This is a genomic window from Eikenella sp. NML120348, from assembly GCF_001648435.1.
Classification (GTDB): domain Bacteria; phylum Pseudomonadota; class Gammaproteobacteria; order Burkholderiales; family Neisseriaceae; genus Eikenella; species Eikenella exigua.
Map to the genome: position 1 here is coordinate 508,991 of NZ_LXSP01000001.1, position 56,935 is coordinate 565,925.

The 56,935-nt window shown below is 56.1% G+C and carries 56 protein-coding genes and 1 pseudogene (2 of these 57 cut by a window edge); 28 read left to right on the plus strand and 29 right to left on the minus strand.

Annotation, left to right across the window (positions count from 1 at the left end; genetic code table 11):
* A protein-coding gene (radC, locus tag A7P99_RS02390) for a DNA repair protein RadC (protein ID WP_067447380.1) crosses the window boundary here: on the minus strand, positions 1-544 show its 5' portion. Its footprint begins 158 nt before the window's first position; only the first 544 of its 702 coding nucleotides appear in the window; its start codon is at positions 542-544; the stop codon falls past the left edge of the window.
* Positions 545-833: 289 nt separating this feature from the next.
* Between radC and hfq the strand changes: the two genes are divergently transcribed.
* The 6 genes from hfq (at position 834) to A7P99_RS02420 (ending at position 5,625) form a co-directional block, all read left to right on the plus strand.
* Positions 834-1,094, plus strand: coding sequence for an RNA chaperone Hfq (gene hfq / locus A7P99_RS02395; RefSeq protein WP_067438763.1), 261 nt, complete (start codon positions 834-836; stop codon positions 1,092-1,094).
* A gap of 104 nt (positions 1,095-1,198) precedes the next feature.
* Positions 1,199-1,900 (plus strand): 5'-methylthioadenosine/adenosylhomocysteine nucleosidase, encoded by a 702-nt coding sequence (locus A7P99_RS02400; protein WP_167738602.1) that lies wholly within the window; start codon positions 1,199-1,201, stop codon positions 1,898-1,900.
* Between the two features lie 143 nt (positions 1,901-2,043).
* Positions 2,044-2,400, plus strand: coding sequence for a CrcB family protein (locus tag A7P99_RS02405; protein WP_255361284.1), 357 nt, complete (start codon positions 2,044-2,046; stop codon positions 2,398-2,400).
* A 42-nt stretch (positions 2,401-2,442) separates the two neighbouring features.
* Positions 2,443-4,161 (plus strand): arginine--tRNA ligase, encoded by a 1,719-nt coding sequence (gene argS / locus A7P99_RS02410; RefSeq protein ID WP_067527751.1) that lies wholly within the window; start codon positions 2,443-2,445, stop codon positions 4,159-4,161.
* A 247-nt stretch (positions 4,162-4,408) separates the two neighbouring features.
* A complete protein-coding gene (locus A7P99_RS02415; RefSeq protein ID WP_067447382.1) occupies positions 4,409-4,660 on the plus strand; it encodes a DUF1289 domain-containing protein in 252 nt (83 codons plus the stop codon).
* Positions 4,661-4,707: 47 nt separating this feature from the next.
* Positions 4,708-5,625 carry an EamA family transporter gene (locus tag A7P99_RS02420; RefSeq protein ID WP_067527753.1) on the plus strand — a complete coding sequence of 306 codons (918 nt, stop codon included), beginning with the start codon at positions 4,708-4,710 and terminating at the stop codon, positions 5,623-5,625.
* Positions 5,626-5,761: 136 nt separating this feature from the next.
* Here A7P99_RS02420 and A7P99_RS02425 read toward each other — a convergent pair whose 3' ends face one another.
* Complete coding sequence (locus tag A7P99_RS02425; protein WP_231863702.1) at positions 5,762-7,930, minus strand: TonB-dependent hemoglobin/transferrin/lactoferrin family receptor; 2,169 nt, start codon at positions 7,928-7,930, stop codon at positions 5,762-5,764.
* Between the two features lie 277 nt (positions 7,931-8,207).
* Positions 8,208-9,223: pseudogene (mutY, locus tag A7P99_RS02430) on the minus strand (A/G-specific adenine glycosylase).
* A 160-nt stretch (positions 9,224-9,383) separates the two neighbouring features.
* Here mutY and A7P99_RS02435 point away from each other — a divergent pair.
* The 3 genes from A7P99_RS02435 to A7P99_RS02445 all read left to right on the plus strand — a co-directional run bounded on the left by A7P99_RS02435 (position 9,384) and on the right by A7P99_RS02445 (position 12,714).
* On the plus strand, positions 9,384-10,541 hold the full coding sequence (locus A7P99_RS02435) for a class I SAM-dependent RNA methyltransferase (RefSeq protein ID WP_067686469.1): 1,158 nt from the start codon (positions 9,384-9,386) through the stop codon (positions 10,539-10,541).
* A 237-nt stretch (positions 10,542-10,778) separates the two neighbouring features.
* Positions 10,779-11,477 carry an N-acetylmuramate alpha-1-phosphate uridylyltransferase MurU gene (murU, locus tag A7P99_RS02440; RefSeq protein ID WP_067447072.1) on the plus strand — a complete coding sequence of 233 codons (699 nt, stop codon included), beginning with the start codon at positions 10,779-10,781 and terminating at the stop codon, positions 11,475-11,477.
* A 154-nt stretch (positions 11,478-11,631) separates the two neighbouring features.
* Positions 11,632-12,714, plus strand: a complete 1,083-nt coding sequence (locus tag A7P99_RS02445) for a methyltransferase (RefSeq protein ID WP_067447074.1) — start codon at positions 11,632-11,634, stop codon at positions 12,712-12,714.
* A 111-nt stretch (positions 12,715-12,825) separates the two neighbouring features.
* On the opposite strand, the gene A7P99_RS02450 is transcribed toward A7P99_RS02445, so the two are convergent.
* The 15 genes from A7P99_RS02450 to guaB all read right to left on the minus strand — a co-directional run bounded on the left by A7P99_RS02450 (position 12,826) and on the right by guaB (position 25,006).
* Positions 12,826-13,791 (minus strand): transposase, encoded by a 966-nt coding sequence (locus A7P99_RS02450; protein WP_067686373.1) that lies wholly within the window; start codon positions 13,789-13,791, stop codon positions 12,826-12,828.
* A 281-nt stretch (positions 13,792-14,072) separates the two neighbouring features.
* Complete coding sequence (locus A7P99_RS02455) at positions 14,073-15,224, minus strand: zonular occludens toxin domain-containing protein (protein ID WP_067447077.1); 1,152 nt, start codon at positions 15,222-15,224, stop codon at positions 14,073-14,075.
* A 2-nt stretch (positions 15,225-15,226) separates the two neighbouring features.
* A complete protein-coding gene (locus tag A7P99_RS02460; RefSeq protein WP_067447079.1) occupies positions 15,227-15,514 on the minus strand; it encodes a DUF2523 family protein in 288 nt (95 codons plus the stop codon).
* A 487-nt stretch (positions 15,515-16,001) separates the two neighbouring features.
* Complete coding sequence (locus A7P99_RS09555; protein WP_167738600.1) at positions 16,002-17,426, minus strand: IgG-binding virulence factor TspB family protein; 1,425 nt, start codon at positions 17,424-17,426, stop codon at positions 16,002-16,004.
* A complete protein-coding gene (locus A7P99_RS09940) occupies positions 17,377-17,661 on the minus strand; it encodes a hypothetical protein (protein WP_067447083.1) in 285 nt (94 codons plus the stop codon). Before A7P99_RS09940 ends, A7P99_RS09555 begins: the two co-directional genes overlap by 50 nt.
* Positions 17,662-17,771: 110 nt before the next feature.
* A complete protein-coding gene (locus tag A7P99_RS02475; protein WP_067447085.1) occupies positions 17,772-18,089 on the minus strand; it encodes a hypothetical protein in 318 nt (105 codons plus the stop codon).
* A gap of 15 nt (positions 18,090-18,104) precedes the next feature.
* Complete coding sequence (locus tag A7P99_RS02480) at positions 18,105-18,347, minus strand: hypothetical protein (RefSeq protein WP_067447087.1); 243 nt, start codon at positions 18,345-18,347, stop codon at positions 18,105-18,107.
* Positions 18,348-18,532: 185 nt separating this feature from the next.
* Entirely contained in the window at positions 18,533-18,736 is a 204-nt protein-coding gene (locus A7P99_RS02485; RefSeq protein ID WP_067447089.1) for a hypothetical protein, read from the minus strand.
* Positions 18,737-18,745: 9 nt separating this feature from the next.
* Positions 18,746-19,069, minus strand: a complete 324-nt coding sequence (locus A7P99_RS02490) for a hypothetical protein (protein ID WP_231863703.1) — start codon at positions 19,067-19,069, stop codon at positions 18,746-18,748.
* Positions 19,070-19,132: 63 nt separating this feature from the next.
* Positions 19,133-20,224: a replication initiation factor domain-containing protein gene (locus A7P99_RS02495; protein ID WP_067686377.1), complete on the minus strand. Its 1,092-nt coding sequence runs from the start codon at positions 20,222-20,224 to the stop codon at positions 19,133-19,135.
* A gap of 249 nt (positions 20,225-20,473) precedes the next feature.
* On the minus strand, positions 20,474-20,755 hold the full coding sequence (locus tag A7P99_RS02500) for a hypothetical protein (RefSeq protein WP_067444336.1): 282 nt from the start codon (positions 20,753-20,755) through the stop codon (positions 20,474-20,476).
* Positions 20,756-20,909: 154 nt separating this feature from the next.
* The gene (gene dut, locus A7P99_RS02505) at positions 20,910-21,365 is read right to left on the minus strand and encodes a dUTP diphosphatase (RefSeq protein ID WP_067447093.1); all 456 of its coding nucleotides are present in this window, start codon (positions 21,363-21,365) and stop codon (positions 20,910-20,912) included.
* Positions 21,366-21,464: 99 nt separating this feature from the next.
* Positions 21,465-22,211 (minus strand): 3-oxoacyl-ACP reductase FabG, encoded by a 747-nt coding sequence (fabG, locus tag A7P99_RS02510; RefSeq protein ID WP_067439577.1) that lies wholly within the window; start codon positions 22,209-22,211, stop codon positions 21,465-21,467.
* Between the two features lie 183 nt (positions 22,212-22,394).
* The gene (gene fabD, locus A7P99_RS02515) at positions 22,395-23,321 is read right to left on the minus strand and encodes an ACP S-malonyltransferase (RefSeq protein WP_067447095.1); all 927 of its coding nucleotides are present in this window, start codon (positions 23,319-23,321) and stop codon (positions 22,395-22,397) included.
* 218 nt (positions 23,322-23,539) lie between these two features.
* On the minus strand, positions 23,540-25,006 hold the full coding sequence (guaB, locus tag A7P99_RS02520; RefSeq protein ID WP_067447097.1) for an IMP dehydrogenase: 1,467 nt from the start codon (positions 25,004-25,006) through the stop codon (positions 23,540-23,542).
* A 169-nt stretch (positions 25,007-25,175) separates the two neighbouring features.
* On the opposite strand from guaB, the gene A7P99_RS02525 reads away from it, so the two are divergent.
* The 7 genes from A7P99_RS02525 (at position 25,176) to pepN (ending at position 34,159) form a co-directional block, all read left to right on the plus strand.
* Positions 25,176-25,643 (plus strand): hypothetical protein, encoded by a 468-nt coding sequence (locus A7P99_RS02525; protein WP_067447099.1) that lies wholly within the window; start codon positions 25,176-25,178, stop codon positions 25,641-25,643.
* A gap of 71 nt (positions 25,644-25,714) precedes the next feature.
* Complete coding sequence (gene uvrC, locus A7P99_RS02530) at positions 25,715-27,541, plus strand: excinuclease ABC subunit UvrC (RefSeq protein ID WP_067686379.1); 1,827 nt, start codon at positions 25,715-25,717, stop codon at positions 27,539-27,541.
* An 11-nt stretch (positions 27,542-27,552) separates the two neighbouring features.
* A complete protein-coding gene (pgsA, locus tag A7P99_RS02535) occupies positions 27,553-28,143 on the plus strand; it encodes a CDP-diacylglycerol--glycerol-3-phosphate 3-phosphatidyltransferase (RefSeq protein ID WP_067447388.1) in 591 nt (196 codons plus the stop codon).
* Positions 28,144-28,452: 309 nt separating this feature from the next.
* Complete coding sequence (locus tag A7P99_RS02540) at positions 28,453-28,626, plus strand: hypothetical protein (protein ID WP_153705427.1); 174 nt, start codon at positions 28,453-28,455, stop codon at positions 28,624-28,626.
* An 82-nt stretch (positions 28,627-28,708) separates the two neighbouring features.
* Positions 28,709-29,956: a uroporphyrinogen-III C-methyltransferase gene (locus A7P99_RS02545; RefSeq protein WP_067447105.1), complete on the plus strand. Its 1,248-nt coding sequence runs from the start codon at positions 28,709-28,711 to the stop codon at positions 29,954-29,956.
* On the plus strand, positions 29,953-31,173 hold the full coding sequence (locus A7P99_RS02550; RefSeq protein WP_067439603.1) for a heme biosynthesis HemY N-terminal domain-containing protein: 1,221 nt from the start codon (positions 29,953-29,955) through the stop codon (positions 31,171-31,173). Before A7P99_RS02545 ends, A7P99_RS02550 begins: the two co-directional genes overlap by 4 nt.
* Positions 31,174-31,489: 316 nt before the next feature.
* Entirely contained in the window at positions 31,490-34,159 is a 2,670-nt protein-coding gene (gene pepN, locus A7P99_RS02555) for an aminopeptidase N (RefSeq protein WP_067527762.1), read from the plus strand.
* A 302-nt stretch (positions 34,160-34,461) separates the two neighbouring features.
* On the opposite strand, the gene A7P99_RS02560 is transcribed toward pepN, so the two are convergent.
* Positions 34,462-35,592 (minus strand): anhydro-N-acetylmuramic acid kinase, encoded by a 1,131-nt coding sequence (locus A7P99_RS02560; RefSeq protein ID WP_067686381.1) that lies wholly within the window; start codon positions 35,590-35,592, stop codon positions 34,462-34,464.
* 212 nt (positions 35,593-35,804) lie between these two features.
* Between A7P99_RS02560 and argH the strand changes: the two genes are divergently transcribed.
* The 7 genes from argH to A7P99_RS02595 all read left to right on the plus strand — a co-directional run bounded on the left by argH (position 35,805) and on the right by A7P99_RS02595 (position 41,915).
* A complete protein-coding gene (gene argH / locus A7P99_RS02565; RefSeq protein WP_067527766.1) occupies positions 35,805-37,193 on the plus strand; it encodes an argininosuccinate lyase in 1,389 nt (462 codons plus the stop codon).
* 105 nt (positions 37,194-37,298) lie between these two features.
* Complete coding sequence (locus tag A7P99_RS02570) at positions 37,299-37,508, plus strand: DUF2788 domain-containing protein (protein ID WP_067686386.1); 210 nt, start codon at positions 37,299-37,301, stop codon at positions 37,506-37,508.
* Positions 37,509-37,781: 273 nt separating this feature from the next.
* Complete coding sequence (trxA, locus tag A7P99_RS02575) at positions 37,782-38,108, plus strand: thioredoxin TrxA (RefSeq protein WP_067439738.1); 327 nt, start codon at positions 37,782-37,784, stop codon at positions 38,106-38,108.
* A gap of 253 nt (positions 38,109-38,361) precedes the next feature.
* On the plus strand, positions 38,362-39,621 hold the full coding sequence (gene rho, locus A7P99_RS02580; protein WP_067447115.1) for a transcription termination factor Rho: 1,260 nt from the start codon (positions 38,362-38,364) through the stop codon (positions 39,619-39,621).
* 120 nt (positions 39,622-39,741) lie between these two features.
* A complete protein-coding gene (locus A7P99_RS02585; RefSeq protein WP_156499665.1) occupies positions 39,742-40,014 on the plus strand; it encodes a hypothetical protein in 273 nt (90 codons plus the stop codon).
* 85 nt (positions 40,015-40,099) lie between these two features.
* Positions 40,100-40,894, plus strand: coding sequence for a serine O-acetyltransferase (cysE, locus tag A7P99_RS02590; protein WP_067439621.1), 795 nt, complete (start codon positions 40,100-40,102; stop codon positions 40,892-40,894).
* A 133-nt stretch (positions 40,895-41,027) separates the two neighbouring features.
* The gene (locus tag A7P99_RS02595) at positions 41,028-41,915 is read left to right on the plus strand and encodes a lipid A biosynthesis lauroyl acyltransferase (protein WP_067686402.1); all 888 of its coding nucleotides are present in this window, start codon (positions 41,028-41,030) and stop codon (positions 41,913-41,915) included.
* Between the two features lie 113 nt (positions 41,916-42,028).
* Here the strand turns inward: A7P99_RS02595 and A7P99_RS02600 are convergent, their stop codons facing one another.
* The 5 genes from A7P99_RS02600 to A7P99_RS02630 form a co-directional block, all read right to left on the minus strand.
* Positions 42,029-42,646 (minus strand): DUF4189 domain-containing protein, encoded by a 618-nt coding sequence (locus tag A7P99_RS02600; protein WP_067686410.1) that lies wholly within the window; start codon positions 42,644-42,646, stop codon positions 42,029-42,031.
* A 166-nt stretch (positions 42,647-42,812) separates the two neighbouring features.
* Complete coding sequence (gene purN / locus A7P99_RS02605) at positions 42,813-43,433, minus strand: phosphoribosylglycinamide formyltransferase (RefSeq protein ID WP_067686418.1); 621 nt, start codon at positions 43,431-43,433, stop codon at positions 42,813-42,815.
* A gap of 639 nt (positions 43,434-44,072) precedes the next feature.
* The gene (murI, locus tag A7P99_RS02615; protein WP_003821951.1) at positions 44,073-44,888 is read right to left on the minus strand and encodes a glutamate racemase; all 816 of its coding nucleotides are present in this window, start codon (positions 44,886-44,888) and stop codon (positions 44,073-44,075) included.
* Positions 44,889-45,002: 114 nt separating this feature from the next.
* On the minus strand, positions 45,003-45,479 hold the full coding sequence (locus tag A7P99_RS02620; protein WP_067527776.1) for an FxsA family protein: 477 nt from the start codon (positions 45,477-45,479) through the stop codon (positions 45,003-45,005).
* Between the two features lie 377 nt (positions 45,480-45,856).
* Positions 45,857-46,486: a DJ-1/PfpI family protein gene (locus A7P99_RS02630; RefSeq protein ID WP_067447130.1), complete on the minus strand. Its 630-nt coding sequence runs from the start codon at positions 46,484-46,486 to the stop codon at positions 45,857-45,859.
* Positions 46,487-46,705: 219 nt separating this feature from the next.
* Between A7P99_RS02630 and A7P99_RS02635 the strand changes: the two genes are divergently transcribed.
* Entirely contained in the window at positions 46,706-47,368 is a 663-nt protein-coding gene (locus A7P99_RS02635; RefSeq protein WP_067447132.1) for a peptidoglycan DD-metalloendopeptidase family protein, read from the plus strand.
* 66 nt (positions 47,369-47,434) lie between these two features.
* Here A7P99_RS02635 and A7P99_RS02640 read toward each other — a convergent pair whose 3' ends face one another.
* The gene (locus tag A7P99_RS02640) at positions 47,435-48,028 is read right to left on the minus strand and encodes a glutathione S-transferase family protein (protein ID WP_067527778.1); all 594 of its coding nucleotides are present in this window, start codon (positions 48,026-48,028) and stop codon (positions 47,435-47,437) included.
* A gap of 119 nt (positions 48,029-48,147) precedes the next feature.
* Positions 48,148-48,858 (minus strand): YafY family protein, encoded by a 711-nt coding sequence (locus A7P99_RS02645; RefSeq protein ID WP_067527780.1) that lies wholly within the window; start codon positions 48,856-48,858, stop codon positions 48,148-48,150.
* A gap of 209 nt (positions 48,859-49,067) precedes the next feature.
* Here A7P99_RS02645 and gloA point away from each other — a divergent pair, with 209 nt between their 5' ends.
* A complete protein-coding gene (gene gloA / locus A7P99_RS02650) occupies positions 49,068-49,463 on the plus strand; it encodes a lactoylglutathione lyase (protein WP_067527965.1) in 396 nt (131 codons plus the stop codon).
* Positions 49,464-49,705: 242 nt separating this feature from the next.
* Here the strand turns inward: gloA and radA are convergent, their stop codons facing one another.
* Both radA and A7P99_RS02660 read right to left on the minus strand, forming a co-directional pair.
* Positions 49,706-51,085 (minus strand): DNA repair protein RadA, encoded by a 1,380-nt coding sequence (gene radA, locus A7P99_RS02655; protein ID WP_067686428.1) that lies wholly within the window; start codon positions 51,083-51,085, stop codon positions 49,706-49,708.
* Between the two features lie 69 nt (positions 51,086-51,154).
* Positions 51,155-51,766, minus strand: coding sequence for a class I SAM-dependent methyltransferase (locus tag A7P99_RS02660; RefSeq protein ID WP_067447138.1), 612 nt, complete (start codon positions 51,764-51,766; stop codon positions 51,155-51,157).
* A gap of 339 nt (positions 51,767-52,105) precedes the next feature.
* Here A7P99_RS02660 and A7P99_RS02665 point away from each other — a divergent pair, with 339 nt between their 5' ends.
* Positions 52,106-53,332, plus strand: a complete 1,227-nt coding sequence (locus tag A7P99_RS02665; RefSeq protein WP_067527859.1) for an aspartate kinase — start codon at positions 52,106-52,108, stop codon at positions 53,330-53,332.
* Between the two features lie 538 nt (positions 53,333-53,870).
* On the plus strand, positions 53,871-54,350 hold the full coding sequence (locus A7P99_RS02670) for a peptidylprolyl isomerase (RefSeq protein ID WP_067686429.1): 480 nt from the start codon (positions 53,871-53,873) through the stop codon (positions 54,348-54,350).
* A gap of 285 nt (positions 54,351-54,635) precedes the next feature.
* Here A7P99_RS02670 and gap read toward each other — a convergent pair whose 3' ends face one another.
* Positions 54,636-55,664: a type I glyceraldehyde-3-phosphate dehydrogenase gene (gene gap / locus A7P99_RS02675; protein WP_067447143.1), complete on the minus strand. Its 1,029-nt coding sequence runs from the start codon at positions 55,662-55,664 to the stop codon at positions 54,636-54,638.
* 196 nt (positions 55,665-55,860) lie between these two features.
* Here gap and asd point away from each other — a divergent pair, with 196 nt between their 5' ends.
* A protein-coding gene (gene asd / locus A7P99_RS02680) for an aspartate-semialdehyde dehydrogenase (RefSeq protein ID WP_067686430.1) crosses the window boundary here: on the plus strand, positions 55,861-56,935 show its 5' portion. It continues 44 nt past the right edge of the window; the window shows 1,075 of its 1,119 coding nt (coding positions 1-1,075); its start codon is at positions 55,861-55,863; its stop codon lies beyond the right edge, outside the window.

Consider the following 56,935-nt stretch of genomic DNA (forward strand, 5'->3'; position numbering starts at 1 on the left):
GCTCGGCCGAACCGCCAGGGTGATTGTGTGCGATAATCAGCGAAGCAGCATGGTGTTGCAAGGCCAGCTGGGCCACTTCTCGAATATACACTGTGTTTTCCGCTACTGTGCCACGCGACAATTCTTTAAATGCAATCAGCCGGTTGCTGCTGCTCAACAATAACGCCACACTCACTTCCACCGGCTCATGCGCCAGTTGCAACACCAGATAATCCGCTACCGCCTCCGGAGAAGTGAAGGCTGGCGTGGCGTGCATTTCTTCCGCCAACAGCCTTCGCCCGATTTCTCGCACTACAGCAAACTGGCAATACGCCGCCTCACCCATACCCTTGTGCATCGTCAGCTCGGCGACGGGTGCGGAAAACAGGCGGTTGAGCGAACCGAACTCCTGCAGCAGATAACGAGCCAAATCCACTGCGCTCATCCCCTGTATGCCCGCCCGTAGCAGGATAGCCAGCAGTTCCGCATCGCTCAACGCTCCTGCACCACGATGCAGCAGCTTCTCACGCGGCCGCTCGTTTTCCGGCCAATGCTTGATCCCCATCTTAACTTCCCTTTTCATGTGTTTCGTTAAATGCAGAATTATACAGGAGCAGCGAGGTGCCAACGCTTATAAACAATTCCGCCGAAGCAAGCCGGCAGCGCATATAATTTGACCTGCCTCATAAAAAGAACTTTACTCATCCACCGCTTGCGTAAAAAGGTTGGAAAAAGCCGTGCCAAACAGCTACAATTCGCCACCTTTCTCAGTTTTCGGCCGCCCGTGCGGAAAGCATCCCGCTAAGCAAGGCTACCTGAAAAAGTTTGAACAAAAATAATCGGAGTAAAAAACTATGGCAACCAAAGGACAAATGTTACAAGATCCTTTTTTAAACGCACTGCGTAAAGAACATGTACCGGTATCCATTTATTTGGTGAACGGCATCAAACTGCAAGGCCAGGTAGAGTCGTTTGACCAATATGTGGTACTGCTGCGCAACACCTCGGTAACGCAAATGGTGTACAAACACGCGATTTCCACCATTGTTCCGGCACGCGCCGTGAGCCTGCAGCCACCCGCAGATCAGAAACCTGCCGCCGAAGCCGAGCAATAAGTAGGCATCCCCAGCGCACTGGCTGTTGCTCACAGGCAGTGCGTTTTTGCTTATCCATACACCGCCCGCATCTATTGCCCACGCAGGCGGCTTGAAAGAACCCTATCATGCCCCAAACCATCGCCCTCATCGGCGCCATGCCGCCGGAAATTGCCCTGCTCAAAGAGAGCCTGCAAAACCTGTGCAACGATCACGTGGCCGATTTCGATATCTACTGCGGCGAATACGCCGGTAAAAACGTCGTGTTGGCCTTAAGCGGTATCGGCAAAGTAAATGCCGCGCTCAGCACCGCCCTGGTGCTGCAACGGCATCAGCCCGATTTCGTCATCAACACCGGCAGTGCCGGCGGCCTGGGCGGCGAACTGAAAGTGGGCGATGTAGTCATCGGCACGCAAACTGCGCATCATGATGTGGACGTTACCGCCTTCGGCTACGCTATCGGTCATGTACCACGTATGCCTGCGCGCTTCGAATCCAACTCAGCCCTGTGTGCCGCCGCCGAAAAAGCTGCCGCCGCATTCGGACACGCAGCCGTACACCGCGGTTTAATCGTAAGTGGCGACCAATTCGTACACAGCAGCGAATCCGTGGCTGAAGTACGCCGCCATTTTGCAGACGTGCAGGCAGTGGAAATGGAAGCTGCCGCCATCGCCCAAAGCTGCCACCGCTTCGGCGTGCCGTTTGTGGTTATCCGTGCTATTTCCGACCTCGCCGACGAAGAAGCCGATACCAGCTTTGAAACCTTTTTGAAAACAGCCTCCGTGCATTCAGCCCAAATGGTACTGCAGCTGATTGCCGCTCTTTAAAGGCCATCTGAATAAAGGCTACCTGAAGACAAACGGCCTTACACTGCAATACAATCAAGCCGAACTAACGCACAGCCTGCTATCTGAAAGCCTAAGGCTACCTGAAAAATGAACCCGTCGCTTTACAGCCAGCCCTGATTGCTATCGGCGCCACTCTCGGCGCCTTGTTGCGCTGGCAGCTGGGTTTGCGTTTCAATCCGCTGTTTGCCCAATTTGCTTTCGGCACCTGGCTAGCCAACCTGCTCGGCTGCCTGCTGACCGGTGCGGTATTGGGCTTGCTGTTGGGCGGCAGGCCGCTTGCCCAGCCGCTGCAAAATGCGCTGGCAGTGGGCTTCCTCGGCAGCCTCACCACCTTTTCCGCGCTTTCCGGCGAAGTATCCGACCGCCTGCTGCACAAAGACTGGCTGCCCGCCGGCCTGATTCTGGCGCTGCACACCATATGCGGCATCGCCGCCACCCTGCTGGCCGCTGCTGCCGTGCAGCGCTTAATTCGAAGCTAAATTACAGATTTTTATCGTTTATCTACCGAAACTGAAAACATCATGAACTTATCCCAACTCCTCAACCGCGAAGCCGAACAAGCCTTTGCCGCCGCCGGTATCGAAGGCGCGCCGGTAGTGTTGCAACCGGCTAAAAACCCCGAATTCGGCGATTTCCAAATCAACGGCGTGATGGGCGCGGCCAAGCAGCGCAAGCAAAACCCGCGCGAGCTGGCGCAGAAAGTGGCCGACGCGCTGGGCGGCAACGAGCTGATTGCCTCCGCCGAAGTGGCCGGCCCCGGCTTCATCAACCTGCGACTGAACCCGCAGTTTTTGGCCAAGCAAGTGCACGCCGCCCTGCAAAGCAGCCGACTCGGCGTGGCACAGGCCGCCGCACCGCAAACCATCGTCATCGACTACTCCTCGCCCAACCTGGCTAAAGAAATGCACGTCGGCCACCTGCGTTCCAGCATCATCGGCGACAGCTTAAACCGCGTCCACTCCTTCCTCGGCCACCGCGTCATCGCGCAAAACCATGTGGGCGACTGGGGCACCCAATTCGGCATGTTAGTGGCCTATTTGGTGGAGCAGCAGGCGCAAAACGAACATTTCGAACTGGCCGACTTGGAGCAGTTCTACCGCAACGCCAAAGTGCGTTTCGACGAAGACCCGGCCTTTGCCGACACCGCGCGCGAATACGTGGTGAAACTGCAAGGCGGCGATGAAGCCGTGCTCGCACTGTGGCGGCAGTTTGTGGAAATATCGCTGCAACATGCCGAAAAAGTATATGCCAAACTCGGCTTACTGCTCACCCGTGAAGACGTGGCCGGCGAATCCAAATACAATGACGACCTGCAACCCGTGGTGAACGACTTAATCGCCAAAGGCCTGGCCGTGGAAGACGACGGCGCGAAAGTGGTTTTCCTCGACGAATTCAAAAACAAAGAAGGTGAACCTGCTGCCTACATCGTGCAGAAAAAAGGTGGTGGCTTCCTTTATTCCACCACCGATTTGGCCTGCATCCGCGATTACGTGGGCCGGCTCAAAGGCGACCGCCTGCTTTATGTGGTCGACCACCGCCAAGGCCTGCATTTCGGCCAACTCTTTGCCACTTCCCGCCTGGCAGGCTACCTGCCCGAAAATGTACAAGCCGAATTCATCGGCTTCGGCACCATGATGGGCAAAGACGGCAAACCCTTCAAAACCCGCAGCGGCGACACCGTGAAGCTGGTCGAACTGCTCGATGAAGCCGTAGAGCGCGCCACCACCCTCGTGAAAGAGAAAAATCCCGAACTGGACGATGCCACCGCCGCCCAAATCGGCCGCAGCGTCGGCATCGGTGCCGTGAAATACGCCGATTTGAGCAAAAACCGCACCAGCGACTATATCTTCGATTGGGACAATATGCTCTCCTTCGAAGGCAACACCGCCCCCTACCTGCAATACGCCTACACCCGCGTGCAAAGCGTGCTGAAAAAAGCCGGCGGATGGAGCCGAACCGAACAGCCCGTGCTCACCGAACCTTTGGAATGCCAGCTCGCCACCGAGCTCTTGAAGTGTGAAGACGTGCTGCAAACCGTGGCCGATAGCTCCTATCCACACTATCTCGCCGCCTACCTCTACCAAGTGGCCAGCCTGTTCTCCCGCTTCTACGAAGCCTGCCCCATCCTAAAAACCGAAGGCAGCGTCCGCAACACCCGCCTGCAGCTGGCCGCCCTCACCGGCCAAACCCTACAAACCGGCCTCAGCCTCTTGGGCATCGACACGCTGGAAGTGATGTAAGCCTTTATTGCCGCATGACAAACAGGCTATCTGAAAGTTTTGCTTTTCAGGTAGCCTATTGCTTTGCGTACGTTTATTTTCAGGTAGCCTTTCCCCTTACGGGATGTGGAGCGTACTTACGCGTTTTTAGCTTACCGCACGGCATTTGAAAAGGCTACCTGAAATTCAGCCAACCCCCTTCTGCCGCTGGCTTCCACCCAAACGCTTGCTATACAATGCCGACTTCGCGCAGTGTTTCGCACACACCATGGAACAACTCGAATTTTTCAGCATTCCCAGCCCCTGCATCGGCGTTTGTCAGGCCAATAGCAAGGGGTATTGCAAAGGCTGTTTGCGCAGCCGTAAGGAGCGGCTGTATTGGCTGAAGCTTACGGGTACGCAAAAACAGAACGTGTTGCGTCTGTGCCGTTTGCGTAAGCACAAGCTGTTGCAGTTGGCCGTTAAACAGCAGGCCGTTTCTATCGAGCTGCCGGAACAGATGGATTTCGATTTTTTCTAGGCCGCCATTTTCCCCATTCTTTCTCTATTTATTGTTAAACATCAATCATGCTGGTTTTATCTGCTTTATCTTTTCTTCCTGCCTCTTGGACATGGCAGTTTCTCGCCTTGGCGGTGTTGTGCAGCGTGGCGGTTTCTGTGCTGCTGAAAATCGCGCGCAAAAAAGGGGTTCACATTGAGCATGCGATTGCAGTGAACTATATTGTGGCCACGGCCTGCTGCTGGTTTTTGCTTGCGCCGCCGTTGGATAGCTTGCGTGGGGCAGATATTGGCGGCCTGTGGCCGTTTTTGGCTTTGGGCGTGCTGTTGCCGAGTATTTTTGTGGTGATGGCGCGGGCAGTGGAGCAGGCGGGGATTGTGCGCTCGGATGCGGCGCAGCGGCTGTCGCTGGTGTTGCCGGTGCTGGCGGCTTTCCTGCTGTTTGGCGAACGGCTGAATAGCAATAAAATTGTGAGCATCGTGCTGGCCTTCAGTGCGCTGACGGCTTTGCTCTACAAGCCGGGCAAGGGCAAGCAGGATGGCGGGATATTTTGGCTGGCGGGAGTATGGCTGGGCTTTGGGGTGATTGATATTCTGTTTAAGCAGTTATCCAAAACCGGGCAGGCGCTGTCGTTAAATCTGTTTGTGGCCTTCGCGCTGGCTTGCGTGTTGATGTGGGGTTATGTGTGGCGGCAGGGCAAACCCCTTAAGGCGGCGGATTTTGCCGGCGGGCTGCTGCTTGGATTGCTGAATTTCGGCAATATTCTGTTTTATATCAAGGCACACCATGCTTTTTCCGGCGACCCGACTTTGGTATTTGCCGGTATGAACTTGGGCGTGATTGTGTTGGGCACACTCACTGGTGCGCTGGCGTTTAAGGAGAAGACTTCGGCGGTGAACCAAGCCGGCATTGTGTTGGCACTCGCGGCGATTTACAGCCTGTTTTATTTGGATTGGCTGCTGGCGAAGCTGGGCATTGCGATGTAAGTTTCAGGTAGCCTTGATCGAAGCCGAAAGGCTACCTGAAAAACGATTCGGCTGTTTTGCCACGCCAATACAAAGGCTACCTAGAAAACAATTTTTCAGGTAGCCTATTTCTTGTTTGTTTATTACAAGATTGCCGTTAGAACTGCCATGACATACTACCTTTGATATTGCGCCCTACGCCGCTCACAGCTTCGCCAAGATAGGGGGCGTAGCGGCGGTTGAACAGGTTGTCCACGGTGATACGCAGAGTGAACTGTTCGTGGTGCGGCGGCTGCCAAGCGGCAAATAGGCCGTGCAGGGCGTAGCCTTTGGATTTGGGTAACGCCCAGTAGGCGGCCATTGGGTCGCCATCGGTGGGCGAACGGTCTTGGCGGCGGATAAATTCGCCTTTCCAGCCGAAAGTTAAACCCTGTACGGGTAAGCGTACGCCAAGGGTGGCAGTAGCTTTGCGCGGAGGGATGTCAGCTAGCCAGGTATCTTGGTCATGCCAAGGGTTGCGTGGTGAACCTTGGCGTTTACCGCGCATGAAGGAATAAGTGAGGCCGGCAAACCAGTGGTCGGATTCGTAGTAGGCTTCAATTTCGCCACCGCGTATGGTGTAGCCCGGGAGGTTACGGTAGTTGGCAATGGGTTTGGCACAAACGCTGCTGGGACGGTTAGGCAGCTGCTCTCGGCAGAAGATACCCCGGTTTTTGAAGATTTCGTCTTTTCCCCTGCTGTGGAACAAAGTGGTACGCAGTTGCAGGCTGTCTTGTTCGCGCAGCAGATTTTGCCAACGCAGGACGCCGCCGAGGCGGAAGGAGGTGAGTCGTTCGGGCTCGAGATAGCGGCTGGTGGCAGAGGCACTGCTGGTGGCGGATTGCACTTCGTATTGTTCGTCAATTACAGGAGCGCGCCAAGTGCGGCTGGCGTTGGCAAATAGTAGGGCGTTGTCGTTGGGCTGCCAAGCGATGCCCAAAAACGGCGACCAGCTGCTGTAGGTTTTGCTGCGGTAGTCATGGCCGGCAGAAGGTGTGTTGTAGCCGCGTGCCACATTGGGCTCGCCTTGGTTATGGATGTGGTCGTAGCGCAGGGCGGGAGTGAACGTCCAGTTGCCAAGGCGGATTTCGTCTTGCACGTAAAAGCTATTTTGCTGTTGCGTGCCGGCGGGCATGTAATAAGGCTGGAAACGGCCGTAGTTGAAATTGGCATTATTCCGCCGGCTCTTGTCGTACATCATCACTTCGCGCACGTGGCGGTTTGTTTGTAGGCCAAGAGTGAGGCGGTGTTGCATCGGGCCAGTACTGAAGTGGCTAATATTGCTGATGTCGAGCCCGGTATCTTGGTAGGCAGTATGGCTTTCATTGCCCATGCTGCCGAGGAAGCCGGAACCAGCGTTTTCCGGGCGGGCGTCGTCTTGCACGGTTTTTGTATGGTTGAGTTGCATGGTGAGATCGAATAACGGATTTTCGGGCATGTAGCGGTATTTGAGGGAATAGCTTTGGTCGTCTTGGCGTCGATACACCAGTTTGCGTTTCCAAGCACCGTCTAAGCCATAGAGACGGATGTCGCGTTCGGATGGGCGGGCGAGCTCACCACGTTTGGCGGCAAAGGGCTCCCAAGCGTGATGACGGCCATACATGGCAGAAAGGGTAAAATGGTGCTCGGGGGCGGGGCTGTAGTTACTTTTGATGAGGAAGCTTTGTTGGTTGTTGGCAGAATAGGCCAGGCGTTCGCCGTCGGGTTGTTGGATGTCATGGCCACGGCGTACGGAGGTGTAGAGCAAACCGTCCCAGCTTTGGTTGTTGTTTTGTAGGAAGACGGCGGCGCTGGTTTGCCATTGTTCATCATTGGTGTGATGGCTGATTTTGACAAGGCCGCCCACATTTTGCCCTTCGCGCAAAAACTCCCGTGCATCTCGGCTTTCCAGCTTCACTGCGCCGCCGAAGCCACCGTTGCCGCGCGACACGTCAAATGAGCCCTTGTCTACCGTTACTTGGCGTAGCAGTTCCGGCTCGATAAACACCGAGCCTTGGCGGTAGCGTTCGAAGTTTTTGGCAGCGCCGTCGATGGAGATTTTGATGTCTTCGTTGTCGCCGAAGCCCCAGATATTTAGGGTTTGCCCGCCGGGGCGCGGCGAACCGGAGCTGCTGGTGCCAGGCAGCAGGTCAAGAAGGGAGGCAACATTGTCTGCTTGTTGTTGGTCGATATTTTCACGGGTAAGGCGGGATTGACCGGCAAGGGTAGAAAGTGCACGCTGCCCCCGGATTTCGATCACGGGCAATACGGCACTATCGCTGTTTTTACCGGCCGCCTGAGTAGGCACAGCAATGAAACCGAATATAGCTGGCAGGCACAGCGCGGATAATAGGCGGCTCTGTAGGCATGAAAGCGGATGGGGCGGAGTATGCATGTTTGGTTCTCGGAATGGGGATGACTGCATGAAAAACAGCCTGTTCATCAGGCTGTTACCTTAGTAGAATTGATAATAATTCTATATTTTATTTAAAAAGAAGTAAAGAAAATTAAGTATCAGGACGTGAGTTGTTGCAGTGTTGAAAATTTTGGCGGATTGGTGTGCTGTTTTCAGGTAGCCTTTTACTTTACCCGCGCCGCAAATATTCTGCCAACGGCTTGGGCAAACCATATTCCGCCGTATTGGCCCACAGGCTACCGTGTGCTGCAGCTGCCGCCACTCCGTTTGCCTGCAAAGGCGTAATTTGCAACAGGCGGTGCGTGAGGCGGTGGCTCACCAAATCTCCTTCGGCTAAATCTTCCGCGGCCACGCCGAAAGCAGCTGCGCGTTCATACAAATCATCCAGCCGCTCAAAGCAGGGCACGCAGTAGAGCCCGCCCCAAATGCCGCCGGCTGGGCGTTTTTCCAGCAGTACCCGACCCTGCTTGTCGCGCAACACCAGCCAATACAGCGCCACTTCCTTCACCGCCACCGCGGTTTTCTTGCGCGGCAGCTCGGCAATCCGCCCTTGCTGTTTGGCCAGGCAGATTTCTGCCATCGGGCAGACATCGCAGCGCGGTTTGCTGCGTTTGCACACCAGCGTGCCCAAGTCCATCAGCCCCTGCGTGTAGGGGGCATTTCCTCGGCTGCGGGCAGCAGGCTTTCGGCCAAATTCCACAAAGCGGTTTCGAATTTTTTGTCGCCGATTGCCCCGTCTTGCGCAAACACGCGGCACAAAACGCGCTTCACGTTGCCGTCTAAAATCGCCTCGCGCCTGCCGAAGGCAAAGGCGGCAATGGCTGCTGCCGTGCTGCGCCCCACGCCCTTGAGCGTTTCAAGGTCTTGGCGCGTATCGGGAAAGCGGCCGCCAAAATCGCGCATCACCTGTTTAGCCGCCGCATGCAGATTGCGGGCGCGGCTGTAGTAGCCCAGTCCAGCCCACAGCGCGAGCACTTCGTCTTCATCCGCCGCAGCCAGAGCGGCTATGTTTGGAAACGCCGCCAGAAAGCGCGGGTAGTATGCCAACACGGTGGCTACCTGCGTTTGCTGCAGCATAATCTCCGAAAGCCACACCGCATAAGGCTCGCGCACCTGCCAAGGCAGGCTGTGCCGCCCGTGTTGCTTTTGCCAGCGCACCAGCCGGGCGGAGAAATCTGTGTTCATATATAAGGCTACCTGAAACCGAAAATCCCGTATTGTATAGCGGATTAAAATGGCAATGATACTGCCCAAGCTGCCGCCGGATGCTTTTCAGGTAGCCTTCCGCCGCAATCTGCCCGTTTCCCGCTATAATCGCAGCCCAAACCAACCCCGATTGCCAGTCATGACCATCCATACCCTCTTCGCCACCTGCCCGCGCGGCCTCGAAACCATCCTCGCCCAAGAGCTTGCCGCCCAAGGCTGCACCAATATCGCCCCCACCGACGGCGGCGTATCCTGCCAAGGAAATCTAGAAGCCACCTACCGCGCCAACCTCCACTCCCGCACCGCCAGCCGCATCCTGCTGCAACTGGCCAAACAGCCCTACCGCAGCGAAGACGACATTTACCGTGCCGCCAAAAGCATTCGTTGGGAAGACTGGTTCCATGCCGGGCAAACCTTCAAAATCAAGGTGGAAGGCAAACGCGCCCGCGTGAAAAGCCTCGACTTTACCACCCTCAAAATCAAAGACGGCCTATGCGACCGCTTCCGCAGCAGCCAAGGTCAACGCCCCAGTGTGGATAAAGCCAATCCGCACATCCGCATCCACGCCTTTATCAGCGAACAGCACGCCGCCCTCTTTATCGACACCAGCGGCGAAGCCCTGTTCAAACGCGGCTACCGCCAAGACACCGGCGGCGCCCCCCTGCGTGAAAACCTAGCTGCCGGCCTGCTCCTGCTCGCCGGCTACAACGGCAGCCAGCCCTTCCAAGACCCATTCTGCGGCAGCGGCACCCTCCCCATCGAAGCAGCCCTCATCGCTACCCGGCGCGCTCCCGGCCTCGACCGCCGCTTCGGTTTCGAGCAGCTGGCCAACTTCGATGCCGGCCTCTGGCAGCGCCTGCGCCAAGAAGCCCAAGCCGCCGTATTGCCGCAAGCCCCTGCTCCCATCACCGGCAGCGACACCGACCGCCGCCTCATCCAAACCGCCGCCATCAACGCCCGCGAAGCCCAAGTGGCCGGGCACATCGTTTTTCAGGTAGCCGACGTGCGCGACACCCGCCCCAACGGTGAAAACGGTATCCTCCTCGCCAACCCGCCCTACGGCGTACGCCTTGAAGAAATCCACACCCTGCACGCCCTCTACCCCCAGATCGGCTCCTGGCTCAAACAGCACTACCCCGGCTGGCTCTGCGGCCTGCTCACCGCCGACCGCGACCTGCCCAAACTCATGCGCCTGTCCCCCAAACGCAAAATCCCCCTCTACAACGGCAACCTCGACTGCCGCCTGTTCCTGCTCGACATGGTGCGCGGCTCCCACCGCACGCCCAAGGCGAAATAGCTGTGCTCAGGTGTTAAGCCAAAGCTACCTGAAAAGCGTTTATCCGTTTCAGGTAGCCTTTTAACTCAAACATAACTCGTCATTGCCACATTCATACTCATCTTTTTTTATTTTCAGGTAGCCGCAGTTCGGACATTAGTGCCAAACCTACCGGCTCTTGCCACCAAAAAGGCTACCTGAAAACCCATTCCGCTATATAATCGCCCGGTTTTCTCACTCTTAAGGCTACCTGAAACCATGAAAGCCATGATTCTGGCCGCCGGGCGCGGCGAGCGGATGCGACCGCTCACCGACACCCTGCCCAAACCCATGCTCCCCTGCGGCCGCGAGCCGCTCATCGGCTGGCATTTGCGCCGCCTGGCGGCCGCCGGCATCAGAGAAATCGTTATTAACCACGCCTGGCTCGGCGAAAAAATCGAACAAGGCCTCGGCAATGGCAGCCGTTATGGCGTGTCTATCCAATATTCGCCCGAAGCACCCGGCGGGCTGGAAACCGCCGGCGGCATCGCCACCGCCCTGCCGCTCTTAGGCAGCGAGCCTTTCCTGGTGATCAACGGCGATATCCTCACCGATTTCGACTGCCACACCGCCATCGAGCGTGCCGCCCAAATGAGTGAGAACACCCTCGCCCACCTCTGGCTCGTGCCCAACCCCCCGCACCACCCACAAGGCGATTTCCGCCTCCAAGCTGGCGGCCAAGTTACCGACACCGAATCCCAAGAGCCCGCCCACACGTTCAGCGGCATCGGCCTCTACCGCCCCGAGCTTTTCGCCCACACCGCAGCACACCAACGCACCAAACTTGCCCCCCTGCTGCGCCAAGCCATGCAGCAAGGCCAAGTGTGCGGCGAAATGCACACCGGCCTTTGGCTCGACGTGGGCACTCCCGAACGCCTGCAGGAAGCCGCCCGTATCAGCGGGCAATGGGCAGGCTGATACTGCCTTATCTAAAATCCGTTTTGACTTCGTAGAAACTCCGCTTCCTTCGGAAACTCCGTTTTAACTTCGTTGAAGCTGACGCTTTCAGGTAGCCTTCCACTATGCTTAAAGGCTACCTGAAAACCTAAACCCCTTTATCGGCCAATCCATTATGAACGCCAAACACACCCTCGAACGCTACAGCCAAGAACAGCACACCGCCCAAGAAGCCCAGCGCCTTGCCCAGCAAATCATCTTCGGCCCCATCGCCTTCCAAGCCTCCCGCCTGATGGTGAAATTCGGCATCCTCGAACGGCTCAACCGCGCCGCCGAAGGCCAAACCCTCGAAGAAATCGCCCAAACCGCCAATCTCAGCCGCTATGCCGCCCAAGTGCTACTCGAAGCCTCCCTTTCTATCGGCACCGTCCTGCTCGATAACGAGCGCTACCGCATCAGCAAAGTCGGCTGGTTTCTCATTAAAGACTCCATATCCCCCATCAACATGGATTTCGTGCACGATGTATGCTACCAAGCCGCGTTCGATCTCGAAGCTGCCCTGCTCGAAGGCCGCCCCGCCGGGCTTAAAGTGTTCGGTAGCTGGCCAACCATATACGAAGGCCTCTCCAGCCTTCCCCCGCGTACCCTCGAAAAATGGCTCGCCTTCGACCACTTCTATTCCGACCACTCCTTCCCCGCCGCACTGAAAATCGTCTTTTCACAACCCGTCCGCCGCCTGCTCGACGTGGGCGGCAACACCGGCCGCTGGGCACTGCAATGCGTGGCATACAACCCGGAAGTGCAAGTCACCATCATGGACCTGCCCCAACAAATCCAACTGATGAGAGAGCACACCGCCAGCCTGCCCGGCGCCGACCGCATCCACGGCCACCCCGCCAACCTACTCGACCCCGCCACCCCATTCCCCGAAGGCTTCGACGCCATCTGGATGAGCCAATTCCTCGACTGCTTTACCGAACAGCAAGTTACCTCCATTCTCAGCCGTGCCGCAGCCAGCATGAGCGTAAACAGCACCCTCTACATCCTCGAGCCCCTGTGGGATAGGCAAAAATATGAAACCGCTGCCTACTGCCTCACCCAAACCAGCCTCTACTTCACCGCCCTGGCCAACGGCAACAGCAAAATCTTCCACAGCGCCGACCTCAGCCGCTGCATCAAAGCCGCCGGCCTGCAAATAGCCAAAATCCACGATAACCTCGGCCTCGGCCACAGCCTCTTGTGCTGCAAGAAAACGTAAACAAAAAAGATAGCTTATTGCGTGTCAATAATCCTTTACATTTATTTACTGCGCAACAAAGCTGCCCCTCATTGACAAATAACGTGGGCAGCCTTGTTTCTTTTCTACATCCTATTCGCTGTTAATCCCCGCCTGATACCGCTTCGGCTCAAAGTCTTGCCCGGTCTTTACCAGGTGAAAGGCAATCACGGCCAGCTTGCGCATTAAGGCCACAATGATTACTTTCGGCGGTTTCCTCTTTTGTCTAAGCCGTGCAATAAATGCCGGAAAGGCATTATCCCGATAAGCAACCATAGCAGGCATAAACAAGGCGGCACGCAAATCATTCTGGCCGAACTTGGATATCCGGCTGAGCTTATTCAGGCTGCTACCTGATTGCTGATGCCTTGGATCTAGTCCCAAATAAGCCACCAGTTCGGAGGCTTTGCTGAATCGCCCGTCTTGCAGCAGCGTGAACAGGATGGTGGCGGAAGTTAAACCAATCCCCGGAATGGTTTGCAGCCGTTTGATTTTGTCCGAATGTTCTTTATCCTGTTTCGGTAGCTGTTTGATTTGCCAATTTACTGCTTTAACCTGTTCATCCAAATGGGCGATGTTTTGATTCAGGTAGCCTTGCAAATAGTCCGGTGCGGTCTGCCGTTTGGTTTCCTCTGCTGCCCGCTGCCGTTTCAGTCGTATCAGATAGCGGTTTAAATCGCGTAATTGCCGCTGTTTTTCAGTCAAAGGCTGCCACGGCTCCGGCTGTACCATTTTGCTGTATTGTGCAATCAGCTTGGCATCCTGCTTGTCGGTTTTGGATCGTTTGAATACTGCCATACCGAATGATTTTATCCAATATGGGTTAACCACCGATACCGTATAAAAGCGGCTGAAATATTCTGCCGCCTGTTCGTAGTAAATGCCGGTGTATTCCATGCAGATATTTAAATCGTCTTCCGCATCGTGTGCCTGTAGCCATTTGCGCAATCTGACATAGCCTTCCAGGTCATTGTCAATCGTGATTTCTGCCATTTTGCCGTTATTCAGTAACAGGCAGTAATCCAATCTGTGCTTCGATACGTCTATTCCAAGGTGCATAAATTTAACCTTATTAATGCGGATTCGGCCGTGGCCGTTCCAAGATAGCTTACAAATTCAGGTCAAAAAAGAATCCGTGTCCCCATCTTTTTTCCGACTTCGAGAGTCAGGCTACACCTTTCGGGCTCACGGATTCTGTGATTCGGTCATGACTCCGAATCATCTAAAAAATGCACGCAATAATGATGCCAATTGTCTTACTACCAATGAAACGATGCTGGATACAAAACGGTGTAGAACGAAATTTCTCCAGTAATGTTGCCGCATTCTTGCCCCCTTATTTATTGTGCCGAAACCGGCGCATCATGAGCATAGGCTAGATTCTGTTTGGCATCGCTATCCAAAGTCCACACCGAAGCACGGCTACCACCTTCCGCCACGGTTTTTTGCTGCTGTCCGGCACTGTTTTGGCTGGTCTCCTTATAGGGATTGAATGGCAACCCTTCCAATGCGTACTGTCTGCACAATGCTTCCGGCACTTCTCTAACTTTGGTCGCTTGGTCGGTATAGCATGCACAGCCGCTTTTGCCACCATCTATGCAGGCAGCCACCCGTTCGAACTGCCTAACCTGTCGCACGCCGTTATACAGCGGTTTGGATTCCGGTCTTTCGGCCAAGGTGGGCACAAACATTTCCGGGGTCAGGTTGGCATTTTCTCCTTGGCCGGGAGAAGTTGCCGCCTGTGTTGCCTGTGTAATGCCGGCTACGGGGTTAGTAAGGTTTGCTGGTTCGGATACCGTTTGTGCCTGCTGCTGACTAGCCTGGTCATCACCTTTGGATTTGAAGCCCTGATAGGTTTTCCAACCCATATAGCCGACAATCGACAACATAAACAACACTACAAACGGCCCGAATACCAAAATATACCACCAACGCGAACGAACTTTCTTATTATGGCTGTGGACTTCAGCGGATTTGTAGTAATCAAAAACTTCCTCATTGATTTTGTGCACGCTGGAAACGGCGCGCTTGGCTTCGCTGGTCGTATTCGTTACCGCCTCATTCCACTCCAGACGGGTCAAACCGCCCATTTGATTGGCCGTGATGTGGATATGCTTATTCACGACCTCTTTTAGGTTCAAATCGATGATTTTCGGGGATTGCGTGATAAAAATCATATCAATGCCATAATGGCCGTGTACGTTGAGAAAGGACACGTTGGGCGGCATTTTGCCGTTGCCGTAGCGTTTAGGGTATAAATCCTGCACTTCGTCAAAAACCACCAACGAGCCGATATTCTCCTCCCACTTAAGCCACTCATACATATCTTCCCAGCTATGCCCTTCCGGCGGCTGATGATGCGGCAGTTTCAGGCCATTGATGTTCGAGAACAGCTTGCGGTCTTTGTAGGCTTCATCGTGCATAATCATATCGACGACAAAGGCGGTTTTGCCGATGCGCGGTTTGCCTGTTACGAGAACGATTTGCGCCATACTTATTTCCTTCCGAGGCGGCTAGCCAGTTTAGTCATGGATTTAAACGTAACGATAAAGGTCAGCATACCGAACATGATATTCATCACGACCCCGCCACCAGAGATGTAAAACATCTGCAGCAGCCCGGCAGGTGCACCCGAACCGAGCAGCAGACCGGTTATTTCCTGCTTGAAGCGGCTGATGATTAAATCGAAACCGACATAAGTAATCGCGGTCAGACCCAGCGCGGTAAATATGCGTGCTACAACGTTAATCAACAAAGGCGCTAAGGCGGCCAGAAATTTCATTGTCTATCCTTTCTCTATGATCGCTACCTAGTCCCCCGTGCTTTCCAGCGTGAATTCTTCAAATTCCCACTGGAAACCACTAACATTTGTGGCAAGCATTGACTGGCAATCCCACCGCGATTTCTGTTGCGAATTCTGCGAATTCTCCGCAGAAACCGACTAAGTTTCAGGCAAGCATCTGTCGTTTTGCGGGGGACTAGTCCCCCTGCGCCCCCTAGTCTCACTTGCGACGCCGCGCGGGGAAGGTCGCCGCTTCGCTTTGACACTTCCCCTACGGCTGGAGTGTATTTAGGGTGGGAACGTCAAGTGCAAGGCCTGCGGCTCCGTACTCACCCGTTCAGACTGCGTAATCAGCGAGCTGATTACTTCGCTTAGCTGCGGCTTCCGTGCGGACACTTGACTGGTTCGGCTGTTGCCGGAGGCGGAGAGAAACTTCACTGGTCTTAGTGAGGATTGTGGGGATTCGGACGGCCAGGCGGAAACGTTGCTACACTTCCTGACGTACCACGCGGGCGACGAAGAAGGCGGCCACCAGCCAGGCACCGGCAATGATGAACGGCCTAATCTTGCGGGCGGCGGCACAGGCGGGTTCAAGGCTGATGCTGAAGCGGCCGCCGAAGGCTTCGAACTCTTCGCCCTTGGGACAGGCGGCATCAGTGCTGAAGACGTTTTCAGGCTTGAAGTCGAGATTGACGGTTTCTTTGGGTATGGTCAGGTCGGCACTTCCAGGTTCAGGCTGTTGGTCGCAAGCCATAATTTCGGGATGCTCGCGGCACAGGTCGAATGGTTTCTGCTGGTCGGGCTGGTCTTTATTGCCGTTGCCAGATTGGTTGCCACCCGGCGTGGCAGCGGGCGCTTCCGGGGAATTTGGTTTGAGGTCAGGACGGTCTTTTAAGGTCTCTTGCACACATGTTCCGGCAGCACAGTTATAAAACCGCCATTGGGCTTGCTTGGCTTTGCCGTCGCGCGAATCGGTGAATGGGTCGGAATTAACTATTGTGCCGTCCAAAACGGATACTTTCGGCTCACTCCACGCGCTATCCGGCAGTTCGGCAGCTTTAATAACCTCTTCTGGTTTTTCTTCAAAAATGGGTTCTGCTATTCGTGCCAAATCTTCTTCTGTCAATTCAACTTCGCTCAACGCAAGGGTACTAACCTGCATATATTGCTTGGATATCTGTCCCGGTCTTAAAAAACCGATTTGCTTTACCACTTCGAATTGTACGAGGAGTTGTTTAGACGCAGGTTGATAACCGCAACTTAATTTGACGCCGATAGCGGATTGGTCAGAGAAATTAAAATTCTCTTTCGTAACCTGTCTGCACAATTCGCGCTCAATGACATCATTACTTAGGTTTTCCACCGGCTTGCCGTAAACAGCAAACTTGTTATCGGGTATATATTGTTTAGTCTTGGTATCTATGCAGCCTCCGGCAGATGATGCACAGAAAAGACTTGGATTGCGCATCACCATGTTGTTTTTGTCGGCATCGTAGCTATAGCCTGCATCTAGAACTTTATCTAGGATAGCTTCGAACAACAAACCCGCCACAAGGCTTTGCGGGGTGAATTTGGCATAACGAAGCTTGGTTAGCAGCCCGCGGGCTACACGGGCGCGGGAAACGGTGCGTGTGATTGTAGCAGGAACGCGGGCAGTTTTACGTGCACCAGTCATAACGGAGCGAAGAGTTGATAAATCATGCGCTGCAGAATACTCATAATAAAAACTTCGAGTAGCTGTAGAATAAGCAGGTTTTAAACCATTTATATTAAAGCCACTCCTCACTCTAACTGGTAAACCCGTTTTACCATCAATAATAAACTCCGGCCCAGCAAAAGCACAAAGCGGCAATAATAAGCAACTAAATAATAGGCAGTTCCTTATAAAGTTCTTTATGCGGACAAATGACAAAACATTTAGCATTATCAAAACGTATCCTCAAATATGAATGATCAGGAAACATAACTTCCACCCGATAATCATCCGCCCATCGGTTAAAAAAATTATGAACCTGTTCCATACCAAAACCAGTATGAAAAACTTCCTTCCTAACTAACTCTTTATAAAAAATAAATGCCATCGGTAGACCGCGATATAAATAGCTAGACTTTTGAAGTCTGTACAAATCTTCTTCTGAAATAAACATCTTAGATTCCTTCCCTTACCCAAAAATGGAAAGGAATTTAACATGCTGCTCAATCTTTGAACAGGAACAAGACCAGAATCACGGCAGTAAAGCCGTACATAAACCAAAAATCAATCATCGCCGCCCCCGCCCTCTGCCGGATTAGTGGCCGAATAAACAAGCTTGTACACAATACGGAATCCCCAAACCATGAAGAACAGGAACAACAGCGGGAACGTGGTAAAAATGCCGAGCTTGATTTGTTCGGCTATATCGCATTGGGGAAAGTACAGGTTGACGGGCTGGCCTTCTACCTGCCATGTTTGGCCGACTTTGTAGGGTCGGATTACTTTGCCTTCGGCGGTAATGGTTGGAGGCTGCTGCGACATCAGCCAGTCCGCAGCGTCTTCTTGCGAAGCGAAACACTGATAACCGATTCTGTAGCCCACAACAGCCCCCTCACCTTAGCGACCAGACCTAATCATGCCGTAGGCAATCTTGAAGCCTTGGATCACGATCACCACGGACAGCAAGGCCATACCGATGGCGGACACCATAACGGCGAATTTGGCGATTTCGGTCGCCGCAGTCGTACCGATGCTGCTCAAATCCACACCTTCTGCATAGGCAGATCCGGTTGCTGCCAGTGCCGTACCGGCAGCGGTTGCTTTCAGGCCGAAGCCTCTGAACTTCTGAAGTAAACGCATGATTTATCCTTTCTAAATGCGTTGTTATTAGGAAATTGGCGGCTATGCAAAGGTATTTCCGGAGCGCCGCCCGACCCCGAAACCGGTTAACCGAACAAGTAATAGGTCGATACGGCCAAAATGCAGCCCAAAACAACGAATGCGCCTAGAGCAATCTTGAACGATAAGGGAATTTTCGATTTCATTCAGTCCTCCAAATAGCGCAGGAATTCAAAGATGGCGAAACCTGCGCCGATTTCTTCAATGCCTGCTTCCACAGCGTCTTCACGGGATTCATAACAGCCCGCCCGCGATAACACCGGAGTAAAGCCGACATCCCCCGAATCGTCGGAACAAAGAAAGTCGTAACTTTCCAAGCTCTGCACGATAAAGAAACGCTGTAGCCTCATGTGCCCCCCTTATTTGGCCGGTGCTGTCTTTTTCGGCCCTTCGGGAATTTCGCGGAAATCCACTAAATTAATGCGCTGGGTTTTGCCGTTGGAGGTCATGGATACGGATAGTTCGGCGAAAAATGGGAAAGTTTTGTCTTTGAACTTTTCAAAATTCAGGCTGGTGCCGTAACGATATTCGCTAGTTACCAAACCAAGGGCATTGCCTTGGCTTTCATCCAGCGGGGTAGCCACTAGAACTTTGGTCTGGTCAATTTCCGTGCCTTCGATGTTGCCTTTGAACTTTTTGACACCAAGCACGGAAGCCTGCATAACAAAATTAATTTGATTCATGATATTTACCTTTCTGTTAGAGTTAATTAATGGCGATTCAGGCAGCCATCCAAGCCTTTAAAATCATTTGAATATTTTCCACTCATCAGGAAACATTCTTTCTTGCCGGTCAAAATTCGGGTCTTCTTGCATACGGGTCAAATAATCAATTTCGACCATCCCGAATTCATCCGCCTTATGCCTTGGCATGGCATGCATATAACCGTCTGCCGCTACTTGGCAGTCATATTCTTCAGGCCGTAACCCTTTGGGGTATTTATCATGCTCCGGTTTCAACTGGTTCACGATATCTTCGGCGTCATAACCGAGATCGGATAAAAAATTGAGTAAGCGCCCCACCTGATTCCTGGCATGCCTGACCTTGTGCTCCAGCATCAGGTTAACGGTCTTTTTTACGGCTTCGATACGCTCCGATTTCTGCTTGAAGATGCTTTCGCATATCGGATATGCCCCCGACAAGTATTTGCCCGGCTTCAACAACACGTCGAGCGGAATCACAATATCTCGCGCCCTAAATTCGACTTCAAAGCGCACCCAAGGGCTTTCTTTGTCGCCAAGCTGTTTACCTTTCTCATACACGCGAGTCAGTTTGGAGCTTTCGCGCGAGCCGATGTAGAAGGTTCTGCCACTGCCGTCTTGCGAACGCCAATCCGAACCCCTGCATTCGCTTTTTGGGATGCGGTTTGTCCACGAGAAACCGCCGTTGTCCAAATCTACTAGGGCTTGTTCAGGTGTGTATTCGCCTTGAAAGAAATCGTGTGCTGCGTCAACGCGGGTAATTTTTGGACGGACGGCATCGGCTAAAAAATCGTACAGACGTTTTTCCCAGCCTTCTTTTGCAGCTATGCAGCCTTGGGCATTCAGTTCCACCAATACCGTTTCACGCTGGCCGCCGTAATGCAGCTTGCCGTATTGCATATCTTCGGGCCCGAGTTGGTAGCATTCGTTATAGAAAAATTTACCGCGATAATCGAATTTCTTGGTAATGCCGAAACCGAAAATTTCCTGTAGTGTCCGGCTGTACTGAATCAGGTATTCTTCATCTGCCACCAAGGGATGACCGGCTATCAGGCACAGGGTGCTTTCGTGGATGGTAAAGGTCAGCTGGTCGATAAAGGCGGCATCGCTTTGGCCGCGACGAAGCGGGACTTCCAATAATTTGCCGTTGCTGGAAATGACGTGAGTAAAGGTTTTAAAGGTTTCCCAGTCGTCTGCCTCCGTACCTTGCGCTTCAGGGTTATTTTTTCGTTCCCCCCCCTATTAGCCGAGGGGGGCGGCCTGAATCGGCATCGGCGTCAGCACCGGCACAGCCCGCTGCCGCCTCTGCCGTTTCAGGCCGCATGCTGGCTGCTGCAATAATGGCATCAATATCGGATGCTTCCGGTAGCTGATATTTTCGCTTGCTCATAGCACGCACTCCTCCGGTACGAGGCGCACAACTTCGGATTCGGTAATGCTACGGAAAAACGGAATGCCCAATTCGATAGCGTCGATTACGTACAATGAATAGCTGTCGAGCAATTCGGGTACGACGTCTTCTGATTCGAGTTCTACTATTTCTGAATAAAGAATGTGGCCGCGCTCCGGCGTGATGTGCAGAATCAGCGTGACTTCGTAAAACAGGCCTTCTTTCGATCTGTCAATCGTGGCCGTGATATTGGGGTAGGTGGGTAATTGAAGTTTCATGATTTAAGCCCCTTTGCTTGGCTGTCTTGAAATAACGGGGCTTAAAAAACCCCGCTAACATAACCTTTGATAAGGTTTGTTAACGGGGTGCAATATATAAGGCTACCTGAAAACTCAAAATCTGTATTTTCAGGTAGCCTTTTTCAAACCCGCTTCACATCCGTCCGGTGCTGCCGAAACCGCCTTCACCGCGTGAGCTCTGGGCAAATTCTTCCACCACTTTAAACTGCGGCTGCACCACAGGCACGATCACCATTTGCGCCACGCGTGCCATCGGCTCGATGATGAAGGCTTCTTCGCTGCTGCGGTTCCACAACGAGATTTTAAGCTCGCCCTGGTAATCGGAATCGATGAGGCCAACCAGGTTGCCCAACACGATGCCGTTCTTGTGACCCAGCCCGGAGCGCGGCAGCAACATGGCGGCGTAGGCAGGATCGGCTAGGTGAATGGCAATGCCGGTAGGTACGAGGAATGTGCCGCCAGACGGTAACTCTACGGCTTCGTCCAAACAGGCGCGCAAATCGAGGCCGGCGGCGCCGGGGGTGGCATAGTGCGGCAGGTGGTCTTGCATTTTGGGGTTGAGGATTTTAAGTTCGACTGTAGGTTGCATGGCTGTCTCTATAAATGTTTGAATTCTTAATGATGATAAATTTTCAGGTAGCCATTATGCCCTGCGGCAGGCTACCTGAAAATATGGCTGCTGCGCTACTTACGGCATCAGCATACCACCATTGACGTGCAGAGTTTGACCAGTAATATAGCGTGCCTGCTCGGAAGCAAGGAACAAGACGGCAGCAGCCACATCGTCAACCTCACCGAACTTACCTAGTGCCGTCTGCGCAGTAAAAGCAGCACGAACTTCCTCTGGTAGCGATTGAGTCATAACAGTATCAATAAAGCCCGGAGCAACGCAGTTAACAGTGATACCACGGCTGCCCACTTCACGTGCTAGTGATTTGGAAAACCCCATTAAGCCAGCTTTGGCAGCGGCGTAATTGCTCTGACCAGCGTTGCCCATCGCGCCCACCACGGAGGTGATACTGATGATGCGGCCGCTGCGCTGTTTCATCATACCGCGCAACACGGCTTTACTGGCGCGGAACACAGATTTGAGATTGACCTGCATGATGTCATCCCACTCCTCTTCTTTCATGCGCATCAACAAACTATCGCGCGTAATACCGGCATTGTTTACTAAAATATCTAATCTACCAAATTCTTTTTCGATACCGGCAATCAAATTTTCGATACTATTTTCTTCATTGATTTCCAGCACACGACCATGTCCCTGCCAAGGTTCCAACTGCCGGCCAACAGCAACTGCGCTTTCTTCGGTAATAGCGGTACCAATCACCGTAGCGCCGGCTTGCGCCAGCGTGGAAGCAATAGCAGCACCGATACCACGTGAAGCTCCAGTAACCAATGCAATTTTTTGAGATAGATTTTGGGTAAGCATATTGGGATTCCTTGTGTTAAGAGTTAGATATAGCAGATTAGCTTAATTTTCGCTACGATTGGCTCGCCTGCCGTACTACTGTACTGTTTATGACTCGTCACCTTGTATCAAACAGTGTATTAATCCGCTATAGGTTTTCAGATAATGGTTCAATTCAGTAGCAACCAAAAGCTACCTGAAAGCTTAATGGGTGGCGATAAATGTGTCCATCGCTTCCTGCGAAGTGAGCGCGGCGCACACGGCGGCTTTGTCGATGCGTTTAGCCAGACCGGCCAGCACTTTGCCGGGGCCGCATTCGGCGGATTCGGTAATGCCTTCGCGCACGAGGAGCGCCACGGTTTCCGTCCAGCGCACCGGGCTGTACAGCTGGCGCACCAGCGCATCTTTGATTTGCGCGGAGTCGGTGTAGGAAGCCACGTCCACGTTATTGATCACGCGGATTTGCGGTGCGTTCAATACCACGCTTTGCAGGGCGGCGGCCAGTTTTTCGGCGGCAGGCCTCATCAGGCTGCAATGCGACGGCACAGACACAGGTAGCGGCAGCGCACGTTTGGCACCGGCTTCTTTAGCCGCGGCCATGGCGCGTTCCACTGCAGTAGCATCGCCAGCAATCACCACTTGGCCGGGCGAATTGAAGTTCACCGCCTCAGCCACCTGCCCTTGCGCGGCAGCGGCGCAGATTTGGCGCACGGCATCGTCTTCCAGCCCCAAAATGGCCGCCATCGCGCCCTGCCCTTGCGGCACAGCCGACTGCATCAGCTCGGCACGCAGGCGCACCAGGCGCACGGCATCGGCAAAATCCAGGCTGCCGGCGGCCACCAGCGCGCTGTATTCGCCCAGGCTGTGCCCGGCTACGGCGGCGGGGGTTTTGCCGCCCGCTTCGAGGTAGGCGCGGTAGGTGGCCACACCGGCGGCGAGCATCAAGGGCTGGGTGTTGACGGTTTGGCCGATAAGCGCGGCATCTTCGCCGTTCATCATCGCCCACAAATCCTCGTTCAGCGCGACGGAGGCCTGCTCAAAGGTTTGGCGGATAACGGATACGCCGTCGAAACCAGCCATCATATTCAGGCTCTGCGAGCTCTGGCCGGGGAAGAAAAAGGCAAAAGACATGGTGTTTCCTTCTGTATCAAGAGTGTTGCTTTGGAAGCGTACAGGCTACCTGAAAGTGGTATTCAGATTTCTCAGGTAGCCTTATAGCTTGGCCAATTGGGCTTAACGTGTTTTAAAAGCAGCTGGCGGTGTAGCAAGGTTAGCCGAATTCTGCCGCAAACAGGCTACCTGAAAGTGTCGGTTTCAAAGTTTCAGGTAGCCTTTATCCAAAAGCCTAATCAGCGCCAGTGGTAGTTCGGTGCCTCTTTAGTAATCTGCACGTCGTGCACGTGCGATTCGCTCATACCGGCAGCGGTGATTTCCACAAACTCGGCCTTTTCGTGCATTTCGGCAATATTGGCGCAGCCCAAATAGCCCATGCTGGAACGCAGGCCGCCCACCAGCTGGTGGATGATGTTCACAATCGGGCCTTTATACGGCACGCGGCCTTCGATGCCCTCGGGCACGTATTTATCTGCGCTGTCTTGTTTGTCTTGGAAATAGCGGTCGGACGAGCCTTGGCTCATCGCGCCCAGCGAGCCCATACCGCGATAGGATTTGTAAGAGCGGCCTTGATAGAGCTCGATTTCGCCCGGCGCTTCGTCTGTGCCGGCAAACATGCCACCCAGCATCACGGTGGAGGCGCCGGCAGCCAGGGCTTTGGCCACATCGCCGGAGAAGCGGATGCCGCCGTCGGCAATCAGCGGCACGCCGGTGCCTTTGAGCGCCTCGGCCACGTTGTGAATCGCCGTCAGCTGCGGCACGCCCACGCCGGCCACGATGCGGGTGGTGCAAATCGAGCCCGGGCCGATGCCCACTTTCACTGCATCTGCCCCGGCAGCCACCAAATCGCGTGCCGCCTGTGCGGTGGCAATATTGCCGCCAATTACCTGCACTTGCGGGAAGTGTGCCTTCACCCAACGCACCCGATCCAAAACACCTTGGCTGTGGCCGTGTGCGGTGTCCACCACAATCACGTCCACCCCGGCAGCCACCAAAGCGGCTACGCGTTCGTCGGTTTCCGGGCCCACGCCCACCGCAGCACCAACGCGCAAGCGGCCGTCTTGGTCTTTGTTGGCATGGGGGAATTCGGTGGTTTTCAAAATATCGCGCACCGTGATCAGGCCTTTGAGCTCGTCTTGGGCGTTCACAACCAAAACGCGCTCGACCTTATGCTGATGCATCAGTTCGCGCGCGTCTTCAATGCTGGTGCCTTCGGGCACGGTAACCAATTCAGCACGGGGCGTCATGATGGCGGACACCGGCTGGTCGAGGCGGGTTTCAAAGCGCAAATCGCGGTTGGTAACCAAGCCCACCAGTTTGCCGTCCTGCACCACCGGCAAGCCAGACATCTGCCGCTTGCGCTGTGCGCGCATTTCCAACAGCTGGCCAACCAACATTTCCGGCACAATCGTAATCGGATCTTTCACCACGCCGCTTTCGTGCCGTTTCACCTTGGACACTGCTTCGGCTTGGCGTTTAATGCTCATATTCTTATGAATAATGCCGATGCCGCCCTCTTGTGCCATAGAAATGGCCAATCGCGCCTCGGTAACGGTGTCCATGGCGGCGGAAATCAAGGGCATGTTGAGGGAAATATTGCGGGTAAGGCGGGTTTGCAGCGAGACGTGCTTGGGCAGCACTTGGGAATGAGCGGGAACAAGCAATACATCATCAAAGGTGTAGGCTTTTTCAACGATTCGCATGATTAAAACCTTCTTGTCGGTTGCTAATAATGCGGCCGTATTGTAGCAAATTTGCCGGCATTTAGTAAGCAAAACGGCACAAACCGGCCTCAGGCATGACAGCAGGCCACCAGTTGAAGTACAATGGAAACCGATTGTGTAACTATGACTCAACGGGAAGACCGCTCAAATGAATAAAAAATTAACCTTGCTGGCCGCCTGCGCCGCAACCATGTTGTTTTCAGGTAGCCTGATGGCAGAGGACGTGTACCAATGGAATGGCCGCAGCCCCACCTATTCCGATGTGCCGAAAAACCTCATTCCCGCCACCAGCAACATTGTGAATGTGCGCACCCAAACCTCGCGTCCCGCCGCTGCCCCTGCCGGCCACCAACAAAACCAGCTACCACAGGTGCAGAACAACAACGGTGAAATCTCCGCTGCCGATTTACAGGCCATGGCCAACCAAAAACAGCTTGAAGAAAACAAAGCTATTGAAGATGCCAACCGCAAAGTGCGCGAAGAAAATGAGGCCGCCCGTGCCAGCGCCTGCAGCACTGCCAAAATCAACCTGCAACACGCGCAAACTGCCCGCATCCAAAACCGCGAGCAGCTCATCCAGCAATATCAGAGCAACGTAAATCAATTCTGCAACTAACGGCGCTCCAGCCGGTTTGATTCAGCCGGCCGTCCGGTATTGCCGTTTCACTTCCCAGCAAACCTTCGGCCATGTCTGATTTCGACCCGCATGCCATTATCAGCAACCTGCCCAACCTGCCCGGCGTTTACCGCTTTTCGAATAAGGATGGGCAGGTTTTGTATGTTGGCAAAGCCGTCAACCTCAAACGCCGCGTGGGCAGCTATTTTCAAAAAAATGACCTATCCCCGCGCATTGCCCTGATGGTACGGCAGATTGCCCACATCGAAATCACGGTAACCCGCTCCGAAACCGAAGCGCTGATTCTCGAAAACAACTTCATTAAGGCCTTGTCGCCGAAATACAATATCCTGTTTCGCGACGACAAGTCCTACCCCTACCTCATGCTCACCGGCCACAACTTCCCGCAAATGGCCTACTACCGCGGCAGCCTGAAGAAAACCAACCAATACTTCGGCCCCTACCCCAACAGCTACGCCGTGCGCGACAGCATTCAGATTTTGCAGAAAGTTTTCCTGCTGCGCACCTGCGAAGACAGCGTGTTTGAACACCGCGACCGCCCCTGCCTGCTCTACCAAATCAAACGTTGCTCCGCTCCCTGCGTCGGCCACATTTCGCAGGAAGACTACCGCACCAGTGTGGAGGAAGCCGCCACCTTCATCAACGGCAAAGCCGACCGCCTGCTGCAAAGCCTCACCGCCAAAATGCAGCGGGCTGCCGAAACGCTCGACTTCGAACACGCCGCCCGCTACCGCGACCAAATCCAAGCCCTAGGCAAAATCCAGAGCCAGCAATTTATCGACAGCAACAATCCCAACGCCGCCTACAACATCGATATTCTCGCCCTCGCCACCGAGCAGGGCGGCATCTGTATCCACTGGGTCAGCATCCGCAACGGCCGGCGCGTGGGTGAAAAAAGCTTTTTCCCCGACAGCCGCCACTCTGCCCCCGAAGAAGCCGCCGCCTATGGTGAAGCCTTCGCTGCACAGCATTATCTTGGCCGCGACAAACCCGACATTATCATCAGCAACTTCAGGCTACCTGAAAACCTGCAAACTGCCCTAATCGAAGAGCACGGCAAACAAATTCGCTTTATTGCCAAAACCAGCGGCGAGCGGCGCGTGTGGCTGCAAATGGCCGAACAAAACGCCCTGCTCGCCCTGCGCCAGAAACAACAACAAAACCAAAACCAAGAACAACGCGTCCAAGCCCTGGCCGAACTGCTGCAACTGCCCACCGCCGAGCTTAACTGCATCGAATGCTTCGACATCAGCCACACCCAAGGCGAAGCCACTGTCGCTTCCTGCGTAGTATATGAAAACCAAAGCATGCGCCCCGACCGATACCGCCGCTACAACATCAAAACCGCCAAAGCCGGCGACGACTATGCCGCCATGCACGAAGTGCTCACCCGCCGCTACGGCAAACTGGCCGAAGGCAACGAAGAAGACGGCAAATGGCCCGACCTGGTGCTGATCGACGGCGGCAAAGGCCAGGTGGCCATGGCGCAGCAAGTATGGCAGGATTTAGGCATCCGCCTGCCCATGGTCGGCATTGCCAAAGGCCCCGAGCGCAAAGCCGGCCTCGAAGAGCTGATTATTCCGCACTTGGGCACCACCACCCAACTCCCGCCGCACCACCCCGCCCTGCACCTTTTGCAAACCGTGCGCGACGAGTCCCACCGCTTTGCCATCACCGGCCACCGCCGCAAACGTGGCAAAGCCCGCGTTACCTCCTCGCTGGCCGAAATCCCCGGCGTGGGCGACAAGCGCCGCCGCAACCTGCTCACCCGCTTCGGCGGCCTGCGCGGTATCCAAGCCGCCAGTATCGACGACTTGGCCCAAACCGAAGGTATCAGCCGCGCCCTGGCCGAAAAAATCTACGAAGCCCTACATTGAAAGACCGCAACATGCCCTGGAACATCCCCATCCTGCTCACCTGGTCGCGCATCCTCATGATTCCGCTGTTTACCGCCCTTTTCTACCTGCCCGCCTCCTGGCGCGTGGGTATCCAAACCGTAAACACCTGCGCCGCCGCATTATTCGTGCTCGCCGCCGTGACCGACTGGTTCGACGGCTACCTCGCCCGCAAATGGAAGCAAACCTCCGACTTCGGCGCCTTCCTCGACCCCGTGGCCGACAAACTCATGGTGGCCGTCGCCCTCATCCTCCTCGTCCGCCTCGACCGCACCTGGGCCATCTGCGCCATCATCATCATCGGCCGCGAAATCACCATCTCCGCCCTGCGCGAATGGATGGCGCAGCTGGGCAAACGCAACAGCGTGGCCGTGGCCGCCATCGGCAAATTCAAAACCGCCGCCCAAATGGCCGCCATCACCCTGCTGCTGCTGCAAAGCTGGCCCGCCCTCGGCCTCGACTTCATCTGGCTGGGCAACGCCCTCATGTTCGCCGCCTGCGTGCTCACCCTGTGGTCGATGTTCTACTACCTCAAAATGGCCGCCAAAGAATTCAAACAACCCCGCCCGCCCAAAACTATCTGATAGCGCAAACTTCAACGAGGTAAAAACAAACACAGCAAAACAGAACGCGCAGATAATATTTAAATATTTTTAAACATTCGAGAAGCGTATCATCTTGTTACCCCACCCACCGATGCTCTCAATATCATCAATCTTCCCTTGTTCTGCATCGGCAAAACATGAAGGTTGGATTTTTATGATTTTCAGGTAACCTGTACCAACATCTACCAACGCTTGCTGCTTGCTCCTGATTGGGCGCTATTTGCTGCTGCGCAGCCTACCACCGCATGAATTACCTCTGCCGAACAAGTGCGCCCGCTGTTCGCCGTCATGCCCGCAAGCCTAACCCAGCAGCTGCAATCCTTGCTATACTTCGCCCATCATCCGCGCATTGCCGAGGCACTGAGCCAAGCAGGCGCGGCACGCATCCGCCTGCTCAGTTCGGCTGCAGAGCTGGAAAACATTTTAATTGCCGAACGGCAACACCTCACTCAGGCTACCTGAAAATTGAAATTCCAATGTGTGCAAACGCCGCACCGGCTTTCAGGTAGCCTCACAACCGATTGAATAATATGAAAGGAATAGCATGAGCCAACCGGAAAACGAATCCGTACCCGCCGTACAGCCTCCCGCTCCCGCCCCGGCCAGCCCTGTTGCACCGGTGGTCGTTAAATCCGGCGGTAAAGGTTTGGGCGCGTTTGCCCTCGTGCTGGCCGTGCTCGGCCTGGGTGCCAGCGGCTTTTTGTTTGTGCAGGGGCAAAACCTGCTCAAACGCCAGGAAATCCAGTTCGATCAAAAAATCAACCAGGCTGCCTTGGGCGAATCGCAAAACGCCGCCCTGTTAGCCGATGCCGGCCGCAAGCTGCAAGACAACGAAGCCCTAATCAAGCAGCTGCAAAGCGATATGCAAACCCAGCAGGCCGAAGCCGCCGCCAACAACCGCGCCCTGCAAGAGCTGTTGAAAACCCGCAGCGACTGGGTGGTGGACGAAGCCGAGGCCGCGCTCAATCTGGCCGGTCAGCAGCTGGTGATTGCCGACAACGTGCCCGCCGCCGTAGCCGTGCTCGAAGGGCTGGATGCCCGTTTGGCGCGTTTCGAGCAGCCGCAGCTGCTGCCTTTGAAACAGGCCGTTAGTGCCGACTTGGCCAAACTGCGCCAGCGCCCCTTCACCGACACCGCCAATGCCGCGCTGCGCTTGAGCCGCCTGGAAGCCGCCGTGGGTGCGCTGCCGCTCTTGGCCGATTCCAGCCTGCGCCCGCCGCAAGCCGCCGCGCCCGCTGCCGTCTCGCCGAATGATCCGTGGTGGCGCCAAGCCTGGAACCGCACCCTCGGCGGCCTCAAAGGCATGGTGGAAATCCGCCGCCTCAATAGCACCGATGCGCTCCTGATGTCGCCCGAACAGGCATTTTATGTGCGAGAAAACCTGCGCCTACACCTGCTCTCTGCCCGCGTGGCTCTGATGCAGCGTCAAAACGATATTTACCAAAACGACCTGGCCGCCTCGGAAAACGCCGTGCGCCAATACTTTGACGCTGCTACCCCCGCGGCCCAATCCTGGCTGCGCGAAATCGCCCAGCTCAAAGCTATCCAGCCGGGTAGCGGCAACGTGGGCGACAGCCTTTCTGCCAGCCTGAAAGCCATCGCCGACTACCGCCAGCAGCGCCAAGGCGAAATCCTCGGCCAGCCTGAAGCCGCTTCTGAAGCTGCCGCTTCGCAGCCTGCCGCGCCCGTTTCCGTGCCCGCGCCGGCCAGCCAACCCACACCGGCAGCCTCCGCCCCCGCGCTTCCAGCGCCGGCTCAGGCTTCCGCCGCTCACAAGGGGATTGAATCATGAAAGGCCTAATTTGGATTATCGTGCTGTTTGCCGCCGCAGTCGGCCTCACCATTGCCGCGCAGCATTACAGTGGCAACGTGTATATCGTTATCGATCAAACCCAAACCCAGATTGCGGTAAACCTGCATTTATTTGTGGGCGCCATGCTCGTGTTCGTGGTGCTGCTCTACCTGCTGCTGCGCCTGATTAACGGCATCATCAACATTCCCGGCCGCGTGCGCCGCTTCGGCCGCAGCCGCCAGGCGCATCATGCCGAAACTGCGCTCAACAAAGCCGGCCTCGCCTACTTTGAAGGCAAATTCCAACACGCCGAGCAAGAAGCCGCCAAAGTGCTGGAAAACAAAGAAGCCGGTCACAACCGCACCCTCGCCCTGATGCTCGCCGTGCACAGCGCCGACCAAATGGGCGACGATGCTAAGCGTGAAGGCTACCTGAAAGAAATCGCCCAGCTGCCGCATAAAGCCCAGCTCTCGCGCCACCTGCTCGAAGCCGAATCCGCGCTCAACCGGCAGGATTATCCCGCCGCCGAGGCCGCCCTGGCCGCTGCTGCCGCCATCAACCCCAAGCTCACCCGCCTGGTACGCCTGCAGCTGCGCTATATGTTCGAGCAAAACAACCCCTTGGAAGTGCTCGACCGCGTGGCCAAGCTGGAAAAAGCTTCCGCCCTCAACGCCGCCGAAGCCGCCCAATACCGCGAATGGGCTTGGCGCGAACTCCTCGCCCTCGCCGCCGACTATCCCGCCCTTAAAGCCTGCCTCGGCCGCATTCCCAAAGAAATACAGGAAGGCGAACTCTGCGCCCCGATCGCCGAAAAAATGCTGCAAATCGGCCAGTATCCCCGTGTGGTGAAATGGGTAAAAGCCCACTATCCCAAGCATCGTAATGCCCAGCTCCTGCCGCCCATGATTGAAGCCGCCCGCTACCTGAGCCCGCGCGAACAGCAGAAAATCATGGACACCGTGGAAGGCTGGCTGCACGACGCACCGCAAGACGCCTCCTTGCTGCTGCACCTCGGCCAAATGGCCTACGCCAAACAACTATGGGGCAAAGCCCAAGGCTACCTCGAAGCCAGTCTGCAAGCCCAAGCCACTCCCCAAGCACGCTTGGTGCTGGCCAAAGTGTTCGACGAAATGGACAAACCCGAGCAGGCTGAGCAGCAACGCCAACTGGTGCTGACCGAAATCACCCCAGAAGACGACGAAAACGCCGCCGAATAAGGGCATACGGAAAAAGGCTACCTGAAAACAAGCTTTGCCAATTTCTGCTCAGCTTGTTTTCAGGTAGCCTTTATTCAAGCCGATAATAACTAAAACCATGATTTTTCATACAAAGTAGCAAACCGCAGGCAATACCAGCAATATGTCAAAGCAAATCGGCGCGATTGGAAAGAGAAGTGCTTTGGTAGCAACACATGCCTCCAATAACGGCAATAGTGTAACAACACGGCCACTCCCGCCAATAAGGCTGCCTGAAAATCCATCCCCGTTTTGCGCTAAAATGACCGCTTTCCATTCTTCCACAAGGCCGCCCGTCATGCCCCAGCAAACCGCACACTACCTCAAAGACTACCGCGCCCCCGAATACCTCGTGCCGCACATCCGCCTGAATTTCGACGTGTATGACGACCATACCGCCGTTACCGCCGAACTTTCCATCCAGCCCCAGCCCGATGCTGGCGGCACATTGGTGCTGCAAGGCTCGGCCGATCTGGTTTTCCTCGAGCTCAACGGCCAAAGGCTACCTGAAACCGCCTACACCTTAGAAAACAACACACTATCCATCCAGCACGTTCCCGCCCAGCCCTTCAAGCTGAGCGTAACCACCCGCCTTTATCCGCACCACAACAAATCCTTGATGGGGCTCTACGCCAGCGGCGGCAACCTCTACACCCAATGCGAACCGGAAGGCTTCCGCAAAATCACCTACCACCCCGACCGCCCCGACGTGATGGGCATCTACACCACCCGCATCAGCGCCGACCGCGCCCGCTTCCCCGTGCTGCTTTCCAACGGCAACCGTACCGGCTACGGCACGCTGCCCGACAACCGCCACTGGGCCGAATGGCACGACCCCTTCGCCAAACCCAGCTACCTGTTCGCCCTCGTGGCAGGCGATTTGGTGTGCACCCGCGACAGCTTCACCACCCGAAGCGGCCGCCAAGTGGCACTCGAATTCTTCACCCGTGCCGAAGATGCCGGCAAAGTGCGCTTCGGCATCGAATCGCTCAAACACGCCATGCGCTGGGACGAAACCCGTTTCGGCCTCGAATACGATTTGGATATTTTCATGGTGGTGGCCGTGGGCGACTTCAACATGGGCGCGATGGAAAACAAAGGCCTGAACATTTTCAACACCGCCTGCGTGCTGGCCGACAGCCGCACCGCCACCGATGCCGATTTCGAGCGCGTGGAAGGCGTCATTGCCCACGAATACTTCCACAACTGGACCGGCAACCGCGTTACCTGCCGCGACTGGTTCCAGCTCTCGCTCAAAGAAGGCCTCACCGTATTCCGCGACCAAGAATTCTCCGCCGACCGCGCCAGCCGCGAAGTCCGCCGGATTGAAAACGTATCCTTCCTGCGCGCCCACCAATTCCCCGAAGACGCCGGCCCCACCGCCCACCCCGTGCGCCCCGCCAGCTATGTGGAAATGAACAATTTCTACACTCTCACCGTGTATGAAAAAGGCGCCGAAGTGGTGCGCATGTATCACACCTTCCTCGGTGAAGAGGGCTTCCAAAAAGGCATGAAGCTTTATTTCCAGCGCCACGACGGCCAAGCCGTTACCTGCGACGACTTCCGCGCTGCCATGGCCGATGCCAACGGCTTCGATTTCGAGCAATTCGCCCTGTGGTACAGCCAGGCCGGCACGCCGGTGCTGGATATTTCAGGTAGCCTGCAAGCCGGCAACCGCTTCGTGCTGAACATCCGCCAAAGCATTCCGCCCACCCCCGATATGGCCGCCAAACAGCCGATGATGATTCCGCTCAAAATCGCCCTGTTCAGCGCCGACGAAGACACCTTCGGCCAGCCCGTCCCCTTCAGGCTACCTGAAAACGGACACACCCAAACCGAAGCCGTGCTCACCCTGCACCAGGCCGAAGAAAGCGTTGCCCTGCAATTTGAAGGCGGCTATCAACAAGTCGTCCCCTCCCTGCTGCGCGGCTTCTCCGCCCCGGTAAACTTGCACTACGCCTACAGCGAGCACGAACTCTCCGTGCTGCTCGCCTGCGACAGCGACCCCTTCGCCCGCTGGGAAGCCGCACAAACTCTCTACCGCCGCGCCATCGCCGCCAACGAAACCGCCCTGCTTTCAGGTAGCCCCCTGCCCGAGCACCACGCCCTGCTGCAAGCCATCGACTACGTTTTGCGTGCCGACATCGGCGCCGCCTTCCAAGCCGCCCTGCTCGCCATTCCCAACGAAGCCGAACTCTGGGCCGGCCGCCAAAACATCGATCCGCTCATCGTCCACCGCGCCCGAGAAGCCCTGCTCGATTTGATTGCCGCACACTTCGCCGACCAATTTGCTGCACTCAACGCTGAGGCCCGCCGCATGGAAGAAGAGCAATCCGGCCTCGCCGAGCCCTACGAATACCATCCGCAACAAGCAGGCTGGCGCGCCCTGCGCAACGCCTGCCGCGCCTTCATCCTGCGCGCCCGCCCCGGACACATCGAACAAGTGGCCGCCAACTACAATCAAATGGCACGCAACATGACCCACGAATGGGGCATCCTCAGCGCCATCAACCACAACGAGCGCCCCGAGCGCAACCGCCTTCTCGAACAATTCGCCGCCAAATTCCACCGCGACGACCTTGTGATGTGCAAATACTTCAGCTTGATTGCTGCCAGCCACCGCGCCGACACACCCGCGCAAGTGGCCGCCGCGCTCGAACACCCCGCCTTCAGCCTAGAAAACCCCAACAAAACCCGCTCCCTGCTCGGCAGCTTCAGCCGCAACGTGCCGCACTTCCACACAGCAGACGGCAGCGGCTACGCCTTCCTCGCTAGCCAAATCGGGTGCATCGATCGCTTCAACCCCCAAATCGCCGCCCGCCTCGCCCAAGCCTTCAACATCTGCGCCCAGCTCGAACCGCAGCGCCGCAGCCTGATGCGCGCCGAGCTGCAAAAACTCGCCGCAAACCCCGCCCTCTCCAAAGACAGCGGCGAAATCATCGGCAAGATTTTGCAGGCTTCTGCATAGGAGGGAGACAACAAAAGGCTGCCTGAAACACCGTGTAGCAAAGTTTCTGCGAAGCTAAAATTTCAGGTAGCCTTTGAACACAAATGCGTGGGTAGCAGATGCCCAGCCTATAACAAACCCTCTCCACTTCTGCTAAAGCATGGCTACACTTGCCATATCGCTGCACAGCCGGCGGTTTACTGTCCGTATTGAAGTATTAATCCTCTATAAATAAAAGGCTACCTGAAAATTTCAGGTAGCCTTTTAACTCAAGCGCCTAGACAACAGGGATCCTCCCTACCGGCAGCATGGTCTGCACTGGCTCACGCGCAATGCCAAGCGCCGAGGATATAGGGCTGTTTCGCGCCGGTGGCGGCGTGGGGATTGCCCGGCTCGCGGCACACGCGGCAGGCGGCGAGCCAGGCGAAGGCGGCGGCTTCCACCCATTGCGGCGGCAGGTTCAGCTCGTCGGTGGTGGCGGTGCGGATACCGAGCGGGGCGAGCCTATCGGAGAGCTCGGCTATCAGCACGGGATTGAACACGCCGCCGCCGCAGGCAAACACTTCGCATACACCCGGGGCATGGGCGGCAATGGCGTCGGCGATGCTTTGTGCGGTGAGGGCGTTGAGGGTGCGCACGATATCGGCGGGGGCATAACTGTTTTCTGACAATAATTCGTCGGTTTCGCTGTTTTTCAGGTAGCCTTGCAGCCAATCGAGGGAAAACAAATCGCGGCCGGTGCTTTTCGGCGGGGTACGGTGGAAATAAGGGTGTGCCAGCAGGGTTTGCAGCAGTTCGGGGATAACGCGGCCGCTGCGGGCAAGGGCACCGTCTCTGTCGCAGGCTTGGCCGAAACGGTGCTGCATATAGGCATCGGCCAGCATATTGCCGGGGCCGGTGTCGAAGCCGCCGGCATCGGCATGCGGTTGCAACACGCTGATGTTGGCGATGCCGCCGATATTGAGCACCACGCGGCCATACTCCGGGCTGCCGAACAAGGCCTGATGGAAAGCGGGCACGAGCGGCGCGCCTTGGCCGCCACCGGCCATGTCGCGGCGGCGGAAGTCGCCGATGGTATCGATACCAGTGAGCTCGGCCAAGAGCGGCAGGTTGAGGAGCTGAACGGTGTAGCCGTGTTCGGGGGCATGGCGCACGGTTTGGCCGTGCGCGCCGATGGCGGCGATATCGCGCGGGGCAAGCTTTTGCTGCGCCAGCAGGCCGTGCACGGCTTGAGCGTTGAGCGCGGCCAACTCTTGCGCGAGCATTTCGCTGCGGTGGATTTCGTTGCCGCCGGGGTTTTGCAAATCCAGCAGGCGGCGGCGCAAATCATCGCTGTAAGGTACGGAAAAATGGCCGAATGCGCCCTGCCATTGGGTGCCATCGAAGGCGGCCAGCACGGCATCTACGCCGTCCATGCTGGTGCCGGACATCAGGCCGATATAGTATTGGGTCATGGTGCAAACTATGTGGGAAAGACGGCGGCATTATATAGCGAACGGCAGCTGTTTTCAGGTAGCCCCATTGGAGGATTGGACTATAATGCCCGTACTGCTTTCAGGTAGCCTCTATCCGCACGGGAGTCTACCTAAAAATAAACCAACCCGGTCATAATCTCTTAATTTGAAATATTTAAAATTGATGCAATTCTGAAAAAGGATAATTTTACATGACCCACCAAAAAACCTGGTCCGGCCGTTTCAACGAGCCCGTGTCCGAACTCGTCAAACAATACACCGCCTCCATCAACTTCGACCAACGCCTCGCCCGCCACGACATCCAAGGCTCGCTCGCGCACGCGCAGATGCTGCATGAAGCCGGCGTACTCTCCGCGCAAGATTTGGCCGACATCCGGCGCGGCATGGCCGAAATTCAAGCCGAAATCGAAGCAGGCAGCCTGCAATGGTCGCTCGATTTGGAAGACGTGCACATGAACATCGAACGCCGCCTCACCGACAAAATCGGCGATGCCGGCAAACGCCTGCACACCGGCCGCAGCCGCAACGACCAAGTCGCCACCGACATCCGCCTGTGGCTGCGCGACGAAATCTCCACCATCCGCCGCCTGATTAAAGACTTGCAGGCTGCCCTGCTCGATTTGGCCGAACAAAACGCCGCCACCATCATGCCCGGCTTCACCCATCTTCAGGTAGCCCAACCCGTCAGCTTCGGCCACCACCTGCTCGCCTATGTGGAAATGTTCGGCCGCGACGACGAACGCATGGCCGACTGCCGCCGCCGCACCAACCGCATGCCGCTGGGCGCCGCCGCACTGGCCGGCACCACCTTCCCCGTCCGCCGCGAAACCACCGCCGCACTCCTAGGCTTCGAACAAATCTGCCAAAACTCGCTCGACGCCGTGTCCGACCGCGACTTCGCCATCGAATTCACCGCCGCCGCCTCGCTGGTGATGGTGCATTTGAGCCGCCTGTCCGAAGAACTGATTTTGTGGATGAGTCCGCGTTTCGGCTTCATCGACATCGCCGACCGCTTCTGCACCGGTTCCAGCATCATGCCGCAGAAGAAAAATCCCGACGTGCCCGAACTCGTGCGCGGCAAATCCGGCCGCGTCATCGGCCACCTCACCGGCCTGATTATGCTGATGAAATCCCAGCCGCTGGCGTACAACAAAGACAATCAGGAAGACAAAGAGCCGCTCTTCGACACCGTGGACACGCTCATCGACACGCTGCGGATTTACGCCGACATGATGCGCGGCATCACCGTGAAACCCGAAGCCATGCGCGCCGCCGTGCTGCAAGGCTTCGCCACCGCCACCGATTTGGCGGATTATCTGGTCAAAAAAGGCCTGCCCTTCCGCGACAGCCACGAAGCCGTCGCCCAAGCCGTGCGCCACGCCGAACAAGCAGGCTGCGGGCTGGAAGACCTGCCGCTCACCGTGCTGCAAGGCTTCAGCGCATTGATTGAAAACGACGTTTACCAAGTGCTCACCCCCGAAGGCAGCCTGAACGCCCGCAACCACTTGGGCGGCACCGCACCGGAGCAGGTGAAGTTTCAGGTAGCCCGTTGGAGGGAGCTGCTGAAAGAAAAGGCATGATGCATATCTTTCAGGTAGCCTGTTGCCGCCCCGCTACCTTGCACAAACTTTAGCGATATAATGCGCCCTTCACACCATCTTAATTAAAATTAAAAAGGAAACATCATGACCGAAGCCCAACTCTCCGCTTGGGGTATGAAAATTGGCCTCAGCGTGCTGGTTATCTTCATCGGCCTCATCATTTGGGACTTGGGCAAAAAATCCGGCGCCAGCAAATTCAGCATGGCCATGCCGTTTTTTGTGCTTGGCTTGGGCATGATGGGCTTTTTGATGAAGGAAGTGTTGGTGAATCTGATTTTGAAGCACTCTGTTTGAAAGGCTACCTGAAAACGAGGTTTCTGAAGGAAGCCGAGTTTCTGCGAAGCTAAACGAAATTTCTGCCAGAAGCTGAGTTTTTACGAAGCGAAAACGAAACTTCAACGAAGTTAAAACCACGGCTGCACATTTTCAGGTAGCCTCAATAACGCCATCTGTCGGCCATTGTTGGAAACTATAACTGCCATTGCCGATGCACTGCCGGTCTTGTTATTTTGCGGCGAAACCCGTATCTTGCCTGCCATCCGAAATCCCTATCTGAAAGGAAAAAACATGAGCAACCAAATCATCCACACCTCCGATGCAGCCTTTGAAAAAGATGTATTGAAAGCCGAGCTGCCTGTATTGCTCGACTTCTGGGCTCCTTGGTGCGGCCCCTGCAAAATGATCGCCCCGATTCTGGACGACATCGCTGCAGAATTCCAAGGCAAGCTGCAAGTAGTGAAGATGAATATCGACGAAAACGAGCAAACCCCCGCCCAATTCGGCGTGCGTGGCATTCCCACCCTGATGGTGTTCAACGGCGGCCAGCGCGTGGCCACCAAAGTGGGCGCCCTGAGCAAAGGCCAGCTCACCGATTTCTTGAACGCTTCACTGTAATACTGCCCTATTCCGCCACCGCCGCATCTTCCGGCGGTGGCTTTTCTTGACAAGCCCCACTCAATCCCCTAGAATGCCACCATTTTGCGTCCGCCTCACTTTTGGTGCGCAGCCCCATTCTCCGGCTTACAACAGCCAAAACTCTTAAATCTTCCAAACCCATCCCCACACATATCCCCCATCCCTCCCCCATTATCTGAACCGCGCGTTCATTTAATCAATTTATCCATTATTCAACACAAAACACAATCTTATGCACGTTTCCGAACTACAAACCCAGCACATTTCCAAACTCCTGGAAATGGCCGAACAACACGGTATTGAAAATGCCAACCGCCTGCGCAAACAAGATTTGGTGTTTTCCATCGTCCGCCACATGATGAAACAGGGCGAGAGCTTCAGCTGCTCCGGCACGCTCGAAATCCTGCCCGACGGCTTCGGCTTTTTGCGCAGCACCGACACTTCCTATTTGGCCAGCCCCGACGATATCTACGTTTCCCCCAACCAAATCCGCCGCTTCAACCTGCACACCGGCGACACCATCGAAGGCAGCGTGCGCGTACCCAAAGACAACGAACGCTACTTCGCCCTCGTGCGCCTCGATAAAATCAACGGCGACGACCCCGAAGTGTGCAAACACAAAATCCTGTTTGAAAACCTCACCCCCCTCTTCCCCACCCGTCCGATCAAGCTCGAACGCGATATTAAGGCCGAAGAAAACATCACCGCCCGCGCCATCGATTTGGTTTCCCCCATCGGCATGGGTCAGCGCGCCCTTTTGGTGGCGCCACCCAAAACCGGCAAAACCGTGATGTTGCAAAACATCGCCCACGCCATTACTGCCAACTATCCCGAAGTGGTGCTGATTGTGCTGCTGATCGACGAGCGCCCCGAAGAAGTAACCGAAATGACCCGCTCCGTGCGTGGTGAAGTGGTGGCCTCCACCTTCGACGAGCCCGCTGCCCGCCACGTTCAGGTAGCCGAAATGGTGATTGAAAAAGCCAAGCGCATGGTGGAGCACAAAAAAGACGTAGTCATCCTGCTCGATTCCATCACCCGCCTTGCCCGCGCCTACAACACCGTTGCCCCCGCCTCCGGCAAAATCCTCACCGGCGGTATGGACGCCAACGCCCTGCACCGCCCCAAACGCTTCTTCGGCGCCGCCCGCAATATCGAAGAAGGCGGCTCGCTCACCATCATCGCCACCGCGCTGGTGGAAACCGGCAGCCGCATGGACGACGTGATTTTTGAAGAATTCAAAGGTACCGGCAACATGGAGCTGCACCTCGACCGCCGCATGGCCGAAAAACGCGTGTTCCCTGCCATCAACATCAACAAATCCGGTACCCGCCGTGAAGAAATGCTCGTTTCCAACGACCGCCTGCAACGCATGTGGCTGCTGCGCAAATTCCTCCACCCGATGGACGACCTCGAAGCTACCGAATTCCTGGTGGGCAAACTTAAAGACAGCAAAAACAACGACGAGTTTTTCGAGCTGATGCGCGGCAAATAAGCCTACCGCCTCAGCTCCACCAAAACACCAGCTTACCTTGTTGATACCCGCACTTTCAGGTAGCCTTAGAGGCTACCTGAAAACCATAATAAATCTATCAAGAATCGAAATGCAGAATCTTTGGCGCAAATGGTTAGGTTGCAGTCATTCTCTGCTGGCGCAGCCGAACGGAGCGTGGTTTTTCGGGGAACAAGGGCTTGCATGTTCGAAGCGGCGAAGCCGCTGCCCGCAGTCGCCTTTCTTTTGCTTCCTTTTCTTTGGCGAAGCAAAGAAAAGGAAGTGCCCCGCGCCGGCATGAGGCGCAAAGGGGAACAGAACAAAAATAATAAAAATCGCCTGGAATCCAATTTTGCTTGTGAGCAATATGCGCTTCAATTCAACTTTTGCAAATAAATGAGTGGATGGGCTTTAGGCCAGCATCCTAATGATAGTAAAGTATTTTAACTATAGCCATTACACCTAAAGGCTACCTGAAAACATGACCACCCTCGACTACGCCGACAGCCGCACCCTGTGGCAAACCATCCTGACCGAAACCGCCCAAGCCGCCCAAAGCGAGCCTATGCTCGCCAGCTTCCTACACCAAACCGTGCTGCGCCACAGCAGCATCGACCGCGTGCTCGCCTTCCACCTTTCCAGCAAGCTCGCCAGCCCCGTGATGGACAGCCGCGCGCTCAACGAAATCTTCTTCCAGGCGCTCGACAGCGACACCCGCATCTCCAAAGCCATGCAGGCCGACATCGTCGCCTACTACGAACGCGACCCCGCCTGCGATGCCTACTACCTGCCGCTGCTCTACTACAAAGGCTTCCACGCCGTGCAGGCACACCGCATCAACCACTGGTTGTGGCAGCACGGCCGCAAAACCCTTGCCTACTTCCTGCAAAACCGCGCCTCCGAAGTGTTCGGCATCGACATCCACCCCGCCGCCCGTTTCGGCCACGGCATCATGGTCGACCACGGCACCGGCCTCGTGGTGGGCGAAACCGCCGTTTTAGGCAACGACATCTCCATCCTGCACGGCGTAACCCTCGGTGGCTCCGGCAAAGAATGCGGCGACCGCCACCCCAAAATCAGCGACGGCGTGATGATCGGCGCCAATGCCTCCATCCTCGGCAACATCCGCGTGAACGAATGCGCCAAAGTCGGCGCCGGCAGCGTGGTGGTGAGCGACGTACCCGCCCACAGCACCGTAGTCGGCGTGCCCGCCCGCGTGATCGGCCAAGGCAACGTGCGCCCCTCTGCCGATATGGATCAAAGCCTAGATGCGTAATAGCAGATAAAGGCTACCTGAAAACAAACAGCATAGCTTTCTGCCCGGCCAACATGCCGGCAGATGATTTCAGGTAGCCCTTCCGCCTGCCCGCCGCCGTATAATCCCGCCACCCGCCCGATTGCACCCGCCCATGAAAGTCGCCTTTTTCTTTCTTTACCTCATCCAACTTTTGCCCTTCGCCGCCATCCAAAAGCTGGCCGACGCCATCGGCAGTCTCGCCTATTATGCCGTCGTCCCCCGCCGCCGCATCGGCGAAATCAACCTGCGCCTGTGCTTCCCCGAATGGAGCGAGAAACAGCGCAAAACCCTGCTCAAACGCCACTTCCGCCACATGGCCAAACTCATCCTCGAATACGGCCTCTATTGGTATGGCAGCGCCGAACGGCTCAAATCCCTCGTCCGCTACCAAGACAAACATCATCTCGACAACGAGCTCGCCGCCGGGAATAAAGTCATCCTGCTCTATCCCCACTTCACCGCCTTCGAGCTCGCCGTGTACGCGCTGAACCAAGACGTGCCGCTCACCAGCATGTATTCCCACCAGAAAAACCCCGTGCTCGACCAGCAAATCCTGCGCGGCCGCCACCGCTACAACAACGTCTTCCTCATCGGCCGCACCGAAGGCCTACGCGCCATCATCAAACACCTGCGCGCCGCCCCCGCCCCCTTCCTCTACCTGCCCGACCAAGACTTCGGCCGCAAAGACTCCATCTTCGCCGACTTCTTCGGCATCCCCACCGCCACCATCGCCGGCCTCCCCCGCATCGCCGCCCTCACCCAAGCCAAAGTCGTGCCAGCCATCCCCACCCGCCAGCCCGATGGCCGCGTTACCCTGCGCTTCTACCCCGCCTGGGACAACTTCCCCGGCGAAGACGTGCAAGCCGACGTACAGTGCATGAACCACTTCATCGAAGAACGCGTGCGCGAACAGCCCGAGCAATATTTCTGGCTGCACAAACGCTTCAAAACCCGCCCAGAAGGCAGCCCCGATTTCTACGCCAAATCCGGCCGCGCCTAACAATACAGGCCGTTGGAAACCAATCTTCCAACGACCTGTTTTCTGCCCATTCCAGCCAAAAGGCTACCTGAAAATACTTTTCAAGCAGCCTTTTCAGCCTCAAACGGCAGGTTTTATTCCTGCCCGTACACGCTGTGGTCGTAGCCCACGCAGAAAGCCGTGCCTTCTGCGCCCTTACCGGTTTTGATTTCGGAATAAAAGCAGCGGTCATCGCCTTCTCCGCGTGCCGCCGTACAGGCTTGTCTGGCTTTAACTGCGGCTCTCCTATCATCCCTGTCGATACCGACAAAGATATCCCGCCTGCTCTGCGGCCTTTCAGTGGCCATAACCAGTACGGCACAACTATTGGCAAAGGTAGCCAAGATTTCACAACGGGATGAGCGGCAATTTTGCTGCACGGCCTCAATCGCCCGCTGTTCCGAACGGTAGCCGCCCGGCCAAAGCAGGCCTTTGTTTACCGGATCCCAGCCGATGGCCATCCAATACGGCGTGGCGCGGAAATGGGCGATACGTGCTTGCACCTCCGCCTCGCGCTGCTGCCAGGCGCGTATTTCGGCGGCGGTGGGGCCGTGGTAGGTTGGCTGTTGTTGTGCTTCGCGGTTCTGCTGGATTTGCTTGTTCAGCCCGTCTGCCAGCCACGGGTCGAAACCATCTGCCCAGGCCAAGCCCGCACTGCCCAATAGCACTGCCGCCAATACGCCCGCTGCCGTGTTCATCATGGTTTGCTTCATCTTGCCGCTCCTGTTTGGAAAGGGGAATAAGGGTATTGCCGATAATCGGATTGTAACAAAATACAAGATATTGTAAACATCTATCCCGCTGCTTGAAGGCTACCTGAAAAAGATAAACAAAACATTTTGATGTAGACAATATAAGTTGCCCCTGCTTGCCATACGCTCAATCTTGCCCGGCTTCGCCCGCGGTGCGCCGGTTATGCACCCGTTTGCCGCGGATGCTCAGATTGCCGGCAGCAAAGTCGGCCACGGCTTGCGGCAGCAGTTGGTGCTCGATTTTCAGTACGCGTGCGGCCAAGGTATCGGCAGTGTCGGTATCGTACACGGGCACGGCGCCTTGGGCGATGATGGGGCCGCAATCGAGCTTATCGGTTACGAAGTGCACGGTGCAGCCGGCGAGGCAGCAGCCTTCGTCGATGGCGCGTTGGTGGGTGTGCAGGCCGGGAAAGGCGGGCAACAGGGAGGGATGGATGTTGATGGTTTGATTGGCAAAGCGGCTGCAAAACTCGGGCGGGAGAATGCGCATGTAGCCGGCGAGCAGCACAAGGTCGGGCGCGTGGCCGGCCACCATCTCGAGCATGGCTTGGTTGAAGTCGGCGCGGCTGGGGTAGTCTTTGGGGCTGAAGGCGGCGGTGTGGATGCCCTGCTCTGCCGCCCAGGCCAGGCCGGGGGCTTGTGGGTTGTCGGAGAGCACGGCGGCGATGTGCAGATTGGGGATATTGGCTTGTACCACAGCCTGCATATTGCTGCCGCGGCCGGAAATGAGGATGACGGTTTTGGTCATGGTGTAATCATTTGAAAAGTGGTGGGGAATATTTTTCAGGTAGCCTCTTGCGTATACAAATATCGTATAACCAACTAATAAAAAATAACCTCTTTTAAAGTCAGGAACGAAACATTTGATGCAATCGGCTGGGCTGTGCCGCTCCCTGCTGGCGCAGCCGAACGGAGCGCGGTTTTTCGGGGAGCAATGGCTTGCATGCTCGAAGCGGCCTAGCCGCAAGTTGCAGCTAATCCAATTTCTCTTTGCGCCCGAAAAACCGCGCGGAGTGAGGGAAGTTTGGCGAAGCCAAACCTGCAACCCCGCAGTCGCCTTTCTTTTGCTTCCTTTTCTTTGGCGAAGCAAAGAAAACGAGGTCTCCGAAGGAGGACGAGTTTCTGCGGAGTAAAAACGAAACCTTGGTTAGAAGGGTTCGTTTTAACAAAGTTAAAACAAGACCTCTGCAAGAGAGCTTGTTTTTGCGCAGCTAAACGGGTGCCCCGCGCCGGCATGAGGCGCAAAGGGGAACAGGACACACATGGCAAAGGCTACCTGAAATCCAAAGCAGTTGCCTGAACCCAATTGATACCGTATAAATAATAGCTTGCACTTTTTCAGGTAGCCTGTGGTGTTACTCAGGCTACCTGAAAATATTTGAATATCTCAGCCCAGCCGCATCATTTCAATCTGCTCGAGGCTGCGGCCGAGGAAGCGTTCGCCGATGGTTTGGAAGCGCAGAGGGATATCGCTCACATAGAAGTGGTAGTCGGCGGGAGTTTGGCTGGGGTTGAGCAGACCGGCTTCGGCCAAGGCGGCAGCAGTGGCTTCAGCGGTGGTGAGCGCAGAATCCACCAGCGCCAGATGCGGGGCTTCGCTTTGCAGCAGGGGTTTGAGCAGGGGGTAGTGGGTGCAGCCGAGCACGAGGGTGTCGATGTCTTCGGCGAGCAGCGGCTTGAGGTATTCGCGCACGGTGAGACGGGTAACTTCGTGCTCGAGCCAGCCTTCTTCCACCAGCGGCACCAGCAGCGGGCAGGCCTGGGAGGGCACGCGCGCCTGCGGGTTTTGCGCGTGGATGGCGCGGGCATAGGCGTTGGAATTGACGGTGGTGGACGTGGCGATGATGCCGATGCGGCCGTTGCGACTGGTAGCCAGCGCGGCTTGCGCACCGGCGGCAATCACGTCGAGCACGGGCATACCGCCGGCGGTTTGCCGCACTTTGGCACCAGCCACGGCGGCGATGGTATTGCAGGCAATCACCAGCGCTTTTACGTCGTGCTGCATTAAGAATTCAACGATTTGCGCGGTGTAGGTTTCGATGGTGCTGCGCGATTTCACGCCATAGGGCACGCGGGCGGTATCGCCGAAATAAACGATGTTTTCATTGGGCAGCCGCTCCATCAGCGCGCGCACCACGGTGAGCCCGCCGACGCCGGAATCGAATACGCCGATGGGGCGCTGCGTGAGGCTGTTCGGTTTCATGTTGCTGGTTTGCTGTTGCGGGAAAAGGCGTATTGTACACGCGCGGCGGATAAGGGAAAGGCTACCTGAAATCTTTGTATCGATTTTCAGGTAGCCTTTTGAGGTGAATCAGCCTTATTGCGGCTCGTGATCGTGCTGCTCCAGCAGGCGGGTTGCTTCGCGCTCCTCTTGCGGGCGCACGGTTTCAAACTCGCCGTCGATGATGTCGCCGTCTGCCTGATAACCCGAAGCACGGTAATTCTGCCCCGTTTGGTTTGGCCGCACCGCCGCCGGGCCACCCTTAATCGGCAACAGAAGCACCAAGGCCAAAACGGTGGACACAAAACCGGGCGACATCAACAGCAGCGCCGCCACAATATAGCGCAGCGGCCATAGCAATTGGTAAAACGACACCTCGCCACGGTTATTAAACAGCGAGCCGGCCAGCATCACCGAAGAAAAACCGAGGTTGCGCAGCATCACCATGCCGGCCATAAACGACAACACCATCAGCAAAAGCGTGGGCAAACCGCCAAGCCGGTCGGCCACCATCACAATCGAGGCCGCTTCCGCCCCCGCCAGCAGCAAGAGCCAAATTCCAAAGTAACGCATCGTTTTTTCCTTTTCAAACAAAGAAATGTCTTTTAGCTTCGCAGAAACTCAACACCAAAGCATCGTTTTAACGAAATTCGCTTCGCCTATTTTAGCGAAATTCGCTCCACTCTTTTTCAGGTAGCCTACAAGCTTCAGCAAGCAGCGTAGCATTCGGTTTTTGCATCCAACACTGGGAAACATCATGACCGCCGAATAAATCTACCAGCAATGGCACGAAGCCGCCAAAAGCCGCCACACCGCCGCCCTGTATTACGAACTGCCCGCCGTACATAAAATCAAGCGGGCATTCTGCAAAGTTTGCCCAAGCCCGCCGCATTCAAAGGCTACCTGAAGGGTCAGCTTCAGCGAAGGTAAAACATAGCGAAGCACAGCTTCTACGAAGTTAAAGCAGAAACCGCAAATGGGTCGTCTGCTGGGTTATCGTGCCAAATATATTCGCAATGTGTAGCAATCGCCTCAGCCTGCGCGAGGCCATAGTGATCGGCGATGAAGCCCAGCGTCATGTCCATCCCTGCCGACACACCGGAAGAAGTGTAAAACCGCCCGGCGACCACCCAACGCGCCGATGGCTGCCAATCCACCATCCCGCCAACGCTGCGCACCCAATCAAAAGCCTGTTTGTTGGATGTGGCGGGCAAGCCGTCCAGCCGGCCGCTGGCCGCCAGCAGCGCTGCGCCGGTGCACACCGACAAACAACAGGCAGCCTGCTCCAGCCACGCGCCCAAATCACGCAGAAAAGCCGTATCTTGCGCCAGCGGCCGTGTGCCCTGCCCGCCCGGCACCAGTAAGATACTATTTTCAGGTAGCCTATACAGCCGCTGTGTTTGCACGGTAAAACCCTGCCGGCTAACCACCATACCGCCGCTCTGCGACACATAATGCAGCCTAGTTTGCGGCAGGCGGAACAAAAACTCCACCGGACCCATCAAATCTAACGTTTCATATTGCTCAAACAGCAGGCAATAAATATCGGTTGCGGCCTGCGGATTGAATGCAGAAGGCATAGTCATCTCCTCGCGCTATGGTTCGCAAACAACCACATCATACCCTGTTCGCGCCAACGCTGCCCGACCGGCCGGTTTGTTTACCTGCCGTTTCCTATAGTATGATAAAAGCACTTTCTTTGTAGCGCACTTGAGCACACGGCAAGTTTGCTTGGTTCACACCCGCTGTCTCTATTCATTTTTCAGGTAGCCCAGCTGCCCCATTACACGGAGCGCTTCATGAAATTCTCCCCCGCCTGCACCGCCCTCTTATGCACTGCCTTCCTGGCCGCCTGCGCCGGTACATCCTCCGGCAATCGATACTACCGCGTGCAGCGCGGCGACACGCTCTACCGCATCAGCCGACGCTTCAACCAGCCCGTCTCCCGCCTGATGGCTTGGAACAACCTGAAAAACCCTTCCCAGCTCGAAGTGGGCCAACGATTGCGCGTGGGCAGCGGCAACAACCGCAGCACATCCGCCAGCAATACCACCAACCGCACAGTAACGCGCACCCCGGCCGAACGCCCCAGCGCCGCGCCCAGCAGCCTGCAATGGCCAGCTCGCGGCGAAATCATCACCCAGTTTAACGGTTCTTCCAGCAAAGGCATCGACATCGCCGGCAGCGCCGGTACCCCTGTGAAAGCCGCCGCCCCCGGCCGCGTGAGTTACGTGGGCGAAGGCATCCGCGGCTACGGCAAGCTCATCCTCATCAACCACACCGGCGGCATGCTCACCGCCTATGCGCACAACAGCCAAATCAGTGTGCGCGAAGGCCAACAGGTGTCCGCCGGGCAAACCATCGCCACCATGGGCAGCAGCGGCACCGACCGCGTGAAACTGCACTTCGAAGTGCGCGTCAACAACCGAGCCGTCAATCCGATGGATTACCTGCCGAAATAAACGTTTGACACATGAAAGGCTACCTGAAAGTGTACGCCTTCAGGTAGCCTTTTTCACATCTGCGCCCTACTCCTGAGCCGCCTGCGCTGCCGGCCGTTGCAGATGACGCTGCATATAGCTTGCAAACGGCTCAACGTTTGGCACCACTTGGGTGCGGAACATGCCCCAGGCCAAGAGGCCGCTCAAGTATAAATCAAGCGCGCTAAAGTGCTGCCCCACGGCGTATTCGCGGCCGTCGGCCAGCAGGGTTTGCAGGGTGTGCAGCGCAGTGTCGAAATCGCCATAGCCGATAGCGCGGCGCCGATCTTCGCTCTGCGGCACTTGCTGCCAGCGGTCGAGAATGGCGTATTCAAGCTGCGTGCCAAACCACAGCCAGCGGTAGTATTGCCCACGCTCCGGCGTACCCGCGGCAGGGATCAGCCGTTTTTCGGGGAAAAGCTCGGCCAGATAGGTGAGGATGGCGGGCAACTCGGTAATCACTTGCCCGGCATGCGCGATGGCGGGCACTTTGCCCATCGGATTGATGGCCAAATAGTCTGTCTCTTTGAGCTGCGGGTAATCCAGCGCCACGGTGTCGTAATCTGCACCGCATTCGACCAGCATCCAGCGCACATTGTTGCCGCGCGAAGGATGCACGGTATAAAGGGTGATTTTGTTCATGATATTTCATTTTAAAACAATTGATTGTGTTTTCAGGTAGCCTGAAGTGCAGCCATGATACTCTATTGCTGTGTCAGTTTTTGTCAGCAGCCAAAGCTATAGCTGAAACGAAATCAACACTAGCGGCTCAAATCAAACGCGCTCAAATCCAACCCTTCCTGCTGCCGCCAGCATTGCAGCAGCAGGCGGTGCGGCATGGGATAGGCCGCACCAATTTGGGCTTGCTTGATGCGGTCGCAGCGGAAATGGCGGAATGCCTGCCGCAATGTGCACCAGGCCGCCAACAGCCGCACTTCATCCAAATAGCCCAGCGCCACCGGCCACACCGTGCGCCTGCTGGCCTGCCCGCGCAAATCCGTATAGCTGAAGCTGAGCGCCGTTTCCTGCCGCAAAGCCTGCCGCACCAGCGCCAACACCTGTGCTTCGCCGCTCCCATACGCCGTGCCGCCCATCGGATACACCGCATGCGCCGCCGCCTGCTCGGCCAGGCGCGCCGGCAACACTGCGTGTACCTTGCCCAGCACCGAGCGCGCTGCCTCGGCCATTTCGCCATCGGCATGCACCGCCGCCCAACGCATGCCCAGCATCAGCGCTTCCAGCTCGTTTTCGCTAAACATCAGCGGCGGTAGATTGCAATCTTGCTGCAACACAAAGCCTACACCCGCTTCCCCACCAATCACCGCGCCCTGCCCGCGCAAGGTATCGATATCGCGATACACCGAGCGCACACTGATACCCAACTCCTGCGCCAGCAGCCGCGCACTTTTCGGATGGCGGCTGGCACGCAGAAGCTGCAAGAGTTTGAGCAGGCGGTCGGTACGGCTGGGCATGATGAGTCTCCGGATGAGTTTTCAGGTAACCTGACGGCTTGAATTGGAGGTTACCTGAAAATAATAGAGATGATACCGCGTTTGCAAACAATCGCGGCAAGAGGCTATATGAAATCAGGCTCCGTCATTTCAGGCAACCTCAAGCTCCGCAGCCCGCCGTGAACCTGCTACAATCCGCTTCCCTAGCCAACACCTACCAAGGACAAACCATGCGACTCCTCCACACCATGCTGCGCGTCGGCAACCTCGAAGCCTCCCTCGCCTTCTACCAAGAAGTGCTCGGCATGAAGCTCCTGCGCCGCAAAGACTACCCCGAAGGCCGCTTCACCCTCGCTTTCGTCGGCTACGGCAGCGAAGACGAAACCGCCGTGCTCGAACTCACCCACAACTGGGATACCGCCAGCTACGATATCGGCAACGCCTACGGCCACATCGCCATCGAAGTGGAAGACGCCTACGCCACCTGTGATGCCGTGCGCGCCAAAGGCGGCAAAGTGGTGCGCGAAGCCGGCCCGATGAAACACGGCAACACCGTTATCGCCTTCGTGGAAGACCCGGACGGCTACAAAATCGAATTCATCCAAAAACACGGCCGTGAAGATTAAGGCAATAGGAAAACAATAAAGGCTACCTGAATTTTTCAGGTAGCCTTTTCAATGATCGGTTTCAGACGGCCGTAAAAACACCAAACACGCAGGCAGCAATTGCCCATCCCATAGTAGATTCAATTAAATTTCAATACAAAGCAGCGAGCCGCAGACAGTACAGAAAGGAGGCAAGGCAAGACAACGCCGTATCGGAAGTTAAGTGAATCTGCTATATCTCTATTTCTTAGGCAGCCTGCACCCTACTCCGCCAAATCCCTGCACAATCTCACCGCCTCGTCCAGCCGTTCCACGCCGAAGATTTCCAGGCCGGGGAATTCTTTTTTGCTGCGCGGCAGGTTGGCTTTGGGCACGATGGCGCGTTTGAAGCCGAGTTTTTCCGCTTCTTTCAGCCGCTCCTGCCCGCGTGCCACGGGGCGCACTTCGCCGCTTAATCCCACTTCGCCGAAGGCCACCATTTTTTCCGGCAGCGGTTTGTTGCGGAAGCTGGACACCATCGCCAGAATCACCGCCAAATCCGCTGCCGGCTCGCTGATTTTCACGCCGCCCACCGCGTTGATGAACACGTCTTGGTCGAAGCAGGCGATGCCGGCATGGCGGTTGAGCACGGCCAGCAGCATGGCAAGGCGGTTTTGCTCGAGGCCGACGGTGAGCCGTTTGGGCGTGAAGCCGTGCGCGTCGTCCACCAGCGCTTGGATTTCCACCAGCAGCGGGCGGCTGCCTTCCTGCGTCACCAGCACGCACGAGCCGGCCACGTCGTCGCGGTAGCTGGCGAGGAAGATGGCAGAGGGGTTGGACACGCCTTTGAGGCCGTTTTCCAGCATGGCGAACACGCCCAGCTCGTTGGCCGCGCCGAAGCGGTTTTTGATGGCGCGAATCATGCGGTAGTTGGAATGCTGGTCGCCTTCAAAATACAGCACGGTATCCACCATGTGTTCGAGCACGCGCGGGCCGGCAATCGCGCCGTCTTTGGTGACGTGGCCGACAAAAATCATGGCGATGCCCATCTGCTTGGCCATGCGCGTGAACTGGGCGGCGCACTCGCGCACCTGCGACACGGAGCCGGGCGCGGAGGTAATCTGGTCGGAATACATGGTTTGAATCGAGTCGATGACGACCACGGCGGGCTGGTGCTGCTTCAAAGCAGCCTGCACTGCTTCCAAGCGGATTTCCGCCAGCAAATGCACGCCGTCCGCATCCAGCCCCAGCCGCTGCGCGCGCAGGGCGACCTGTTGCGCCGATTCTTCGCCCGACACGTACAGCACTTTGCGTTTTTTCGCCATCAGGGCAACGGTTTGCAGTAGCAGCGTAGACTTGCCGATGCCTGGGTCACCGCCCAACAAAATCACCGCGCCGTCCACCAGCCCGCCGCCGAGCACGCGGTCGAGTTCGCCCATGCCGGTGGGCTCGCGCGGCACTTCGGCGGCGGTAACTTTGGAGAGTTCCTGCACTTGCGTGGTGTCCGCCGCCCACGATTGGAAACGGGCATTCTTCGGCTCCGGCGCAGCGATGCCTTCCTGTAAGGTGTTCCACTCGCCGCAGTGCGGGCATTTGCCCTGCCACTTGGGCACGGTGCCGCCACATTCGGTGCAGGTGTAGAGGGTTTGGGGGGCTTTGGCCATAGTATTGTTTTCCTTGTATCTTTTATTTTCAGGTAGCCTTTTAGCTATTGGTTGGGGCTACCTGAAAGCTTAGCAGGTTTCTACCAAGCTCAAATCTGTTTTGCTGAAATTCAGCGTGTAGTTGCGCTCGTTGCCGAACTGTTGCACAGGGGTGAAGCCGTATTGCTCGAGCAATTGGATAAGCTCGGTACAGCTGAGTTTATCCGCATCTCCGGCGGCTTCAGAAATGGACAGCAGCCCGTCTGGAGCGAGCAGGCGGTGGAATTCGGCGAGGTAGGCCGCTTGGTCGGCCACCTCTCCTAAAACGGTTACCAGCACGATACGGTGAAATGAGCCGCTGGCAAAGGGGAAGCTGCTGCCGCTGCACAGGTGGTATTCGGCATTGGCGATATGGCGTTTTTCCAACCGACGCCGGGCTTTGGCCAGCATTTCGGGCTGAATGTCGGCCAACACCAAGCTGCCCTGCGGCACGGCGCGAGCGAGTACGGGGCTGAAATAGCCCGGCCCGCAGCCTACTTCGAGAATACGCTGTTGCGGCTGCAACTCGAGCCGGCGCACCAGCTCAGCGGGGGAAAGTGCCCAGTTGCGCAGGGGGATGAGCAGGGTGAAGGCGAGCTGGTGGGGGAAGAGTGCGCCTTTGGCGGTGAGGCCGTGCCAGATAGTTTTGAGGGTGCGGAGCATGGTGGGATTTTCAGGTAGCCTTGATATGGGTTGGGGCTACCTGAAAATAGGGGCAGACAATTTGTTTTCAGGTAACCTTTGCGTATTCGGGCAGACGGATTGTAGCAAACCCTTTGCGCGGCGGTTGGCCCGACAAGGGAAAAGTTCTGCCGCGAATACTGCTGCGACCCTAGGTAATGGCACGGCTGCGGCGATGTGAGGCTTGTTTTTTTATGCCGAACTGGCAATAATGCCGCTCTGCCTGATATATCGGCAAACTGTCCACTTCCCAATTTTCGGCCAATCCGTTGCCATGTGTGATACGGATTGGCTTCAAAAGTAAAGAGAGTATTCAAGCAAATGGCTTTATTGGTACAGAAATATGGCGGGACTTCAGTAGGAAGCCCCGATCGCATTAAGAATGTGGCCAAACGCATTGCCCGTGCCCGTGCCGAAGGGCACGATGTGGTTGTGGTGGTGTCCGCCATGAGCGGCGAAACCAACCGCCTGGTGGCGTTGGCACACGAAATCCAGGAGTTTCCCGACCCACGCGAAATGGATGTGGTGTTGGCCACCGGCGAGCAGGTAACCATCGGCCTTTTGGCCATGGCGTTGATGGACATCGGCATTCCGGCCAAGAGCTACACCGGCTGGCAGGTGTTGGTGCAAACCGATAATTCTCACACCAAAGCCCGCATCGAATACATCGACGACAGCAAAATGCGTGCCGATTTGGCGGCAGGCAAGGTGGTGATTGTGGCCGGCTTCCAAGGCGTAGATGCCGAGGGCAACATCACCACGCTGGGGCGCGGCGGCTCCGATACTTCTGCCGTGGCACTGGCCGCCGCACTCAAAGCGGACGAATGCCAAATCTACACCGATGTGGACGGCGTTTACACCACCGACCCGCGCGTGGTGCCCGAAGCGCGGCGCATGAACACCGTATCATTTGAAGAAATGCTCGAATTGGCGAGCCTGGGCAGCAAAGTGCTGCAAATCCGCTCGGTAGAATTTGCCGGCAAATACAAAGTGCGCCTGCGCGTATTGAGCAGCCTCACCGATGGCGGCGAAGGCACCCTGATTACTTACGAGGAAGACCCCAACATGGAAAAAGCCATTGTATCCGGTATCGCATTCGACAAAAACCAAGCCCGCATCAACGTGCGCGGCGTTCCCGACAAGCCTGGTATCGCCTATCAGATTTTGGACACAATTTCCGCCGCCAATATTGAAGTGGACATGATTATCCAAAACGCCGGTGAAGAAGGCACCACCGATTTTTCCTTCACCATATCGCGCGGTGACTACCGCCACACGCTCGAGCTTTTGCAAAGTGTGCGGGAAAGTGTTGGCGCATCCGATATCCACGGCGACGACACCGTGTGCAAAGTTTCCATCGTCGGCATCGGCATGCGCTCGCACAGCGATGTGGCCGCCACAATATTCCGCACCCTGGCCGAGGAAAACATCAATATCCAACTTATTTCCACTTCCGAAATCAAAGTTTCCGTGTTGATCGACGAAAAATACCTCGAACTCGCCACCCGCGTGCTGCACAAAGCCTTCGGCCTCGACCGTCAGCAATAACCGCCCTACCCCGCAGCCCCTCCGGCACAGGGTATTTTTTTACATTGTAAAAACCAAATTTTCATTTTCAGGTAGCCTTTAGGAGGAGAGGCTACCTGAAAACACAACTAAAACGTGGCAAGAGTAAGTTGGCGTTGCTATGCCGACCTTTTATTTATCCGCCCTAGCCCGTATTCCGAGTAAAAAAATTTTATCTTTTTGTAAACTATCCATATTCACAAACCACTCTATCCCCGTCGCCACAAAGGCTACCTGAAAACCCTTCCGTTGTTTCCACACACCGCCAGCCAACCTACCCAAACACAACAAAACCTAAAATAAATCAACAGAAAACAACACCCCCTCAACTAAACTGCAACCCGCTACACCTAGGCTACCTCCGCCATTTAACCTCAACCGCTTCACCACTGCGTATACAAACAAACAGAGTGTCGGCAAATTTCCTCCTACCACGCCCAAGCTACTGCCACATTGTCTAAACCTTGCAATGCAGTAAAATAGTATTTTCCTAACCGTCCCCAAGCAGGAAAGACTTGCCATGAACATCGAAAAAGACACCGTAGTAACTCTGCATTACGAAATGTTTGATGCCAACAACCAGCTAATCGACAAAACAGAAGAGCCCATCGCCTACCTGCATGGCGGTTACGACGGCATTTTCCCGCTGGTGGAAGAAGCGTTGCACGGCAAGACCGTGGGTGAAGAAGTGGACGTAACCCTTTCCCCCGATGATGCATTCGGCGAGCAAGACCCCGAATTGGTGCGCCTTGAGCCGCTCAACGTCTTCCCCGTGGAAGTGGAAGTGGGCATGATGTTTGAAGCCGACGACCCCGAAACCGGCGACACCCTGGTTTACCGCGTAACCGACATCGCTGACGGCAAAGCCGTGGTGGATGGCAACCACTCGCTGGCCGGCATGAAACTGCGTTTTAAAGGCAAAGTAGCCGAAATCCGCCCCGCTACCGCCGAAGAACTCGCCCACGGCCATGCCCATGGTACACACAGCCATCACCACTAACTACCGTATTCGTACAAACAGGCGGGTTGCCACAAGTTGCCACAATAGGCAGCCCGCCTGTTTTTTCTTTCAAAGTTGGAGGCCGTAAACTTTAGCTTCGCAGAAACTCCGCTGTACTTCGTTTTAACTTCGTTGAAACCGCACTTTCAGGTAACCTGAAATCTTTTGGGCTACCTGAAGCAAGCCAAACAAAATATCGGCATAGCAAAGCCGACCGATAACCAACACACCACACAAAAGGCTACCTGAAACCTTTCAGGTAGCCTTTCACATCACAAACAAGCATTACTCAAACGGGCGCACCGGCATCCCGAACATCGCGCGGGCGGTGTTCAACATCTGGCAAGAGAAGCCCCATTCGTTGTCATACCAAGACAACACTTTCACCATATTGCCGTTGGAAACTTTAGTCAGCGTGCTGTCAAATACAGAAGCCTGGGTGGTGTGGTTGAAGTCGGAAGATACCAGCGGCAGGGTGTTGTAGCCCAGCACGCCTTTCAGATCGCCCTCACTGGCGGCTTTCACTAGTGCGTTGATTTCTTCCACGCTGGTATCGCGGCCGGCTTCAAAGGTTAAATCCACCAGCGAAACATTGATGGTGGGCACGCGCACGGCGAAGCCGTCGAGCTTGCCTTTGAGCTCGGGCAGCACCAAGCCCACGGCTTTGGCAGCGCCGGTTTTGGTAGGAATCATGTTTTCCACTGCGCTGCGGGCGCGACGCAGGTCTTTGTGGCACACGTCGGTGAGCACTTGGTCGTTGGTAAAAGCGTGGATGGTGGTCATCAAGCCTTTGGCAATGCCCATGCCATCGGCCAGCACTTTGGCCACGGGTGCCAGGCAGTTGGTAGTGCAGGAAGCATTGGATACAACGGTCATCCCGGGTGTGAGTACTTGGTGGTTCACACCGTATACGATGGTGGCGTCTACATCATCACCGCCAGGCGCAGAAATCAGCACTTTTTTCGCACCAGCTTTGATGTGTGCCGAGCTTTTCTCTTTGCTGGTAAAGGCACCGGTACACTCCAACACCAAATCCACACCCAACTCTTTCCACGGCAGATCGGCCGGATCACGCTGAGACAAGAAGCGGATTTTGTCGCCGTTCACAATCAAATGGGTTTCGTTGTGCGACACCTCGGCGGCAAAGCGGCCGTACACTGTATCGAATTTGGTCAGGTGAACGTTGGTTTGTAAATCGCCACCGGTATTGATGGCGACGACTTCAAACTGGTCGCGCAAGCCGTATTCGTAAATAGCGCGCAACACTTGGCGGCCGATGCGGCCATAGCCGTTGATGGCAATCTTCAAACTCATATTTACACCTTTCGTAGGTTCTAAGAAAACCCCGCGCCAAACAGCCCGGGCAGACACAAAATAACGGATCGTATTATAGCGGCTTTGCTGGTGAAAACCCACCCCTCGCTGTTCTACCCCCCTTTACTTTTCCCCGCCGCAGGGTTAAAAAGGCAGTATCATTTCATTCACACTTCTTTACCGTCAAGGAGCAGTTATGCAAAAAGTAGGATTTGTCGGCTGGCGCGGCATGGTCGGCTCGGTTTTGATGCAGCGTATACGCGAAGAAAACGATTTCGCCCACATCCCCAAAGCCTATTTCTTCACCACCTCCAACGTAGGCGGCAATGCCCCCGATTTCGGCCAGGCCACCAAAACCCTGCTTGATGCCAACAACCCCGCCGAACTGGCCAAAATGGACATCATCGTTACCTGCCAAGGCGGCGACTACACCAAATCCGTGTATCCCCAACTGCGCGAATCCGGCTGGAACGGCTACTGGATCGACGCCGCCTCCGCCCTGCGCATGAATGACGATGCCGTAATCGTGCTCGACCCGGTAAACCGCAACGTAATCGACGCCGCCCTGCAAAACGGCGTGAAAAACTACATCGGCGGCAACTGCACCGTTTCCCTGATGCTGATGGCCCTGGGCGGCTTGTTCCAAAACGGCCTGGTGGAATGGGCTTCCAGCATGACCTACCAAGCCGCCTCCGGCGCAGGTGCCAAAAATATGCGCGAACTCATCAGCGGCATGGGCACCATCCACAGCAAAGTAGCTGCCGAACTGGCCGACCCCGCCAGCGCCATCCTCGATATCGACCGCAAAGTATCCGACTTCCTGCGCTCGCCCGACTACCCCAAAGCCAACTTCGGCGTGCCGCTGGCCGGCAGTCTGATTCCGTGGATCGACGTAGACCTGGGCAACGGCCAATCCAAAGAAGAATGGAAAGGCGACGTTGAAACCAACAAAATCCTCGGCGGCAGCCGCCCCACCATCGTGGAAGGCCTGTGCGTACGCATCGGCGCCATGCGCTGCCACAGCCAGGCCATCACCCTGAAGCTGAAACAAAATCTGCCCGTATCCGAAATCGAAAGCCTGCTCGCCGGTGCCAACGATTGGGTGAAAGTCGTACCCAACACCAAAGAAGCCAGCATGCACGAGCTCACCCCCGCCGCCGTTACCGGCACGCTCACCGTGCCCGTAGGCCGCATCCGAAAGCTCGCCATGGGCGGCGAATACATCAGCGCCTTCACCGTGGGCGACCAACTGCTCTGGGGCGCAGCCGAAC

Excerpts from the sequence above, each read along its gene's own strand:
- A7P99_RS02560 (WP_067686381.1), bottom strand. The coding sequence starts at position 35,592 with ATGACCCAATACTATATCGGCCTGATGTCCGGCACCAGCATGGACGGC.
- A7P99_RS09940 (WP_067447083.1), bottom strand. The coding sequence starts at position 17,661 with ATGTTTATTTCAGAAGAAGATTTGTACAGACTTCAAAAGTCTAGCTAT.
- A7P99_RS02665 (WP_067527859.1), top strand. The coding sequence starts at position 52,106 with ATGGCTTTATTGGTACAGAAATATGGCGGGACTTCAGTAGGAAGCCCC.
- A7P99_RS02550 (WP_067439603.1), top strand. The coding sequence starts at position 29,953 with ATGAAAGGCCTAATTTGGATTATCGTGCTGTTTGCCGCCGCAGTCGGC.
- A7P99_RS02635 (WP_067447132.1), top strand. The coding sequence starts at position 46,706 with ATGAAATTCTCCCCCGCCTGCACCGCCCTCTTATGCACTGCCTTCCTG.
- pgsA (WP_067447388.1), top strand. The coding sequence starts at position 27,553 with ATGCCCTGGAACATCCCCATCCTGCTCACCTGGTCGCGCATCCTCATG.
- A7P99_RS02485 (WP_067447089.1), bottom strand. The coding sequence starts at position 18,736 with ATGAGGCTACAGCGTTTCTTTATCGTGCAGAGCTTGGAAAGTTACGAC.
- A7P99_RS02525 (WP_067447099.1), top strand. The coding sequence starts at position 25,176 with ATGAATAAAAAATTAACCTTGCTGGCCGCCTGCGCCGCAACCATGTTG.
- A7P99_RS02450 (WP_067686373.1), bottom strand. The coding sequence starts at position 13,791 with ATGCACCTTGGAATAGACGTATCGAAGCACAGATTGGATTACTGCCTG.
- murU (WP_067447072.1), top strand. The coding sequence starts at position 10,779 with ATGAAAGCCATGATTCTGGCCGCCGGGCGCGGCGAGCGGATGCGACCG.
- dut (WP_067447093.1), bottom strand. The coding sequence starts at position 21,365 with ATGCAACCTACAGTCGAACTTAAAATCCTCAACCCCAAAATGCAAGAC.
- A7P99_RS02630 (WP_067447130.1), bottom strand. The coding sequence starts at position 46,486 with ATGCCTTCTGCATTCAATCCGCAGGCCGCAACCGATATTTATTGCCTG.
- A7P99_RS02435 (WP_067686469.1), top strand. The coding sequence starts at position 9,384 with ATGACCATCCATACCCTCTTCGCCACCTGCCCGCGCGGCCTCGAAACC.
- fabG (WP_067439577.1), bottom strand. The coding sequence starts at position 22,211 with ATGCTTACCCAAAATCTATCTCAAAAAATTGCATTGGTTACTGGAGCT.
- A7P99_RS02420 (WP_067527753.1), top strand. The coding sequence starts at position 4,708 with ATGCTGGTTTTATCTGCTTTATCTTTTCTTCCTGCCTCTTGGACATGG.
- hfq (WP_067438763.1), top strand. The coding sequence starts at position 834 with ATGGCAACCAAAGGACAAATGTTACAAGATCCTTTTTTAAACGCACTG.
- A7P99_RS02460 (WP_067447079.1), bottom strand. The coding sequence starts at position 15,514 with ATGAAATTTCTGGCCGCCTTAGCGCCTTTGTTGATTAACGTTGTAGCA.
- A7P99_RS02620 (WP_067527776.1), bottom strand. The coding sequence starts at position 45,479 with ATGCGTTACTTTGGAATTTGGCTCTTGCTGCTGGCGGGGGCGGAAGCG.
- purN (WP_067686418.1), bottom strand. The coding sequence starts at position 43,433 with ATGACCAAAACCGTCATCCTCATTTCCGGCCGCGGCAGCAATATGCAG.
- A7P99_RS02500 (WP_067444336.1), bottom strand. The coding sequence starts at position 20,755 with ATGAAACTTCAATTACCCACCTACCCCAATATCACGGCCACGATTGAC.
- A7P99_RS02415 (WP_067447382.1), top strand. The coding sequence starts at position 4,409 with ATGGAACAACTCGAATTTTTCAGCATTCCCAGCCCCTGCATCGGCGTT.
- A7P99_RS02445 (WP_067447074.1), top strand. The coding sequence starts at position 11,632 with ATGAACGCCAAACACACCCTCGAACGCTACAGCCAAGAACAGCACACC.
- A7P99_RS02660 (WP_067447138.1), bottom strand. The coding sequence starts at position 51,766 with ATGCTCCGCACCCTCAAAACTATCTGGCACGGCCTCACCGCCAAAGGC.
- trxA (WP_067439738.1), top strand. The coding sequence starts at position 37,782 with ATGAGCAACCAAATCATCCACACCTCCGATGCAGCCTTTGAAAAAGAT.
- A7P99_RS02545 (WP_067447105.1), top strand. The coding sequence starts at position 28,709 with ATGAGCCAACCGGAAAACGAATCCGTACCCGCCGTACAGCCTCCCGCT.
- guaB (WP_067447097.1), bottom strand. The coding sequence starts at position 25,006 with ATGCGAATCGTTGAAAAAGCCTACACCTTTGATGATGTATTGCTTGTT.
- fabD (WP_067447095.1), bottom strand. The coding sequence starts at position 23,321 with ATGTCTTTTGCCTTTTTCTTCCCCGGCCAGAGCTCGCAGAGCCTGAAT.
- A7P99_RS02645 (WP_067527780.1), bottom strand. The coding sequence starts at position 48,858 with ATGCCCAGCCGTACCGACCGCCTGCTCAAACTCTTGCAGCTTCTGCGT.
- A7P99_RS02600 (WP_067686410.1), bottom strand. The coding sequence starts at position 42,646 with ATGAAGCAAACCATGATGAACACGGCAGCGGGCGTATTGGCGGCAGTG.
- murI (WP_003821951.1), bottom strand. The coding sequence starts at position 44,888 with ATGAAACCGAACAGCCTCACGCAGCGCCCCATCGGCGTATTCGATTCC.
- uvrC (WP_067686379.1), top strand. The coding sequence starts at position 25,715 with ATGTCTGATTTCGACCCGCATGCCATTATCAGCAACCTGCCCAACCTG.
- gloA (WP_067527965.1), top strand. The coding sequence starts at position 49,068 with ATGCGACTCCTCCACACCATGCTGCGCGTCGGCAACCTCGAAGCCTCC.
- A7P99_RS02670 (WP_067686429.1), top strand. The coding sequence starts at position 53,871 with ATGAACATCGAAAAAGACACCGTAGTAACTCTGCATTACGAAATGTTT.
- A7P99_RS02595 (WP_067686402.1), top strand. The coding sequence starts at position 41,028 with ATGAAAGTCGCCTTTTTCTTTCTTTACCTCATCCAACTTTTGCCCTTC.
- A7P99_RS02490 (WP_231863703.1), bottom strand. The coding sequence starts at position 19,069 with ATGAATCAAATTAATTTTGTTATGCAGGCTTCCGTGCTTGGTGTCAAA.
- A7P99_RS02455 (WP_067447077.1), bottom strand. The coding sequence starts at position 15,224 with ATGGCGCAAATCGTTCTCGTAACAGGCAAACCGCGCATCGGCAAAACC.
- pepN (WP_067527762.1), top strand. The coding sequence starts at position 31,490 with ATGCCCCAGCAAACCGCACACTACCTCAAAGACTACCGCGCCCCCGAA.
- radA (WP_067686428.1), bottom strand. The coding sequence starts at position 51,085 with ATGGCCAAAGCCCCCCAAACCCTCTACACCTGCACCGAATGTGGCGGC.
- gap (WP_067447143.1), bottom strand. The coding sequence starts at position 55,664 with ATGAGTTTGAAGATTGCCATCAACGGCTATGGCCGCATCGGCCGCCAA.
- A7P99_RS02480 (WP_067447087.1), bottom strand. The coding sequence starts at position 18,347 with ATGCGTTTACTTCAGAAGTTCAGAGGCTTCGGCCTGAAAGCAACCGCT.
- argS (WP_067527751.1), top strand. The coding sequence starts at position 2,443 with ATGAACTTATCCCAACTCCTCAACCGCGAAGCCGAACAAGCCTTTGCC.
- A7P99_RS02540 (WP_153705427.1), top strand. The coding sequence starts at position 28,453 with ATGCCCGCAAGCCTAACCCAGCAGCTGCAATCCTTGCTATACTTCGCC.
- rho (WP_067447115.1), top strand. The coding sequence starts at position 38,362 with ATGCACGTTTCCGAACTACAAACCCAGCACATTTCCAAACTCCTGGAA.
- A7P99_RS02570 (WP_067686386.1), top strand. The coding sequence starts at position 37,299 with ATGACCGAAGCCCAACTCTCCGCTTGGGGTATGAAAATTGGCCTCAGC.
- A7P99_RS02640 (WP_067527778.1), bottom strand. The coding sequence starts at position 48,028 with ATGAACAAAATCACCCTTTATACCGTGCATCCTTCGCGCGGCAACAAT.
- argH (WP_067527766.1), top strand. The coding sequence starts at position 35,805 with ATGACCCACCAAAAAACCTGGTCCGGCCGTTTCAACGAGCCCGTGTCC.
- cysE (WP_067439621.1), top strand. The coding sequence starts at position 40,100 with ATGACCACCCTCGACTACGCCGACAGCCGCACCCTGTGGCAAACCATC.